The sequence below is a fragment of the Microvirga alba genome, assembly GCF_015694465.1.
GTDB lineage: Bacteria > Pseudomonadota > Alphaproteobacteria > Rhizobiales > Beijerinckiaceae > Microvirga > Microvirga alba.
This window is the reverse complement of the sequence record NZ_JADQDO010000006.1, coordinates 109862-165311: the sequence shown is the minus strand read 5'-3', so window position 1 is coordinate 165311 and position 55450 is coordinate 109862. Positions and strand designations below refer to the sequence as shown.

The following is a 55450-nucleotide window of genomic DNA, read 5'->3' as shown; positions in this document are numbered from 1 at the left end:
GCCCCCAATAGCGGCGGTCAGGAATATTGCTGCAAGGCCACCCAAGGTCGCCAAGGCGAGAACAGGACCGTATCGGTTCTCCCGGGCGACGATGAGTCCCCAGGCGATGAAGACGGCGAGGAGCGTGGTCCGACTGCCCGTCAAAACGAGCGCGATCACACCTGTTCCGATCAGCGCCAGGAACGACAGACGCGGAAGAAGTCCGAGACGGCGCGCGATCACCGTCATGGTCACGAAGACGCCGATCTGCTGGGCGAAGACATTGGGGTGGCCCGACAAGCCTCGAAGTCGATAGACGGTTTCCACGACGGAGGGGGGCATCCATGCCGTTTCAGGCACGATGAAGGTCGCAAGCAGGCCAAGCGCGACATAGGCTCCGAGTGTCCACACAACGATGCGCAATGCGCCATCGGTGCCCAGATCGATCATGACGATGCAGGCCAGAATGATATAGGCGAAGATGCCGACGGCGCTGGCGCCGGTATAAGCGGGAACCTCCGACCAACTTGCCGACGCCAATGCAACGCACCCGTAGGCGCACCCAAGGACGAGAAGCGACTTTTTCAAGAGCGGCACGATCTCGCGCCAACGTGCCAGACCAACCGTAATCAGAACCGACCAGGTCGCGAACTTCACGCCATTCTGCCAATCGAGACCGGTCACACCGAGTCCGCGTTGACGGAAGCTGAGGTTGAGCGCGAAGAGCACGAACACGAACAACAGAGCGGTCGCGCGCGCCTGCCGGTCAATCGCATGGATCAGACCGATGCCGATGAGCCCGGCGACCAGCGCGAGAAGCGGCGCATAGTAGACCGGCGCATCGGAGCCTTCGGTTGTAGCGAGCGTCGCAACCCATCCGATAGCGATCAGCAAAGGCATGCCGCGCAGTCCGAGGCGATCGAGCCGTTGTGTGAGCGTCATCTCTTCAACCCTGGTTCAATGGGCGGCCAGGATGTGGCGAGCCTTGATTGAAAGAGGACGCCAGATCATCGCCGCTCCAGCGAGGCAGGCTGCGAAAAATGTTCCAATGATCGCGAGAAGAGGATCTGGAAATATCGGGCGGATCGGTGCTTCAGGGTGGGCAAGAATTTCAACATCGGGACCAAGCGTGGCGGTTCGGACCGCCTGCTCCTTGAGCCGCGTCAGAGCAGCATCGAGAACACTTTTGTCGGTCGCGGCTTCCTGGCGGAGCTGTTCGAGCTTCAGTTCGGCCTGCCGCCGGCTCGCCAACTCTTCGCGGATGGCCTTCATAGCCCTGCGAAGCACGGCTTCCTTCGCCGCCCAGCCCTTTGCCTCGGCCTCCGGGTTCGCCGGGAGCCCGGGTGACTGGACAACGAGCCTGTTGTCGCGCAGCCAAGCCACGGACCTTGTGGCTTCAACAGCGTTTGACTCCTTTGCACTTGGCTCAAACGAGGAAGAGCGAACCTCCGACGCTCCGTCGATGACCATGTTTTTCTGCAGCTCGGTGCGTGTCGTGGCGTTGATGTAGCGGGTCCGCGCTTCGGCGGCTTCTCGACCCAACGCCGATAGTTGGTTTTCCAGTGAGGTTTGTGTGGCGCTATCCACGAGATCTGAGGCGGCCATGAACTGGCTGACCGCGCGCTCTGAGTTTCCCTGCTTGGCGCGCAGGCTTTCGACACGCTCCGTCAACCCGTCGGAAAATTTCTCCGTGAGCCTGCGTTTACGCGCCGATTGATCTTCGAGGTACGCCGATAGCAGGGTTTCCGTCATGGCGGCTGCCTTGACAGGATCCGATGACCAATAGCCGAGCTTCACCGTGTAGGAGCGGCGGTCACGGGAGATATTCAAATGCTTCTGAAGAGTTTGGCGAAGCTCCGTGTTGGATGTAGCAGGCGTCTCCGCTGCACCGGAGAAAAGCGGAATGTTCTCGCGGGCCCAATGGCTGAGCGTCGTCTTCCAGTTGTTTGGATCTCGGCCGAATTCCGGGTCGATGGCGAGTTGGTGCCTCGCGATGACAGTTGCCGCAATCGCGGGCGATCCCATGAGGTCCATCTCGGATTGGATGGCGCTCTCGTCAAGCGGCTGGCGAAGCGATTGGCCGCGATCGAACCGGCCTTCCTCATCTGTTGGGCGCATAATGACCGATGCCGTCGATTCATAACGGCGCGGTAGCAGCGGCCAGGCTGCTGCCGCGACAGCGATCACGACCGCAAAACCGGTCATGAAACACCGCCCATGAATACGCTCTTGCCTTCCCTTCGTGAGAGGCCTCGGAGCCTGCGGCACCTCAGTTCTGGTCGGGTTGCGGTTTGTGGGACGGATGACTGTAATTGGGTCGAAAGCGGTGTTGTTCATGGCGCCAACTCTCTCGCGTGCTGAATCTTGTTAGGGCCTCGCATTCGTGCGGTATCAGACGATCGGAACGCGCGACAGCGCATAGAGCCGTCGTCGGAATTGCCCCGAGATCAGGCGAAAAACGCTGTACATGACGGTGATCATGACGAGCTGGCGCAGGTTCAGGAAACCGGATCGGAAGCAGTCGATCCGGAAACGGATCTCGTTCAGCCAATACCCCAGGCCACCGCGGCGAATTCGCTGTTCGATGCTCGAGCGCATGCGAACCAGAACTTTGGGGATGACGTGAAACCTGAAGCCGGCTTGGCTCAGCCGAATGAAGAGATCGTAATCCTCAAGCTTGCCGTATGTCGCGCGGTAGCCACCCACGTGGCGAAGAGCGGCGGTTCTCACAAGCAGCGACGAATGCACAATGACATTGCGCCAGCGCAGAGCGCGCACCACCGCATCGTGACTGACAGGCGCGACTTTGAGATGAGACGGGGCGCCATCGTCATAGAACTCCTCGCTCCAGGAGGCGATAACGTCGATCTCTGAATGGGATCGGGCATAATCAAGCTCCAGCTTGACCCGGTCAGGCGCACAGACATCATCGCTGTCCATTCGGAGCGTGAACTCGCCTTGGCAGTGTTCCAACCCGACGTTCATCGCATTCGCCAGGCCACGGCTCTTCGGCAATCTGACCAGTGACATGTCGGGGATACGAACATCACGGCGATATCGTGCGATGACTTCTTCCTGGTCATCGCCGATAGGGCCATCGATGACGAGAACCATTTGGTCAGGTGTGACGGTTTGTGCGTAAAGGCTTTCGAGGCTCGTTTCGAGATTGCTCCCGGTTTCCGCCGCATAGGTCGACATCAGGACGCTGATGGTGACTTGCTGGCCTCGGTCGGAAGCGTTCGTCGATGGCTGAGACAGATGCTCGCTCATTTAGCCCCCCGGCGGGACAGGACTGCAGCCGGGGTGCGGAGCAGGATCCAAAGATCCAGCCCGAGACTCCAGCCTTTCACATATTGCTCGTCGAGCCGGACGCGCGTTTCGTAGCCGACCTCATTGCGTCCGCTGATCTGCCAAATGCCGGTGATGCCGGGGCGGACGCTCTTGTAGAGCGGAACCGCGGAGCCGTAGTTGACCAGTTCCGACTGCGTGACGGGGCGGGGTCCGACAAGACTCATATCGCCCTTGATCACGTTGATCAGCTGAGGAAGCTCATCGAGGCTCGATTGGCGCAGGAAGCGCCCCACCGCTGTCACGCGAGGATCAAAGGCCAGCTTTCGTTCACGCGCCCACTCGATCCGGGCCTCCGGGTGATAGGAGAGATACTCCTCCAGGCATTGTTCCGCATCGAGGATCATCGTTCGGAACTTGATGCAGCCGAACGAGATGCCCCCGGCGCCGATGCGCTTGTGCCGATAGAGAATGGGGCCGCCATCCATCGCGACAAACGCGGCGACCACGATCAAGAGAGGAAAGCCAAGAAAAAGAGCCAGACAGGCGATGCCGATATCTATGCCGCGTTTGCTTAGTCGCGACAGCCGCCGGAGCCCCGACCGAAGTGAGGCCATGGTCTTGAGGCCGAGAACAGGAGACGCGCCTAGTTCGCGGACGACGGCTAAAGGAGACGCTTGTGGTGCCTGCGGCTCGCCCATGTGAGGCCCTTTGTCTTGAATGCTCGAGTTGATAAGATTTTTGGGGGGGAGTATTGAGGCTGGTTATTTTGCCAATTGGCAGAGTAAAATGTCGTGTTGTTTTTCTAGGGAGCGATCTAAGTGGTAGAAATTAGAGAGTTTATGTTGTCTTTGGTCTATTAAAGTCTGCATTTACAATATGAATTCGCAACGGCCCTAAGGTGTTAACAAATAATTAAATGATGTTAGTAATAGAATTGCTTCTAGTTCAACGGGATTACGTATTCCCCTGTGTGGGGTTAACCCCGAAAATCCCATTCGGCCGTCATGGGGCGATCTGGGGCGGATGCTTTGAGGATAGTTCGAACGGCGGCGTGGGATTGCGATGGACGAAAATGAGCGCGCCAAATGCCGGTGAGGGCTCGATCGCTAGGAAACGAGGAAAGCTTTTTGGAAATTTCCGACTACGGCCGACACCGAAATTGAGGTTTCCCAAACCCACCGTTCGTTGGCTTTAGGTTCGCTCGCGAAACAGCCAAGAAAATACAAGTTATATAATTTCGTTTCTTAAGGCGTAAGGCCAGATAATAGGTTTTACTAATATAATTACATTATTTTTGTTTGGTTTTGTAGCCCATAAGCGGTACACTCTACCACTTTTCCACGATGGTTTACAAAGAGTTCATTTGTATAATTTGTGGATAGTTTTTGCAAAATAAGGGCTCTTTCGCATGACTCGAAGCGTGCTCCAGGTTGCAACGGTCTTGCTGTGCAAGAATTCCATGCTTCGCGAAGGGCTGAGGCATATCCTATCGAGTACCCGTTTTCGGGTTATTCCCGAAGGGGTGCCTCTGGGAACTATCGAAGACAAACTGGCGTCGGAGCCCATCCCGGACTTGTTCATCATCGACGTCAATCTCCGGCAGGCTGGGACCGCCGATCTCATCCGCGAGACGAAGGCACAATATCCCGAGGCCAAAATCGTCGTCCTGTCTGACGACTTCGATCTGAATGTCATGATGGCGACACTTCAGGCTGGCGCGGAAGGGTACTGCCTCGCGACAATTGGTTGTGACGTCTTGGTCAAGTATATTGATCTCGTGATGCTCGGTGAACTCGTTTTTCCGTCCAGCATATTCCTCTCCGCGCTGTCGTCCCGAGACAAAGTCCCAACGCCGCGCCGCACTCCGGCAGACGGGATCGAAGACCTGCAGGCAGCATCCGCGGAGCTTCCCGTGCGGACATTGTCGAGCCGCGAAGCCGAAATTCTGCATTGTCTGATGGAGGGCGCGCCGAACAAGATTATCGCGCGTCGGCTTGAGGTGGCGGAAGCGACCGTTAAGGTTCACGTCAAGGCGATCCTGCGAAAGATCCGCGTGGCCAATCGAACTCAGGCGGCGATGTGGGCCGTAGCTCACCTTCCGGCGACGAGCATGGAAGCAGAAGGAGGGTGGCTGGAGCGCTGATGGGGCCCTTTGAGGCGCGCGTGGTCGAGTAGCGTTGGGCGGAACCGGATTCGTTCAGGTCTTGTTGTTCGGAGAGACCGCCAGGTAAAGCGCTCTGCCAGACTAGTCCAATATGTAGGTTTTGTTGAAACGCAGGAAACGCGCGGCTCGCGATCGATCCTGCGGACAGTCGAATATCGTTCGCTCGGCATATGGCCGCGTGCGGATGCCGGTGGTCGTTGAATGTCGGTAGCGGCATTCGGATCTTTTAGGGGCTGGGCTCATGGTGAGCAGCAAGAGCCAAACCAAATCTCAGAGTCTGAAGACGCCCAACCATGAAGTGAGGCAGCACATCCGCACAATGCTGGAGAAGCTGGCCTGCCTGAAGCGCTCAGCCTCGGATGCGCGCGGCGGCTCAGTGAAGGGATCCCCCTAGATTGATCGAGAAAAAGATCGTGCCCGAAGCGTCCGTAACTTCAAGCCGCCAGTCCTTCCATTCGCTCGCCGACGCGCTATCTTCAGCGCGTAGCTCTTCGATAGCCTTCCAGGCTTGAGAGCGCGCTTGTTCGATGTCGCGGACCTCAATCCCATCCTGGTCTACGATCATGTCGGTGCCGTTAACGAGGTTGAAATAACATCTCATCGTTACGCGAGGAGACCCCCACTCTGCGTCTGTGATAACGTTCTGAACGAGTTTCACGGCCATTTGATACTGCCCGGTATCTTGTCTTGTCTAAGTGCGCTGGCCTCTTCTGTCCAGCCTAGCGCCTATCTTCCTCCGCATTTGGTTCCATGCAATCCCCCCGGACGGAGTAGAGAGGCTGTAGACGGGATATTTTACGTTACGACCGCATGAGAAAAAATTCCAAAGTGTCCAAAGGTATCCATCGGTGGCCGGTGAAGCAAAGCTTTGCTGCTAGGTTTCGATTACGCTGGCGTGCCTCGATTTGGGGCATCCGATTTAAATTTCTTTTAAAATGATTTGAACATAGAACTCATTGTCCTACATGGCCTCCTGAGCTAAATTTCCTTTTACCGAGTAATCGCGCTGTTCTGTCCAGCGGATTAGGGGCTCTCCCATGCGGAAACACTATGATTTAGACAGCCTGGCCGATACCGGCACCCTCCCCAAGAGCCGCGGATATCAGGTCGATGCGGAAGAGAAGCAATTGGCCGAATTGGGTCGACCGCATCGACCTGATGCGAGGCTTGTTCCCACCGTGCTGGTCGAACCGAATGTGTTGCTGAGGGAGGGGCTAAAGCGGATTCTTGCGGATACGTCCTACAGCTTGGTCGCTTCGGCGGTCAGCGTTGAGGATGCTCGCCGGGTGTGGAGAGAGGATGGGGCGCCGTTCCTTCTCATTGCCGATGCCACCAACAACCACGCGGTGATTTGCGAGAAAGTTCAGCAGCTCAAGGTCGAGCACCCGTCAGCGCGCGTGGTGATGCTGGTCGACGACCACGATTTGAAGCGGGTGCTGGAGGCGTTCCAAGCCGGCGCCGACGCCTATCTCATTAAAACGGTTTCCTGCGAGGTTCTCATCAAGACGCTCGACCTCGTCATGCTTGGCGAAGCCGTGTTCCCGTCGGCCGTTCTTAGCCTCGTTCGTGATCAGGCCTACGAGACGAATGGAGCCAACGGCGGTCTCGACGATGCGGACGCTGGCGACGGTGAAGATAAGACGCCGCCGAAAGGCTTGTCGGTGCGTGAAACGGTTATCCTTCGTTGTCTTATGGAGGGCGACTCGAACAAGTTGATCGCGAGGAAGTTCGATATCACCGAGGCCACGGTCAAGGTTCACGTCAAAGCCATTCTCCGTAAGATACGTGCGAAAAATCGGACCCAGGCCGCGATCTGGGCCGCAAGCCACTTGCCGGCGAATGGCCGCGTGCCGACGAACTAACAGACGCGCGTCAGCGGCCACCGAGGATCGATCTCAATCCATCAGGGAGCGAGGTCGATGGCGACACGCCGAGCAAGCGGCTCAGACGCGAGGGATCTCCGATCGACGTTTTAATGTCGCCGGCCCGCTCCGGGCCGTTGGAGACGGGCAGGTTCCGGCAAACCAAATCGGCGATCGAGGTCGTCAGGGTGCGAATTGAGGTCGGCTGTCCCGTGCAGACATTGCTGACCTCGGCCGTCGCCGACGTCTGATCCTGCAGTCTCTCCATGGCTGCCCGGCAGACCCGCACCGCGTCGGCGACATAGACGAAATCACGAACTTGCTCGCCGTCACCATGGATCAGAATCGGGGTGCCATTCAGGGCGTGCTGTATGAAGACGGCGATGACGCCGGAATAGGGGGAATGCGGGTCCTGGCGCGGTCCGTAGATGTTGAAGAAGCGCAAGCCGAAGGACCGCAGATCCCGTGTTCTCGCGCCGGCCAGCGCATGGAGCTCCATCGCGTATTTGTCGGCGCCGTAAGCGGAGATCGGTTGCTTCGGATCATCCTCTCCGATGGGGGTCCTTTCGGCCTCGCCGTAGATCGCGGAAGAGGAGGCGTACACGACGGGAATGTCGCATTCCGCTGCGATCTCGAAAATGTCGATCGATGCGGACAGATTGATGCCGTGAGAGATATGCCATTCCTGCGTACAACGCGGGACGGACGCGACCGCGGCAAGATGGAAGATGCCATCGCAATCTCTCGCGAGCCTTTCCAGCAAGGCGTGATCTCTGACATCTCCGACGACCAGCTCCGCCGCCTCTGTCAGATGATCGCGCCGTCCGGTGGAGAGATTGTCGAGCACGACCACGCTGGAGCCATCCGCCACCAAGGATTCGGACAGATGTGAACCGATAAAGCCGCAGCCGCCGGTGACGAGGTAACGTTTTGACACGGTTCCCCCTTTCAGCGGCGCGTTGCCATAACCGTCGGATGAGCAGAACCCAGCGCGACTAGGCCGCCCGGGAGAGGATCGGTAAACATACCTATAGCTTAAGCACAGCCATTGCCCGTGCCCAGTTCCGGGCTCCGCTTCTCACGAGGTAGCCCCATTTCCCCCGGCCTCATTCAGGGCCGCTGGTCAGCCGCCGCACCATGGGATAAGGTAATAAAGTATCATTCGATAAGGCCTCACTGACAGCATCGCATGGCTTTCGCCAGCCTTGTCATGCGACCGGGTTTTCGCGCAGGACTGATATGACGGCTTCCGATCCGCGGCGGTTCAAGAAGAAGATCACTCCGGTTCTGCTTTCAGGGGGGACCGGGACACGCCTTTGGCCATTGTCGCGAGAGGCGTATCCCAAGCAATTCCTGCCGTTGTTCGGTCAGGATACGTTGCTGCAACAGACGGCTAGACGTGTTTCGGACGCGGCTTTGTTCAACGAGCTATTGGTGATCGCGAATGTCGAACACAGGTTCATCATCGCGGAGCAACTGCGCGCTATCGGCCAGGATGCCGCGCGTATCGTTCTCGAACCGGCGGGGCGCAACACAGCCGCGGCCGCGGCTGCGGCAGCCATCATTGCAACGCGATCCGATCCCGACAGTCTCCTTCTGTTGATGCCGGCTGATCACTGCATCGACGACATCGCTGCATTCCACGACACACTTGCAGCCGGTCTGCGAGCCGCACAGGATGGTTCCACCGTTCTGTTCGGTATCACGCCGACAGGGCCGGCCACGGGCTATGGCTATATCCGCATGGCTGGCGAAGCCGTGGATGAGCCGGGCGCTCGCAGGGTTTTGGCATTCAAGGAGAAACCGGATCTCGAGACGGCGGAGAGCTATATCGCGTCGGGGGAGTATGTCTGGAACAGCGGCATATTTCTTGTATCCGCTCAGCGCCTTCTCGATGAACTCGATGCGTTGGAGCCGGAATTGCTTCGGGCTTGCACGGCAGCGGTCGAGGGCGCCCTGTCGGATCTGGATTTCTTGCGCCTCGACGCCGAGGCCTTCGCGCAGGCTCGCGACGTTTCGCTCGACTATGCCGTTATGGAAAAGACCCGAAACGCGGTTGTGGTCCCCGCAAGGTTTTCATGGTCCGATATCGGCACGTGGTCCACGCTCTGGGAAATCGGCTCCAAGACCGCAGAAGGGACAGTCGCCGAGGGGAATGCCACGGCTTATGACACGCAGGATTGCTATTTTCGTTCCGAAGGCCCACTCATCGCAGCGCTTGGCGTGCGCGACCTCATTGTCGTTGCGACACAAGACGCCGTGCTCGTGACCACGAAAGGTCGCGACCATGATGTGAGGTCCCTTGTGGAGAGCCTGAAGAAAACAGGCAACTCGGCGGCGATCCGGTCTCATCGGGAACATCGTCCCTGGGGATATTACCAAACCATCCATTACGGCGATCGCTTCAAGGTCAAGCGCATCACGGTGAATTCCGGCGCGAAATTATCGCTGCAGAAACACGAGCATCGGGCAGAGCACTGGATCGTGGTGAGTGGAACTGCGTTGGTCACGCGGGACAATGAACAATTCGTGCTACGCGCAGATCAGTCGACCTATCTCCCTCGCGGTTGCATCCATCGGCTCGAAAATCCGGGAAGCATCCCGCTCAACATCATCGAAGTGCAGTCCGGCAGTTATCTCGGAGAAGATGACATTCTGCGTCTGGAGGATGCGTACGCGCGTATTTAGCTTCACATATTCCCGCGATCCTCGATGATCATCGAGGCGCCTTTTTCGGCGATCATCAGTGTCGGCGAGTTCGTGTTCCCGCTCGTGATGGTCGGCATGATCGAGGCATCGATGACGCGCAGGCCCTCCAGTCCGCGAACACGCAGGCGCGCGTCCGTCACAGCCATCGGGTCGCTGTCCATTCCCATCTTGGCGGTGCCCACGGGATGAAAGATCGTGGTTCCGATCTCCCGCGCGCCGTGCAGCAATTCGTCGTCGGTGGTCAGGTGCGCTCCCGGCTTGTATTCCTGCGGGCGATACTTCTGAAGCGAAGGCATCGAAACGATTCGGCGCACGAGCCGCAGCGAGTCGACGGCCACTTGCTGGTCCTCCGCCGTCGAGAGAGCATTGAGCCTGATTGACGGCGGTTCGAACGCATCGTTGCTCTTGAGTGTGATGCTGCCGCGACTGGTGGGACGCAGGTTGCAGACGCTCGCCGTGAACGCCGGAAAAGGATGCGGGGCCTCGCCGAACTTGTCGAGCGAGAGCGGCTGGATATGGAACTGGAGGTTCGGCGTCGCGTAGCTGGGAGAGGACCGTGTGAATGCGCCGACCTGCGACGGCGCCATGGTCAAAGGTCCGCGGCGGAACAGCGCGTATTCCAACGCCATGTGCGCCTTTCTGACCAGGGAGCGATAATCCCCGTTGAGCGTCCGCACGCCTTCTACCCGATAGATGGGGCGAAGCTGAAGATGATCCTGCAAATTCTGGCCCACCCCTGGCAGGTGGTGCACCACGCCGATGCCGTGCCGCCTCAATAGGACGCCATCCCCGATGCCCGACAATTGCAGGAGTTGCGGCGAGGCGACTGCGCCTGCGGAGAGAACGACCTCACGCCGCGCGAAAACCTTGCGGAGGACGCCTCGCTGCAAGACCTCCACGCCGATGGCTCGCTTGCCGTCGAACAGGAGGCGGGTCGCTTGAGCCTCCGTTTCGACACGCAGGTTGCCGCGTGACAGCACCGGCTTGAGAAACCCGCGCGCGGAAGACCATCGTCGCCCGCTTTTCTGATTGACGTGAAAATAGGCGATGCCCTCATTGCTCCCCGTGTTGAAGTCGCTCGTGTGGGGGATGCCCGCCTCCACGGCGGCTTCGATGAACGCATCCAGCACCGTCCAGCGAACGCGCGGTTCTTCGACGCGCCACTCGCCGCCGGTCCCGTGATGTTCGCCTGTGCCGAGGTAGTGGTCGAGGTGACGACGGAAGATCGGCTTGACGTCGTCCCAGCCCCATCCCTCAAGGCCGGACTGCCGCCAATGATCGTAGTCTTCCCGCTGGCCGCGCATGTAGATCATGGCGTTGATCGCCGAACTGCCGCCCAGGACCTTGCCTCGCGGATAGTTCAGAGCGCGTCCGTTCAGGCCGGGCTCGCTCTCGGTCTTGAACATCCAGTCCGAACGGGGATTGCCGATAGCGAAGAGATAGCCCACGGGGATGTGGAACCAGATCCAGTTGTCCCGTCCCCCCGCTTCGAGCAGGCACACGGAATGCCGGGGATCGGCGGAGAGCCGGTTGGCGAGGACGCACCCCGCCGAGCCTCCGCCGACGATGACGTAATCGAAGGTATCGCTGACTGACATGGCTTGAGCTCGGCGAAACGAGGGGCGATCGACGGGCGGCGATATATTATTGCGTTGATGCCGGTCCTCCCCTAGGAATTCCACGGTCCCGGCCGCGTGGAAAGGGCGACTATTGTTCAGGTGGCCGGTGCCTCCTCCCGGAAAAGGCAGCCCTGATCGGCGCTTTGGTGTGTTCACATGGCGAGACGGAAGGCTTATATCGCTCGCCAATACCCGTCCCGGATTGTCCGTTTTGGAGCTTATCGATGACTGTTCATCAGAAGCCTGTTGCCCGCCGCATTTTGGATCTCAAGGACCCGTCGCTTCTGGTTGCGCAAGCATATGTCGCAGGGGAATGGATCTCCGCGCCGGACGGAAAGACGATCGCGGTGACGGACCCGTTCGACGGCGCATTGATCGCGGAAGTGCCGGATCTGGGCCCCGAGGTGGTGCGCCGCGCCATCGACAAGGCGCACGAGGTGCAGAAGGAATGGGCAGCGCGCACGGCCAAGGAGCGCAGCCAGATCCTGAAGCGCTGGCACGACCTCATTCTCGCCAACGCGGACGACCTCGCGCTGATCCTGACCACCGAGCAGGGCAAGCCTCTCGCGGAAGCCAAGGGCGAGGTGTTGTCGAACGCGGCCTATATCGAGTGGTTCGCGGAGGAAGCCAAGCGCATCAATGGCGACATCATTCCTCCGGCCCGGGGCGATCAGCGCATCGTCGTCATGAAGCAGCCGGTGGGGGTCTGCGCGGCGATCACGCCCTGGAACTTCCCCAATGGCATGATCACCCGGAAAGCCGGGCCGGCATTGGCTGCGGGCTGCACCATGGTGCTCAAACCCGCCGCCCAGACGCCGCTTTCAGCCTTCGCACTGGCTGTCCTGGCCGAGCGGGCAGGGGTGCCGAAGGGAGCCTTCTCGGTCGTCACGGGCGACGCCGCGCCCATCGGCAAGGAATTCTGCCACAACCCGAAGATTGCCAAGATCACCTTCACCGGCTCGACCAATGTGGGCCGCTGGCTGATGAAGGAGGCCGGTGACAGCATCAAGCGGCTGTCGCTCGAACTGGGCGGCAACGCGCCTTTCATCGTGTTCGACGACGCCGATCTCGACGCGGCGGTCGAGGGTGCGATGATCTCGAAGTTCCGCAACGCAGGCCAGACCTGCGTGTGCGCCAACCGAATCTATGTGCAGGACACGGTCGCCGACGCTTTCGTCGAAAAGCTGGCGGCGAAGGTGGAGGGCCTCAAACTCGGGCGCGGGACGGATGCGGGCGTGACGCAGGGGCCGCTGATCGATGATCGCGCGGTGATCAAGATGGAAGAGCACGTGGCCGATGCGCTCGCCAAGGGCGGCAAGCTGGTGGCGGGCGGCAAGCGCTCGGGGCTCGGCGGCACGTTCTTCGAGCCGACGGTGATGACCGGGATCACGCAAGGAATGAAGGTGGCGAAGGAAGAAACCTTCGCGCCATTGGCTCCGATCATCCGCTTCAAGGACGAGGCCGAGGTGATCGCGATGGCGAACGACACCGAATTTGGACTGGCATCATATTTCTACGCCCGCGACATGTCTCGGGTGTGGCGCGTGGCGGAGGCTCTGGAGAGCGGCATGGTCGGGGTCAATACCGGCCTGCTCGCCAACGAGATGGCTCCCTTCGGCGGCGTCAAGCAATCCGGCCTCGGCCGCGAAGGCTCCAAATACGGCATCGAGGGCTTCCTCGAAATCAAATACGTCTGCCTCAGCGGCATCTGACATGAAAAAAGGCCTGACGGGCAAACCGTCAGGCCTTTGATCGAGGGCCGATCCTTCGCTTCGCACGGGCTATGCGTTGGCCGCCTGTGCCTGCTGATCCCTGGCTTCAAGCAGGATGCGAGCGAGCTCGGCAAAACCGTCGCCGGAATGCCCTTCCGTAATGTAGGCGGGCTTGTTCTTCAGGCGATGCGCGAAGGCGTGTACATTGGCCACGCCGACGCTGAGGGGGAAGGCGGCGAACATCGGCTCGTCATTGGGCGAGTCGCCCGCGAACACCACGCTCCGCTTTGCCGTTTCCCAGTCGATGTTGAAAACGTCAGCCAGCAACGCCTTCGCCATGCTGAGTTTGTCGTAGTCGCCGAACCAGCCGTTCACATGGATCGAACTAACCTTGGCCTGAGCACCGGCGCGCTCGAAGACCGCGACGATCCTGTCGATTTCGGTTTCAGGTAGGGCGGGGACATCCTCGCAGAAGTCGATGGCGAGATCGGCAACGCGGTAATCCTGGTCGCTCGCGAGCGCGGTGCCCGGGATGGTAGCGAGAACCTCTTTCTCGATCTGATCGAGCCGGGCGCGGTTTTGCGCCCGCTCCTGACGGCTGGCCCAAAAATGCTGATGCATCTTCTTCTGCTTGCGGTCGTAGCGGAAATAGAAGGCGCCGTTTTCTCCGACGACAGCATCCACCGGCCACATGCGGGCAATATGATCGCACCAGCCCGCGGGCCTTCCCGTCACCGGCACCACCAGGAAACCGGCTCGGTGCAACTGTTCCAGGGCCGCGTAGGCGGACGCCGTCAACGTGCCTTCGGTCGTAATCGTGTCGTCGATATCGGTGAGGACAACGCGAACCGATCGCGCGTCCTCTCGGGATAGCTGAGAGAGAGGCTTCATGCGTCCACCCCACGGGTCGCGGCGCGGTCATGAAGGCGGCGATCGTCTTGCATGCGTGGCTCGTTCCCTGGAAAGATCATTGTGTTCTGTTCCATGGGAGACCTAAAAGACAGGGGCATCGAGATCAAGCATCGGGATGCTGGATATCCCGAGATGTTTAGCTGGCGCATGGTTTCCATCGCGCCAGGGAAGAGGTCGGTTATGGGGAAGACGGTATTCGGTGAACTCGAAGGACGGCCTGTCGAATCCTACGAGATCGAGGCAGGTCCCCTGCGAGCCCGCGTCATCACTTACGGCGCGATTTTGAGCGAACTCCACGTTCCCGACCGGACGGGCCGCACCGAGGATGTCGTACTCGGCTATGATGACCTTGCCTCCTACCTCAAATACCGGGGCTCCGCCGGGGCGATCTGCGGGCGCTACGCCAATCGCATCGCGAAGGCGCAATTCACTCTCGACGGCGAGACCCACGCCCTTTCCGTCAACGAGCCGCCCAACCACATTCACGGCGGCTTCAAGGGGTTCAATAAGCGCGTTTGGACCGCCGAAGCGGATGAGGCCGGAAACGCCGTCCGTCTGACCCTCGACCGGCCCGATGGAGATGAGGGGTATCCCGGCGCTGTGAAGGCGTCGGTCGTCTATCGCCTGACCGATGAACCCGCTCTGGAGATCGTTTTCGAGGCGACGACGGACAAAGCGACGGTGATCAACCTAGTGTATCACGGCTACTGGAACCTCGCCGGCCATGGTTCTGGCAGCATTCGCGATCAGCTTCTCCTTCTCGACGCGGATCATTACACGCCCGTCGGTTCGGGCAAGATCCCAACCGGCGAGATAGCGCCTGTCGCGGATACCGCATTCGATTTCAGGACGATGAGACCCATCGGCGCGATGATCGACGATCGGTCGCAATTGCCGGAGGCCGGATACGATCATAACTTCTGCTTGAACGGCGAAAGCGGAACGTTGCGCCGCGCCGCCCGGGCTGTTGATCTCCGCTCGGGCCGTGGCTTGGAAGTCTGGACCGATCAGCCGGGCGTGCAATTCTACACAGCCAATCATTTCGAGACGCTGCCTGCCATCGGCAAGGGTGGTGTGCCTTACGGCAAGCACGCGGGCTTTGCGCTCGAGACGCAAGTTTATCCGAACTCGCCCAACGAGCCGCATTTTCCTTCCGCCGTGCTGCGGCCGGGCGAGACCTATCGCCATATCATGCGGGTTCCGTTCTTTAACACCTGACACCGCTTTCAATCGCAAAGTGCTATCATGCAAAATGACGCCGAAATCCTGCATGCTCTCTTTCAAGCTGCGCTCAAGGCGGCCTTGCCCGATGGAAAGTTTGACGGCCGCTTGCCGGCGATCCCCAAGGGGCGGACGATTGTTCTGGGAGCAGGCAAAGCATCCGCACGCATGGCTGCGGCTTTCGAGGAGGCCTGGACACACGTTGGCGGAACCTGCGAGGGACTCGTGGTCACGCGATATGGCCATGGCGCACCCACGCGCTTCATCGAGATCGTCGAAGCTGCGCATCCCGTGCCGGACGAGGCCGGGCTGAATGCGGCACGGCGCATTCTGGCCCTGGCGCGCGAGGCTGGTCCTGACGATCTCGTCGTTTGCCTGATCTCAGGCGGCGCGTCGGCGCTTCTTTCGCTTCCCGCTGAAGGCGTGTCGCTCGCAGACAAGCAAGCGCTCAATCGCGCGCTCTTGAAATCGGGAGCGCCCATCGGTGAGATGAACCTCGTGCGCAAATCGCTCTCCGCCATCAAGGGCGGGCGGCTCGCCGCAAGTGTCGGCGGCGCACGGCTGGTGACGTATCTCATCTCCGATGTGCCCGGTGATGATCCGTCGAGCATCGGGTCGGGACCGACGATTCCCGAGCGCGTCGATCCGGAAGCCGCTCTTTCGATCCTGCGAAACTATGCCATCGACGTGCCTGACTCCGTCGTCGCAGCCATGCGTTCCAATGCGTTGGAACAACACGTCGAAGGCGGCGCGGTGCACATGCTGGCGACGCCGAAAATGGCGCTCGACGCTGCTGCCGCGAAAGCACGCGAACTCGGTCTTCACCCGCTCATCCTTGGCGATGCGATCGAAGGAGAGGCGCGAGAAGTAGCGCGTGTGATGGCCGGGATCACACAGTCGGTCGTTCTCCACGGCGAACCGATCACGGCGCCATGCGTGCTTTTGTCTGGCGGGGAGACCACGGTGACCGTGAGAGGGAAGGGAAGAGGAGGGCGAAATGCGGAGTTTCTGCTTGCCTTGGCCCTGTCGCTCAAAGTCAAGGAAGGGGTCTCAGCAATTGCCTGCGACACGGATGGGATCGATGGATCGGAAGACAATGCCGGGGCGTGGTTCGATGTGAGATTGTTTGACGATGCGCGCGCGAGAGGAATTGATCTTGCGTCCTATCTTGCGAATAACGACGCCTACACGGCCTTCGCGCATCTCGATCGTCTCGTCATGACAGGGCCGACACTCACGAACGTCAACGACTTCCGCTGCATTCTCATCCGTCCGTGAATGGTGCGCCACGCCGCGAGGCGCTCATGTCATCGGCAGTGTAATCGTCACAGTCGTTCCGTGATTTTGCACGCTCTCGACGTGCAGGCGGCCGCCGTGAAGTTTCAGAATGTGCCAGGCCAGGCTCAGACCGAGCCCCGTTCCGGGAATGTCCTTCGCGTTCTGGCCGCGGAAAAATGGCTGCATCAGGTAAGGCAGATCGCCTTCGCCCACGCCGATCCCTTCATCCTTCACAGTGATCACGATCTCGGTTCCATTCGCGTGGCCGGCGACAGCGATGGGGCGGTCCGCTGGCGAATACTTCAGCGCGTTGGACAGAACGATGACGAAGACCTGTTCGAGGAGAATGGGATCGCCGACGAAGAGGGATGGAAAGGCTCGGATCTCGATATTGAAAGGCCGCGCAGGCGCTTGCCGGCCCTGTTCGGCGCAGACACGCCGCAAGAGCTCTTCGAGATTGAAACGGCTCGGTTCCAAAACAATCGCACCGGCATTGGCGCGTGTGTAGGACATGAGCGTGTCGATCAACTCCTGAAGGCGCTGGCTGGCGCGCCAGATCTTTTCCGCGCGCTCCCGGATGTCATCCGGACTTAAGTGATCGGTTCGCCGAAACAGGCCTTGGGCCAACGCCGAAATCGTGGACAAGGGCGTCGTCAGTTGATGGGCAAGAAGAGCCAGCCGATTCATCGGGCGGGATGTTTCAGTTTCGGCGCTTTCATCGAGTGATTGCCGAGAACGTCTTTCAGGCCTGGACACTCAGGGAGCTCATGGTCGTTACAATAATTATATAACGTTTATAGGCTCCCCGGCCCAATTCGCAAATCCGCGCTTTCGCAGGTTGCCTTCGATGGAGCGCGGAGCGTCAGGGGTAAATGGCGGCGCTTCCAATTGTGATGATATAAATATTGTACCGGCTTTGCGGGTGTCTAAGAAAGATTGCGTCTATCAAGGGCTTATAAGCCAGAGATGACGTGGTTAAGGTCGAGCGTATAGATATCCATTGTATGCAAGGATGGTATGCGTGAAACCATCCCATGTCTCACGCGTTGTGTCTTGGTTGATTTCTATTTCTTATGGAGAGCGAAATGAATAAGGACCGTATTGAAGGCAGCGTGAAGAACATTAAGGGCAGCATCAAGGAAGGTGTCGGCAAGGCCATCGGCGATACGAAGCTCGAAACCGAGGGTAAGGTCGAAAAAGCCGAAGGCAAGATTCAGAACACCGTCGGCGGAATCAAGGATTCCCTGCGCAATCGCGATTGATGGATGACCTTTCGACAGGCCCGGCCTCGCGCCGGGCCTTTTTCGTTATGCCGCCTTGCGGATCACGAAGGCGAATTTCGCCCCGTCCTGTTGCTGCTCCTCGAGGATGTCGCCGGTTTCACGAATGAGATTGGGAAGATCGATGGAGGCGAGAGGGTCGGTGCAGACCACGCGCAGCATCTCGCCCGGCTGCAAGGACCGCAGAAATTTGCGGGTTCGCAGAACCGGGAGCGGGCATTTCAATCCTGAAAGGTCGAGTTCGATCATGAGGCAATCCATACCGGCTGTCGTGACCGGCCGGTCGACGATGGCGTCTCTTAAAAGCGATCCGGATATTGCTCAACCAGCGCCTTTGCCGCAACGAGGTCGGCTGGCGTGTTGATGTTGAAGAAAGGGTCGAAGGGAACCGTCGCCCAGGCGGCGCTAGCAGCGCCATGGAGGCCAGCCCAATCGCGGACGCTGCGCAAATCTTTCGCCGTGAGAGCGAGGCGCAGATCCTGCCGCAGATGAACCGGCCAGAGGCCGATGGCGTGGTGCAGCCGCTCATCCGACGCAGCGCAGGCGAGGGGAGCCCGAGCCGCCTCCCTCGCCTGATGGAGGCGGGACACCAGATCCTCGGGGATGAATGGCGTATCGCCGGTCACGCTGACGACCCAATCGATCGAGGGGTGATGGGTCGCGGTCCAATCGAGCGTAGCGAGCAGACCCGCGAGAGGGCCCGGATAGTCCGGCACGTCGTCCCGAACGACAGGCAGGCCCGTTTCGCGAAAACGGTCTGTGTCGCCGTTGGCGCTGATGACCAGCCCGTCGCATTGGGGCGAAAGCCGCTCGGTGATATGGGCGAGAAGCGTTCTTCCGGCGAGCGTGAGGAATGGTTTGTCGATGCTGCCCATGCGCGTCGCCCGCCCACCCGCCAGAATGACTCCGAGGGTCGCAGGATGCGGGACGGGCAGCATCACCGCATGGCCTTATTCGATGACGATGCGTGGCGCGGGCCGGGCAGCGCCACTGCCTGAAAGGGCGGCGAGAACCTGACGGGCGATGTCCTTGTAGATCCGCGCATGGGGCCCATCCGGGTCCGCAACGACGACGGGATGCCCCGCGTCCGACAACTCGCGGATCGTCATATTGAGCGGGACCTCGCCGAGGAACGGAACGCCGAGGCGGTCCGCTTCCACATGTGCGCCGCCGTGGCCGAAGATGTGTGATGTCTGGCCGCAATGGGGGCACACGAAGGTCGCCATGTTTTCGACGATGCCGAGGATCGGAATCTCGACGCGCTTGAACATCGAGACGCCGCGCCGTGCGTCGATGAGGGCAAGATCCTGCGGAGTCGAGACGATGACCGCGCCCGCAAGCGGGGTCGCCTGCGCGATGGTGAGCTGCGCATCGCCGGTGCCGGGAGGCATATCGATCACCAGCACATCGAGATCGCCCCATGCGACTTCCCGCAGCATCTGCGTGATCGCCGACATGACCATGGGGCCGCGCCAGATCATCGCGGCTTCTTCATCGACGAGGAAGCCAATGGACATCACCTTGATGCCGTAGGCTTCCATGGGTTCGAGAATGCGCCCTTCAAGCAGGTTCGGCTTGCCATGAATGCCAAGAAGCTTCGGCATCGATGGTCCGTAGATGTCGGCGTCGAGCAGGCCGACCTTGAGGCCGAGGGCCTTCAACCCGAGAGCGAGATTGCAGGCGGTGGTGGATTTGCCGACGCCACCTTTGCCGGAGGCGACCGCGATCACATGGGTCACGCCCGGAATGCGCTGCCCCTTGGACTGTGCGGCGGCGGGGGGGCGTCGCGGGGCGCTGGCGGATGGCGGTGGCGTAGCCGCTCCCGATGAGGCGGGGCGATCCGCGGTGAGGCTGGCGAAGACGGCCTTGACGCCCGGAAGACCCTGCACGGCCGTTTCCGCCGCCTGGCGGATATTTTCCATGCCGGCAGCCTCAGCAGGGTCTATGAAAATTGAGAACATGACCCGGGCGGCCTCGTCCACCACCACCTCCGACAGACGGCCTGATGCGACGAGGCTCGTCCCGCCCGCGTCGACCGGGATGGTCGAGAGAGCCTGGAGCACATGTTCACGGGTGATTGCCACGGTGGGGCCTCCTCAGCCGGTTTTCTCGATGTTTGTACCCTATCATGTATATCCTCGCGGCCTTCCCGTTAAGGCGCTCCGCTCGCCGACCGCGCAACAGCCGGAACAGATGTCGGCCCATTCCATTACTGTGCAGTGCATGAAGACGGCCAATAGGGCCAAGCTCCTGAAAGCGAACGCATTGAAATCGACTGCCTCAGAGGCAGTTGAGTCATGTCATAAAATTCTTGCGTTGGTCGGGACGTTACGGAGGGAATGATGAAATCGATCTGGCTTATTGCAGTTTCGGTCGTCGCCTTGGCCTCTCCGGCCTTCGCCCAACCGCCAGCCCAGTCGCCAACGGGCAATCTGGATAAGCTCTCATCCTTCAAGAGCACCGGGACCGCCGAGCCCAAGCCTGTTCCGCAAGATGGGCGGCGCGCGGGTGCGATCCGCAAAAATCTGGAAAACGTCAAGCTGCCGCCGGGTTTCAAGATCGACCTCTATGCGATTGTTCCCGACGCACGGCACATGGCGGTTGGACCCTCGACCGGTGTCGTGTTTGTTGGAACGCGCAAGAGCCATGTCTATGCGGTGACGGACCGCGACAAGGACCGGGTTGCGGACGAGGTGAAGATCTTCGCCCCTTCCGTCGAATTCAAGGTTCCGAACGGCGTCTGTTTCTCTCGCGATGGGGTTCTCTACGTTGTCGAGCAGAATCGGGTGCTGCAGTTCCCTGCCGCCGAATTCTTCTATGAGGGGCCCGACGTTGCCGCATTCGTCGTCACCAAGCAGGGCGATCTCATCCCGCCTTCCGAGGAAAGCTACAATCACACGGCGCGCGTATGCCGCGTCGGCCCCGACAACAAGCTCTATATCGCGCTCGGCCAGCCCTTCAACGTGCCCCCGAAAAGCAAATGGCTTCTTTTCAGGAAGATCGGCATGGGCGGCATCATCCGCATGGATCAGGATGGCAAGAATCGCGAGGTCTATGCGACGGGCATTCGCAATTCCGTGGGCATGGATTTCAACCCCGCGGACAAGACCTTGTGGTTCACCGATAACCAGGTCGACGGCATGGGCGACGACCAACCGCCCGGTGAGCTCAACCGCGCGACGCAGATGGGACAGGATTTCGGCTTCCCGTATTACGGCGGAGGCACGGTGCGCACGCTCGAATACAAGGAAGATCCCGTGCCGGCCGGTGTCGTAGGCCCGCAGGCCGAGATGGCCCCTCATGCGGCCGATCTCGGAATGATGTTCTATACGGGCAAGATGTTTCCCCAAGCGTACCAGGGAGGTATTTTCTCCGCTCAACACGGCTCCTGGAACCGCACCAAACCGATCGGGGCGCGAGTCATGTTCACACCGCTGAAACCGGATGGGACGGCGGGCAAGCCGCAGGTCTTCGCGGAAGGCTGGCTCACGGAAAATGGCGAATATCTCGGGCGCCCTGTCGATGTCGCGATGTTGCCGGACGGGTCGCTTCTCGTCTCGGACGACACAGCCGGCGCGATCTACCGCATCTCCTACGAGGGCAAGTGATGGTCATGGGAGCGGGCGTTCGGGAACGCCTGTCTTGACGGGAGGAAAACATGAGAGTTGCCGTCGCCCTGGCAGCGTTCGGGATTGCGCTCGGGCCGGCTTTCACGGTCGCTGCCGATGCCCAGACGGGCCGCGACAAGGTCATTGTATGCCAGGCCTGTCACGGAATGGACGGCCTCTCGAAAACCCCCGAAGCGCCAAACCTCGCCGGGCAAGTCGAGGGCTATCTGGTGAAAACGCTCAACGACTACCGCAGCGGGGCGCGCAAAAACGAGTCGATGAATATCGTCGCCAAGGATCTGTCGGACGAGGATATCGCCAATGCCGCGGCCTATTATGCGGCCATCCAGGTGGATGTGTCCCCACCCTGAAAGCCAGAGAAATCCATGGGGAGGGGGCCGCACCCTTTCATCGCAGGCGGCCCTTCGCTATGGTCGCGCCTTCTGAGGCGGCTAGGAGCAGGCGATGGTGGACATCGCGACCAGGGTCTACAATCACACCTGGAAGATCGATCCGATTGTCCGGTCCGTTCTGGACACGGATTTCTATAAGCTCCTGATGGCGCAGACGATTTTCCGCCGGCACCGGGATGTTCAGGTGACGTTCGGCATTCAGAACCGCACGACCCGGATCCGTTTGGCCGACATCATCGATGCGGGTGAACTGAGAGAGCAGCTTGACCATGTGCGCTCCCTGACCCTCACGCGGGGTGAGTCCACCTGGCTGCGCGGCAACACTTTCTACGGCAAGCGGCAGATGTTCTCGCCGGAATTCATGGACTGGCTCGAAGGCTTCCGGTTCCCCGATTATCTGCTCGAGAAGCAGGACGGCCAATATGTCCTGACGTTCCATGGTCCCTGGATCGAGACGACCATGTGGGAGATCCCGGCTCTCGCCATCCTGAACGAATTGCGGTCGCGGGGTATCCTGAAAGGCATGGGGAAATTCGAGCTGCAGGTGCTCTATGCCCGCGCCATGACGCGGGTGTGGGAGAAGATCGAGCAGTTGAAGGCATTGCCCGGCATGTCCATCTCCGATTTCGGCACGCGCCGCCGCCACGGCTTTCTGTGGCAGGATTGGTGCGTGCAGGCGATGATAGAAGGCCTCGGCTCCTCGTTTCTGGGAACCTCGAACTGCCTCATTGCACTTCGGCGTGAGGTCGAGGCGGTCGGCACCAACGCGCACGAATTGCCGATGGTCTATACCGCGCTGACCGACACCGAAGCCGATATGGCGCAGGCGCCATATCGCGTGCTCGCCGATTGGCAGGAGGATTACGAGGGCAATCTCAGGATCATCCTGCCCGATACCTACGGCACGACGAATTTCCTGAAAAACGCTCCTGACTGGATTCCGTTCTGGACCGGTATTCGCATCGATTCCAAGGATCCGATCATCGGCGGTGAGGAAGCGATCGCGTGGTGGCGCTCGCGTGGCCAAGATCCGACCGAGAAACTCGCGATCTTTTCCGATGGCCTCGACGTGGACGTGATCCAGCGCATTCACAAGCACTTCCACGGCCGCATGCGCATTGGCTACGGCTGGGGTACGCTTCTGACGAACGATTTCCGTGGCTTCGTCCCCGATGGCGGGCTCGACCCGATTTCCATTGTCTGCAAGGTCATCTCGGCCGATGGCCGCCCGACCGTCAAAATTTCCGACAATCCGACCAAGGCCCTGGGGCCGAAGGCCGAGATCGAGCGCTACAAGCGCGTCTTCCATGTCGGCGCGCAGAGCGCACAACCGGTTCTGGTGTAATGAGCGTCACCATCGATTTGAATTGCGACATGGGCGAAGGCTTCGGCCCGTGGCCCATGGGCGATGACGACACCATGCTCGACATCGTCTCTTCGGCCAACATCGCGTGCGGCTTTCATGCGGGCGATCCGTCCATCATGTTTCGCACGGCGGAGACTGCGAAGCGCAAGGGCGTCGCCATCGGTGCGCATCCGGGCTTCAACGATCTGCAGGGCTTCGGCCGCCGCGTGATCCGTGGCGATAGCCCTGCGGACATCGAACGCATGATCGCGTATCAGATCGGCGCGCTACAGGCCGTCGGCGCTTTGGCCGGACATCGCGTGACCTATGTGAAGGCGCATGGTTCGCTCAACAACATGGCGAATGAGGATGAGGATTTGGCGCTTGCCATCGCTCGCGCCATCAAGGGCGTCGATGCGAACCTCATCAATGTATGTATGCCCGGCCTTCGAATGGAGACGGCGTCGAACAAGATCGGCGTGCGGGTCGCGCGGGAGTTTTTTGCCGACCGCACCTATGAGGACAACGGCACGCTATCCAGCCGCAAGAAGCCGGGATCCGTTCTGCACGATGCCGACGAGGCGGCGCAGCGTGTGTTGCGGACTTTGCAGGACAAGGCTGTCACGACAACCTCCGGCCGGCGTATCCCCATCGAGATCGATACGATCTGTGTTCATGGCGATGAGCCGAGCGCGGTCGCCATGGCACGAACGATCCGCGCGAAACTCGAAACCAACGGCGTTTCCATCGCGCCATTTTCGGGACGTTGAACGTGTCCTTCAAGGATCATTTTTCCGCCAGCTCCGCCGGCTACGCTGCCTACCGCCCGACCTATCCGCATACGCTTGTCGATTATCTGGCAAGCCTGTGCGCGAGAACCGATGTGGCGCTCGATGTCGGATGCGGAACGGGGCAGCTTTCCGTGCTGCTGGCGGATCGCTTCACACGCGTCATTGCCACCGATGCCAGCGCGCAGCAGATCGAAAAAGCAGAGCCGCATGCGCGCGTGGAATACCGTGTCGCGCCAGCGGAAAACAGCGGATTGCCTGACCAGTCCGTTGATCTTATCACTGCGGCGCAGGCCGCCCACTGGTTCGATCTTCCCGCCTTCTATGCGGAGGCGCGGCGCGTTGGAAAGCCGGGAGCGGTGCTCGCGCTCATCACCTATGGCGTCGTGCAAGCCGATCCGGACATCGATCCGGTCATTCAACATTTCTACAAGGCTGTGCTCGGTGCTCATTGGCCACCGGAGCGCCGCCATGTGGAAGTGGGCTATCGCTCGCTTGAATTTCCGTTCCACGAACTGACCGCGCCGCCCATGGCCATCGAGGTCGATTGGCGCGCCTCCGATCTCATCGGATATGCGGATACATGGTCTGCCGTGCGCGCGGCGGAAAAGGCGCTTGGCCGTGCGCCGATCGAGGCGTTCAAGCGGGACCTCATCGAGGCGTGGCGCGATCCTGAGATGCGCCGTATCATCCGGTTCCCGCTCTCGCTGCGCGTCGCGAAACTTTAGACCCGTTCAACGCGGTCTGATGCCGGCGATGATGGGTGCGGCGAGCGCTTCGATCTCGCCCGTCGTGCGGCCCGGCGGCGTGCGCTCGAAGATGCGAAGCTGGAGGATGCGTCCGCTCCCCTTGGGATCGATGCAGAACGCACCACGTTCATCGATGGTCGCCCAGGATTGTGAAGGTCCGCCGAGCGACAGGGTTTGATCGAATTTGTGACGATAGCGGGCACATGTCGCGCCCTGCCCGCGTAGAGCGGTCGCCTGCCGGACGCCGCGCGCACCTTTCGCCCAGGCGACGATGGCCGCCTGATCCGCGATAGGCCGAATGGGTCGGAAAACGGAAACCTGCACCTGAAGGCTACGGTCGCCATCCGCGCGCTCATAAGTGTGCAGCTCGCTTTCATTTTCTTCCGCATAGAGGCGCGCACGCCATCCGTCGCCGCGCGGCGGCGCATAGGTGAAGCCGCCGATTGCGACCGGGCTGCCGGCCTCCAAAGCGGCTGCCTCATGATCGGCAAGGGAAGTAGCGAGGAAGAGGCCGGCGATGAGCGCGGCGTGTCGACGAGCCGGAATTGGCATCAATCTCAATTCACCAGCTCCATGCGATTGACATCGACGAGCCCGTAATCGGTGATCTTGAGATGCGGGATCACCGGCAAGGGGAGGAAAGCGACCTGCAGGAACGGTTCCGGCAAGATGACGCCGAGCGCCTTGGCGGCTTCACGCAATGGATAGAGCGCATCTCGTACGCCCTCATAGGGCAGATCGCTCATGAGACCGGCGATAGGCAGCGCCAACTCGGCGCGGACGACGCCATCGGAGACAACGACGAACCCGCCTTGAATCTCGCGCAGCCGGTTGACGGCGACGGCCATGTCGGCGTCGCTCGCGCCCACGACGCAGATGTTGTGGCTGTCATGTCCGACGGAAGAGGCAATAGCGCCGCGCTTCATGCCGAAGCCGTTCACAAACCCCAAGCCGATATTGTGGTTGATGCCGTGGCGGGCCACCACGGCGACCTTGCCGACGTCTTGCTCGAGGTCGATCTGACGGGCACCGTTCTGAACGGGGAGGGTGAGACGCAGATCCTCCGTGATGATCTTGCCGGGAACGACACCGATGACACGGGCCTCGCCGGACGTTCCTTGAATCCGAAATTGATCGGCGCTGACGGCGTTTGACTTGACGCTGTTGAGGCCAACTGCCGTCACCAGCTCACGTGTCTCAAACAGCGCATCGTTCACTAACCGCCCGCCGGAAATCACGTCCGACACAGCGCAGGATTCAAGATCATCGAGCAGCACGATGTCCGCGCGTTTGCCGGGCGCAATCATGCCGCGATCGGTAAGGCCGAATGCCTGGGCCGCGCTGAGCGAGGCCGCGCGATAAACGGCGAGTGGTTCGCAGCCGAGTGAGATCAGCGTGCGGATCATATAATCGAGATGACCTTCCTCGGCGATGTCGAGCGGATTGCGGTCATCCGTGCAGAGCGCGAGGAACGGCGAGGTCGGTACGGAGAGAACGGATGCGAGCGCATGCATGTCTTTCGACACGGAGCCTTCGCGGATCAATACCGTCATGCCTTTCCTGATTTTCTCCAAGGCCTCGTCCGCCGTGGTCGTCTCGTGATCGGTGCGGATTCCAGCCGCGAGATAACCATTGAGGTCAAGGCCGCGCAGCAGCGGCGCGTGGCCATCGATATGACGCCCGGCAAAGGCCTCGATCTTGGCGAGGCACGCCGGGTCGGCAGCAAGCACGCCGGGAAAGTTCATGAACTCGGCCAAGCCGATCACCTTGCGATGATCGCGGTAGCGCATGAGGTCTGAAGCCTCGATGCGGGCGCCCGCCGTTTCCAAATGGGTTGCAGGCACGCAGCTAGATAACTGCACCCGCAGGTCCATGATCGTGCGCTCGGCGCAGGCCAGAAAATAGTCGAAGGCGGCGGTCCCGATCACATTCGCCATCTCATGCGGATCGCAGATGGCCGTCGTCACGCCACGCGGGAGAACGCAGCGGTCGAACTCGAACGGCGTGACGAGGGAGGATTCCACATGCAGGTGAGTGTCGATGAAACCGGGCACCGCGATGCGCCCGCGCCCGTCGATGGTACGGGCGCTCCGATACCGTCCGTACGTCCCCACGATCGTGTCGCCGCAAATGGCGATGTCGGTGCGCGTGAGCGCTCCGGTCACGAGATCGAACAGGCGCACGTCGGTAATGACGAGGTCCGCGGGGGAGGAGCCACGGCCCTGCGCGATGCGGGCTGCGATGGCCGTGGCGTCAGTCTGTCTCGTCATGCTGTTCGATGGCCCTCACCAACTTCGGCGCTCTCCATTGTCGATATGGATGATACCGTTTCGATATATCTTAAGGCCGCCGACTTCGGGACGCGAGCGCAAATACGCCATCAGACCGCTAGTCCGTGAGTGGACTCTGAAGTCGATGGCCCGGCACGAAAGGTGCAGGGAATGGGGCGCTCCGCCCGCGCGCCAGTTATGGCTGCCGGTTCTGTGAGTGGACTCGACGCTGACGGTCCCGAACTTTGCGGCGATATCCCCGACGACCTCCCGCAAATCGCCAGGAAGGCATTTCGTGGGGGCGCTGGCCTGCACGGTGATGGAGCCTTGTTCGACATAGGCATAGAAACCGGACAGGTTCCTTGGGGCCTGTGTGGCCGAACTTGGACGGCCTCCCTTCGCGGCCGGGTTCATGACGCTGTCCGTCGACGGGAGGCTTGCGTATCGGGCTGGCGGCTCCTCATTTTCGGCCTGAGCAGTTGCAACGGCTAGTCCTGAAACAAGCGCGCTGGCTACGAACACAAGCCAAGGCACTCGATACACTCGAGGGTTGGTGCTCATCGGGTTTTCTCCCCGTCTTGAGCCCCCATATGCGAATGACCGCGTGCAACGGTTCAGCCGCGATGGCTTTTGCCTGTTTTGGCCAGTTTCCTGGCAGCTTGGCCCCCGTCCCAGCGCAGCTAACTAAACCCAGAGTTTAGGAAGACAAGTATGCAATCGAGGTATTAATGGGTTGAGGGGGGACAAGGCATGGGAAAACAAAGCAATTCCTGGGATTCCATAGTCCGAAATTGTCACATTTTCTTCGAAACAATATTTCAAAATACTTCAACTTGCGAAGCGCGGAGACGATACACACATCCCGTTTCAGCGTGCCGTCGTGACGGCGTGGAGAAGAAGGAATGACCGCGTCCCGTGCTGCGTTTTTTGAAACCGTCAAGGCCGCCGGCCCAAGCCGGGCGGACGCCATTGCACGCGTAACGCTGGTCGCGACGCTCCTGGACAACGCGTTCTACATTCCCGGCCTGAAGCGGCGCGTGGGGCTCGATGCGGTGATCGGCCTTGCCCCCGGCGTCGGCGATCTGATCGCCGCGGCCCTCGGCGGCTACATCATCTGGGAGGCGCGACGGCTGGGCCTGCCGCGCCGCAAGATTGCGCGGATGATGGCCAATCTGGCTTTTGACACCGCCATTGGCGCCATCCCGGTCGCGGGCGACGCCTTCGACATCTTTTTCAAATCGAACATGCGCAACCTGCGCATTATTCAGGAACACTTCCGGCTGCCGAAACGCGGGCCGCGGGAAATCGAGGGAACGGCGATCCGCGTCGACGAGCGTTAGGCCTTGCCGGACAAAAAGGCGCGGTCTGAACCGCGCCGTTCGTTACCGATGGCTCGAAATAAACTGCTTGAAGCGTTCCGATTTCGGAGCGCCGAAGACCTCGGCGGGTGGGCCTTCTTCTTCAACCACACCCTTGTGCAGAAACACGACCCGGTTCGACACGTCGCGGGCAAAGCCCATCTCGTGGGTCACGACGAGCATCGTGCGGCCTTCCTCGGCAAGCGAGCGCATGACGCGCAAGACCTCGCCGACGAGTTCCGGATCGAGTGCCGACGTCGGCTCGTCGAACAGCATCACGTTGGGCCGCATCGCAAGCGCGCGCGCGATCGCGGCGCGCTGTTGCTGGCCGCCTGAAAGGTGAGAGGGATACTGATTGCGCTTGTCGGCGATACCGACCTTTGCCAGCAATGCCTCGGCCTCCGCGATACACTCGGCCTTCGGGCGCTTCTGCACATGGACTGGCGCTTCGATCACGTTCTCAAGAATGGTCATGTGGGACCAGAGATTGAAGCTCTGGAACACCATGGCGACGCGGGAGCGGATGCGATCGACCTGCCCCTGGTCCGCGGGCTCCGCCCCACGGCGGCCCTTCTTCAGTTTGATCGTCTCGCCGCCGATGCGGATGTCGCCGGAATCCGGCACCTCGAGCATGTTGATGCAGCGAAGCATCGTGGATTTGCCTGAACCCGAAGCGCCGAGGATCGAGATGACGTCGCCCTCCTTCGCGTCGAGCGACACGCCCTTGAGGACTTCGAGCGATCCGAAGCTCTTGCGGAGTTCGCGAATGGAAACGGCGGGGTTTGTCTCAGATGACACGGATTTGACTCCACTAGACATGGACAGCATCCAGGGCTGGCTTCACGGCTGGAGGGTGGCGCAAATGGGGTGAGAGCCACCATTCGATCGCCATGATGATGCGCGTGATGGTGAAGTTGAGGATCAGATAGATCACGCCGGCGACGACGAAGACTTCGACTGCGCGGAAGGTCTGCGAGATCAGCTTCGCGGCAATGCCGGTCACTTCCATCATCGTGATGATCGACGCCAGCGACGTCGCCTTCACCATCAGGATGAGCTCGCTGCCATAAGCCGGAAGCGCCTGACGGACGGCGATCGGGAAGACGATGCGGCGGAAGAGCAGGAAGCCCGACATGCCGCAGGCGCGAGCGGCCTCGACCTGTTGATGCGGCACCGCCTGCAAGCCGCCGCGAATGATCTCGCTGGCATAGGCGGCGGTGTTCAGCGTCAGGGCCAGCACGGCGCACCAATAGGGCTCGCGGAAGAAGCCCCACAATCCCCATTCCTGCAAGGTCGGACGGAACTGGCCGAGGCCGTAATAGATCAGAAAGATCTGCACGAGCAGCGGCGAGCCGCGGAACACGAAGACATAGGCTTGGGCGAAGGCGTCGAGCACGCGGATGCCGGACATCCGCATGAGCGCAAGGACATGGCGAAGACAGCGCCGAAGGCGACCGACGTGAAGGCCAGATTCAACGTCAGCGGCACGCCGCTCAAGAGGCGCAGGAAGGTTTCCTGCATAAACTCGAAATCCATCAGGATGCCCTCCGGATGCCGCGCATCGAATGGGTTTCCGCACGCTGGAACAGGTAAGTCGAAACCCAGGTGATGAGCAGATAGAGAACTGCCGCGGTGAGATAGAAATCGAAGGGGCGACGTGTGGAACCCGCTGCGATGTGCGACTGGCGCAGCAGTTCGACGAGGCCGGTGACGGAGATCAACGCCGATTCCTTCAGCACCAGCTGCCAAGTGTTGCCGAGGCCGGGAATGGCGAAGCGCAGCACCTGTGGAGCGATGACGCGGCGGAACATCAGCCAGCGATGCATGCCGACCGAACGGGCCGCCTCGATTTCACCGCGGCTCACCACCTGATAGGCGCCGCGAAACACCTCGGCCTGATAGGCCCCGGAGACGATGCCGATGGCGAGCGCGCCGGTGAGAAAGGCCGGTACGCCGATGAAGCCTTCAGCACCGAACAGGCTGCCGATGGCGCCCAGCGCCGCGCTGCCGCCGAAATAGAACAGGTAGATGACGAGAAGATCGGGAATACCGCGAAGGATGGTCGTGTACCCATCCGCGATGCTTCTTGCTGTAAGGCTTCTGGAGAGTTTCGCCCAGGCCACGAACGTGCCGACGACGGAACCCATCAGGAAGCCGCAAAGGGCGACGGCGAGCGTCATGCCCGTCGCCGTAAGGAGGGCCAGGCCCCAGCCGTTGGGGCCGAAGCCGACGAGCTCGAAATAGCTCAGTTGCTGCACGCTTGAAAATTCCTGCTAGGTGTCATCCTCGTCTGGCGAGGATGACAGTTTGCGGAAAGATCGTGTTCGCTTCAGAGCGTTAGCTCTGGGGCGACATGTCGACCTTGAACCACTTTTCCGTGAGCTTCTGAATCGTGCCGTCCTTGATCGCGTCCTGAATGGCCGCGTCGAACTGGCCCTTGAGCTCTGCGTCGCCCTTGCGGAGGCCGACCGCGACGCCGCGGCCGAGAACGCCGCCCGAGAAGCCCGCGCCGGCGATCGCCATGTTCTTGAATTCAGGCTGATCGAGGGTCGCCTTCATCGAGGAATGCGCGGCGAAGATTGCGTCCACGCGACCGGCCGCCAGATCCAGATCGTGCTGCTCGGTGGTCTTGTACTCGCGGATCGTGATCACATCCTTGAGGTGCTTCTCGAGAAACTGGGAATTCACCGTCGAGCCCTGAACGCCGACGGTTTTGCCCTTCAGGAGGGTCTTCCAATCGTCGAGAATCTTTTGAGCGCCCGCCGGATCCTTATCCAGATTCGCGCGCTGCCCGAGACCCGCGAGTTTCGCGAGGGGGGAATCCTTCATCGTCGCGAAGCCATGGAGGCCGGAGGCGTAGGGGCGCGTGAAGTCGATGACTTCGAGGCGCTTGTCCGTGATGTTCATGCCGGCCATGATGGCATCGTATTTCTTGGCGTTGAGCGCCGGAATGATGCCGTCCCAGTCCTGGGACACGATCTCGCACTTGACCTTCATGCGGGCGCAGAGGTCGTTGGCGAGGTCGATCTCGAACCCTTCGAGCTTGCCGCCGGCGCCCGTGAAATTCCACGGGGCATAGGCGCCCTCGGTGGCGATCTTGACCGTTTTGCCCTGCGCCATCGCTCCGCCAATGGCGAAAGCGGAGGCCAGCAGACCGAGGCCGATTGCCTTGAACAGTTTCATCGTCGTTCCCTGGTTATAGCTTCGTTTGAGCCACTTGTCCGACCGCGGCACGGCTAAGGCCAGCCAAGGATCGGCACCAAAAGCTAACATTCAAAAGCTAAGCCAGCGCAAGTCCCAATCACGCCGAATAATCTGAATAGACTGACGTTTTCGGTCGCACTTCGCCTTTGCGCATACGAAAAAGGGCGCGGTCGAAACCGCGCCCTCCTTGTTGTTGATAGCCGGATCAGCTCTTCGGGGTGGTATCGATCTTGAACCACTTCATGGAGAGCTTCTGGATGGTGCCGTCCTTGATGGCGCCCTGAATGGCCTCGCTGAAGGCCTTCTTCAGGTCCTGGTCTTCCTTGCGGAGACCGACGCCGACGCCGAGACCGAGCATGCCGCCGGTAATGGAGGGGCCAACCAGGGCGTAGTCCTTGAACTCGGGCTTCTCGAGGGTGCCGATGATGCCCGTCGCGTCGGCCAGGATCGCGTCGATGCGGCCGGCGGCGAGATCGAGGTCATGGGCCTCGGTGGTCTTGTACTCGCGGACCTCGGCCGTACCCTTCAGGTACTTGTCGGCGAAGTTGGAGTGGATCGTCGAACCCTGGACGCCGACGGTCTTGCCCTTCAGGAGCGGCTTGATCGCATCGATGGCCTTCTCGGCATCAGCCTGCTGGGTGCCGAGGTTGAAGGCCTGGCCGGTGCCCGGCATCTTGGCCAGCGGCGAGTTCTTCGCGACGAGGAAGCCATTCGGGGAGTTGGCATAGGGGCCGGCGAAATCGATGACCTTCTTGCGGTCGTCGGTGATGCTCATGCCGGCCATGATGGCATCGTATTTCTTGGCGTTGAGCGCCGGAATGATGCCGTCCCAGTCCTGGGCCACAACTTCGCACTTGACCTTCATGCGGGCGCAGAGGTCGTTGGCGAGGTCGATTTCGAACCCTTCAAGCTTGCCGCCGGCGCCCGTGAAATTCCACGGAGCATAAGCGCCTTCGGTGGCGATCTTCACCGTCTTGCCCTGGGCCGCCGCGCCGCCGATGGCGAGAGCGGACCCGACGAGAGCCAGACTGACGGTTTTGAAGAACTTCATAATTGTTCCCTTATTTTGAGAGGCCCGTGCTTAAAGCCGGACCTTGTTTCCCGCGATCGTCGAGATCGCGCCGAAACGCAGTAACGGTCAAACCAACCAAAAAGGCAAGCCTCGGTTGCACGGCTAAACGACTCTTAAGCTGATCTCGCCCAGGCCCTCGATCGAGCCGATCATGGTCTGACCTTGCGTCACCGAACCGACGCCATCCGGCGTGCCGGAGAAGATCACGTCACCGGGAGCGAGCTCGAAATAGGACGATAGATAGGAAATTTGTTCGGCGACGGACCAGATCATGTCCGATAGCTCCGCCTTCTGACGCTGGGCTCCATCCACGCTGAGCGAAATCGTTCCGCCCTTCGGGTGGCCGATGCGGGAGGCCGGAAAGAGAGGTCCGACCGGTCCCGAATGGTCGGCGGACTTGCCCAGTTCCCAAGGGCGGCGAAGCTGCTTTGCCTCGTCCTGCAGGTCGCGGCGGGTCATATCGAGGCCGACAGCGTAGCCGAAGACATGGTCGAGTGCCTGGGACACCGGAATGTCGCGTCCGCCTTGCGAAAGGGCCACCACCATCTCGATCTCGAAATGATAGTTTTGGGTCTTTGGCGGATAGGGGTGATCGACGATCTGTCCCGGCGGCACGACCTGGAGCGCGTCCGCTGGTTTCATGAAGAAGAACGGCGGCTCGCGGGTCGGGTCTCCCCCCATCTCTCGCGCATGAGCGGCGTAATTGCGCCCAACGCAATAGACGCGCCTCACGGGGAAAAGGTCGCTCGAATCGGCGATCGCAAGGGCAGGGATCTGGGGAGCAGGAATGACGTAGCTCATCTGGAATCCGCGAAAATTCTTGGGGCCATGGGGTGGGAGCCCAGCCTTCCTGTTAGGCATGCCGGACTTATCTCTTCCTACACCTTGCGGTCCGCGCCACAAGACGCAATGACTAGGCTCCGCTGCAAGGAGTGAGGATGGCGACCCAGTCAGCTGCAGGAGCGGCCCTCATCGAGACCCTGACCGCAAGGCTCGGGGCGACCTCCGTTTTGACCGAGGCGGGGGCGATAGAGCCCTATCTCGTGGAGACGCGCGGTCTTTACCGCGGGAGTGCGTTGGCGGTCGTGCGGCCGCGTGACCGGGAGGAGGTAGCCTTCGTTGTCAGCGAGTGCGCGCGGGCCGGCATTCCGATCGTTCCCCAGGGTGGCAATACGGGTCTGGTCGGCGGAGGTGTGCCCTTTGGCGGGGTGGTGCTGTCCCTCGCACGCCTCGACCGCGTTCGCGAGATAGATGGTTCGAACGCTACGATCACCGTCGAGGCCGGGTGCATCCTCAGATCCGTGCAGGATGCCGCTGACGCGGCCGGGTATCTTTTTCCCCTATCGCTTGCTTCGGAAGGGTCCTGCCGCATTGGCGGCAACCTTGCGACCAATGCGGGCGGCACGGCCGTCCTGCGTTACGGCAATATGCGTGAATTGACGCTCGGCCTTGAGGTCGTGCTGGCCGACGGACGCGTTTGGAATGGCCTGAAGGGACTGCGCAAAGACAACACCGGCTACGACCTGCGCGATCTGTTCATCGGCTCGGAGGGAACGCTTGGCGTCATCACTGCGGCGGTGCTGAAGCTCTTCCCCAAACCGCAGGCTCGGGTGACCGCCTTCGTGGCGACAGCCTCGCCGCATCAGGCGCTCAGGCTGTTCGAGCGGCTGCGGGAGGGCGCTGGCGATCAGCTCACGGCCTTTGAATATATGCCGGATTTCGGGCTTGAGATCGTGCTCAAGCACAAGCCCGGCGCCGTGCGCCCACTGACCGGCCGCCATGCTTCCTATGCTTTGATCGAGCTCTCCTCTCCGCAGAAGGACGCCGATTTGCAGGGCCGCCTGGAAACGATCCTCGGGGCGGCCATGGAAGATGGTCTCGTCGACGATGCGGTGCTGGGCGCGAGCGAAGCTCAGAGCCTCGCGCTCTGGTCATTGCGTGAAAGCCTGTCGGAGGTGCAGCGCCTCGAAGGCGGCTCGATCAAGCACGACGTCGCCGTGCCGGTGTCGCGTGTGGCCGAGTTCATCGAGGTCGCGACGAAAGCCTGCGAAGCCGATATGCCGGGTGTACGCGTCTGCGCCTTCGGCCATTTCGGCGACGGCAACATTCACTTCAATCTGTCCCAGCCGGTCCATATGGACAAGCAGGCTTTCCTCGCTGAATGGGGCCGGTTCAACCATATGGTCCACGATATCGTGCACGCCATGAATGGCTCGATCTCGGCAGAGCACGGGATCGGTCTCATCAAGCGGGACGAACTCAGCCTCTACAAGGACCCCGTTGCGCTCGACCTGATGCGCACCCTCAAGCAAACCCTCGATCCGCACAACATTCTCAATCCCGGCAAGGTCGTCGCCATCGGCGACCACAGCCCTGCATCGTTCCCGGCTCCATCAGGACAATCATGACATCAATAGATCTTCTGGCTTTCGGCGAACCCTTGATGGAATTCGCCGAGGTCGAGCGCCAAGGCGAGCGCCTCTATCTGCCGGGCTTTGGCGGCGACGTCTCGAACACCGCCGTCGCGGCCGCGCGACAGGGCGCGAAGGTCGCGATCTTCACCGCTCTCGGCGGCGACTCGTTCGGGCAGGATTTTCTCAAGCTTTGGGATCGCGAAGGCGTCGATCGCTCATCGGTGATCGTGCGGAAGGATGGGCGCACGGGGGCTTACTTCATCAGCTACGGTGAGGAGGGGCATGTCTTCTCCTATGCGCGTGCCGGATCCGCCGCGAGCCTCGTCTCCGTGGGCGAATTGCCGGTGGCAAAGATCGCGGCGTCGCGCGTGCTGCACGTGTCGGGCATCAGTCAGGCGATCTCCGAGAGTTGCGCCGATGCAGGCTTCGCCGCCATCCGTCACGCGAAGGCGAACGGCACGGTCGTCAGTTACGACACCAATCTGCGCCTGCGGCTCTGGCCGCTCGACCGGGCGCGCGCGATCATTCACGGCGCGGTCGCTCTCGCGGACATCGCATTGCCGGGGCTCGATGACGCTCAACAACTGACCGGGCTCGATCGTCCGGAGGATGTCTGCGCCTTCTATCTCGGGCTCGGTTGTCGGATCGTCGCGCTCACCATGGGCAAGTCGGGAACCATGGTCGCGACCGCCGATCGCCTGGAAGTCATCCCCGCCCGCCCGGTTTCGGCGATCGATGCGACCGGGGCTGGCGATACGTTCGACGGCGCTTTCCTTGCCGAATGGCTGGTCCACGGCGATGCGTTCCGCGCGGCTGCGTATGCGAACGCCGCGGCGGCGCTGTCGACTCTCGGACAAGGCGCGGTCGCGCCGATGCCGCAGCGCGCCCAGGTCGAAGCCTTTCTTGGAAAGTGACGGCGTTCAGGATACGGAAATCGCGACGGCCTGAACAGCCTGAGCGAGGGCATTCGGCTCGACGGAAAAGACCGTTTGAGGCGTGCCGGCGGCAGCCCAGACGACGCTGTGCGTCAGAAGATCGTGGTCGATGAAGGTCCGCATGACGGTATCATGCCCGAAAGGCGGGATGCCGCCGATGGCGTACCCGGTCCAGGCGCGAACCTGCGCGGCGTCGGGGCGAGTCAGCGCCTCGCCAACGCTTTGCGCCACGCCGTTCTGGTCCACGCGGTTCTTGCCGGAAACCAGCAGCAGATACGGCTCGCCGCTGGTTGCGCCCTGAAAGACGAGGGATTTGACGATCTGCTCGACAGCGCAGTCGCAGGCGGCCGCCGCATCTTCAGCGGTGCGCGTGGATTGCGGCATCTCCCGGACATGAATGGCGAGGCCGAGCTGGTCTGCGGCTCGTTGCGCACGCTGGGTGCTGGACGGAAGCGGAGCGTTCATGGCTTCTCCGAAGCGTGATGATTGCGCTCAAGGGATAACATGCCCATGTCGCCGACGGTACCGTCCGGTCGCAATCCCCGCAGTTCCGCCGTGAGCGTGAAGCCTGTCTTCGTCTGATCAATGGCGAAGAGGTGATAGCCTGCCCGATGGGTCGTCGCTCCGCTGCGCGCCGAGGCGGAGGGCGCGCCGACAACCGGAACGGGGCCGCGCGGTCCCTGCAAATGCGCCACCGATCCCACGTGGTTGTGGCCGTGCAGAACAAGCTCCGCGCCGACGCGTGCGATCATGGCTTCAAAGGCGCGCGCGTCGGTGAGATTGCGTCCGGCCGATGTGCCTCCGACATGAGGCGGATGGTGGATGAGCACGATGCGGAAACAGGATTCCTCCTGTCCGAGCTCGCGCAGCATCTCTTCCGCCGCCTTCATTTGTTTCGCGCCGACGCGTCCGCTCGCGACGAATGGGAGCGTCGGGATCGCGGAAGAGAGGCCGATGATCGCGATGGGGCCATCCCGGCGCAGATACGGAAACACGCCCTCGGAGCCGTCGTCGCCTCGCGTCCAAGGTCCAACTTCTCGCAGCAGGCCCTCGAGGGCTCCTTGTACATAGGCGTCGTGGTTGCCGGGAACGAAGCTGACGTGCTCGGGGGCGCCCAAACCTTCGAGAAACACCCGCGAGGTGGCCCATTCGCTGGGCAGGCCGATATTGCAGGTGTCGCCCGTGCAGGCGATGTGGCTGGGCTTCCGGTCGCGAATGTCGGCGACCAGTTCGGAGAGAAGCACCATGTCGTGGGCTTCGCGACGGCTGCGCTGCCAATTGAACCAGCCCGTGAGACGCTTGCTCATCAATTGCCGCAGCTGAGGCCGCGGGAGCGGCCCCACATGGGGGTCTGTGAGATGCGCGAGGCGGAACATGGCGGCCCGGTTGTTGTGCGGCAGCGACAGTTCGCCGAGCGCAGGGGCTCCGTCAAGCGCTGCCGATGAAGATGCCCGCGAGGAGGACCAGAACGCCGCCGACGATCACCTGATAGGCCGCCCTCAGGAACGGCGTATCCATGTACTTCGTCCGGATCCAGGAGATGACCACGAGTTCGATCGCGACCACGATGGAGGCGATGGTCGTCGCGAAGATGAAGGCGTTCGGCCACGAATCAGGCACCAGATAGGGCAGGGTGTGGCCAAGGCCGCCGACTGCGGTCATCAGGCCGCAAATGATGCCGCGCAGCAAGGGAGAGCCGCGGCCCGTGATGGAGCCATCGTCGGAGAGCGCCTCGGTCAAGCCCATGCTGATGCCCGCGCCGACGGAGGCCGCGAGGCCGACGAGGAACGTCTCCCAGTTGTTCTGCGTCGCGAAGGCCGCGGCGAAAAGCGGGGCCAGGGTCGAAACCGAGCCGTCGATCAGACCGGCCAAGCCGGGCTGCACGTATTGGAGAACGAAGAGCTTCCTGCGGGCGTGTTCTTCCGCCGCCTCGACATTTTCGTTGAGGTGGGCGTCGTGGAGTTCACTCGCCTTGCGCTCGTGGCCGCGCTCGACTTCCGCCAGCTTGGTGAAGAGTTCCCGCACGCCGACATCGAGGGTCTGCTGGGCGGCTTTGTCGTAGAAATTCGCGGCCTGCAGCTCCATGACCTCCGCCTCGCGGCGCATCTTGTCGAGGTCGAGATGGGGGCTCCACCAAAAGGCGCGGCGCTTCAGGAAACCGCGCACGTCCTCGCGGCGGATCGGCGGCAGGTGCTCGCCGAAACGGGAGCGATAGAAATCATAGAGGGAGTTGCGATGGTCGCGCTCTTCCCCCGCCATCTCGGCGAAAATGTCGGCCGAGCCGGGGAAATCGGGGCGCAGACGATCCGCGAAAGACTGATAGATTCGCGAATCTTCTTCTTCATTCGCAATGGCGAGGGCGACGACCTCGCGCTCGGTCAGTTCCGAGAGGGTCTTCATGGAGAGCTCCTGTTTAGAAATATTCTAAACAGGAGATTGGCCGAAGCAAGCCCCTTTAGGGGAATCTTGTCCCCGCAGGCGACCGATCGGGAAGACTGATCAGTACTGAGCGCCCGGGATCAGCGTCGAATAGACCGCGCGATCCTCGAGATCGAGAGCGGGCGACCACATGAAACGGGTGGAGCGATTGAGGCGGGAGAGGAGCAGGGAGAGAAACATTGGAGCACCTTTGGTTGGCGGTGTAATACGCCTGCATTACGCGCAGGTCACGCGCCATTAAAAGGGGGCAGACATGCGTCCTATGTATAGGTTTGTTCATGTTTCTGTAATTTTGTTTTGATCTGGTGATGCTATGCCCGACATGCCGAGACCGAGTCTTCTTCGCCGCTTCGTTCAATGGGGACTCCATACCTATTGGCGCTTCTCACGCGGCTTGACGCTCGGCGTGCGCGGCATCGTTCTCGATTCCGAGAACCGCGTCTTTCTCATCCGGCACACCTACATTCCCGGCTGGCATCTGCCCGGCGGCGGCGTCGAAACGGGCGAGACGGCGCTCGAGGCCCTGACGCGGGAATTGCGTGAGGAGGGCGCCATCGTCATCGATGAGGCCCCGAGCCTTTCAGGTGTCTTCTTCAATAACAAGGCCTCTCGCCGCGACCATGTGCTCGTCTACGTGGTTCGAGAATTCTCGGTTCTAGGGGTGAAGAAGCCGGACAGGGAGATCGCCGAGGCTGGGTTCTTTCCCCTCGACCAACTCCCGGAAGGGACGACACGCGCAACCCGTTGCCGGTTAGCGGAGATTTTCGACGAGGCCCCTCCGGCGATGACCTGGTAAGAACAGGACCTGGTGAGAACAGTTTGCACGGCCCCCCGGACACTGCTATGGCCAAGAGAACCTAACGGAACGCCTCGGCTCATGACGATCACTACGACCTCGCGACGACGAAACGGCTGACTTCGATCCAGTCGCCAGTGCAATTTCGTCTTCCCGCGAGTCTGATCCATGACCGAACTCTCTCTTCTTATCCGCACCGAGCAACCCATCGATTCCGAGGCCATCGAGCGCCTGCATGAGCGCGCCTTCGGGCCCGGACGTTTCGCGCGCACCGCCTCGCGGCTGCGCGAGGGCGCTCCCCACCTGATGGATCTGTCCTTCACGGCCCTCGTCGGCACGTTACTTGTCGGCTCGGTGCGCCTGACGCCGGTCCTGGCGGGTCAGGAGCCCGCCTTGATGCTCGGCCCGCTGACGGTCGAGCCGGCTTTCGAGAATCGTGGCATCGGCGGCGCGTTGATGCGCCGTTCCCTGGAAGCGGCGAGAGAGAAGGGGCACCACAGCCTCGTGTTGCTGGTCGGCGACGAGCCCTATTACCGTCGTTTCGGTTTCAAGCGCGTACCGCGCGATCTCCAGCTTCCCGGGCCGGTTAATCCCGACCGGTTCCTGGCGCTCGAGCTGGCGGATGGCGCGCTCCTTCGCGCCAAGGGCCTGGTTGCCGCGCTTCCGGCCTAGGCTCTTGATATGGCGGTTTGAATCGGGCTCTAGCGCTTCCGGCCGCCTTCCATGACCCAGGCCGCCAACGTTGTCCCGACGAGAAGCAGAAGGCCGAGGAAACCCAGCGCCATGGGAATCACGGTCACGCCGCGTACGATGGCGCTGTCGCTCGGCCTCACCCCGATCCAGTCGCTGCCGGCAAAGCGCGAGCCGGAATGGACCGCGAGGATGCGCGGTATGGTGATGCTTTTGTCGCCCGCCATCGCCACCCGCCGCACGGAACCGCCCGTCGCCTCGGCGATGGGGCGCAGCAGCTCGGTATTGCTGAACGCGTCGGTGAGTTCACGCGGGTTTGCCGGCCCGATGCTGACGAAGGCGACGAGATCGCCCGAGCGCAACGTGTGAAGCCCCATCTCACGGCTCTCGACCTGCGCCGAGAACAGGCCGGGACGGTTCTGCGTCAGGGTGATGGTGCTTTCCGCTCCGCTCGGGCCGACCATGGTCACGGGGTCAGCCGTGTCTTTCATCGTCTGACGTTCGACGCGGATGTCGCGACCGGCGGCGGTTGCGCGAAGGGCTTCTTCTTCGAGCGCGGGCTCCTTCATCAGCCAATGGGCGAGGCGGCGCAATAGATCCAGGTGCGGGCCGCCATCCTGATAACCGCGCGCCCAGAGCCATGCGTGATCGGAAAGAAGCAAGGCGACGCGGCCTTTTTCCTCCCGGCGCAAGACCAGGAGCGGCAGATCGTTGGCGCCGGACATGACGGTGTCGCCCGATTGCACTTGAGCCCCGATGATGCGCAGCCAGTCGCCCCAGGAAGGGGGCTGAGTTTCCGAGCCGGGGAGATCGCGCGTGACCGGATGCCGCTCGCCCGTCGCCGTGATCGCTGCCTTGTAAGGCCGCTCGATGATGCGCCCATCCGGTGTGCCGGGGATGATCGGGGACATCCGTGTTTGGGCAAGGCTGTCATAGCCTGCGAATTCCGGCCCCGCCGCCACTAGCACGGCGCCGCCTTCGCGGGCATAGCGCACGATGTTGTCGAAATAGGCCGCGGGCAAAATGGTCTGGTTGGCGTAGCGGTCGAAGATGATGAGGTCGAAATCCTTGATCTTCTGCTGGAACAGCTCGCGCGTCGGGAAGGCAATCAGCGAGAGTTCGTTGATCGGCGTCGCGTCCTGCTTCTCCAGGGGGCGCAGGATCGTGAAATGGACCAGATCGACATTGGCGTCCGATTTGAGAAGATTGCGCCATGTCCGCTCGCCCGCGTGGGGTTCGCCGGAGACAAGCAGGACGCGCAGCTTCTCGCGGATGCCTTCGATCGGCACGACGGCCCGGTTATTCGCGAGCGTCAACTCGTTCGGCAACCCTTCCACTTCAAGCTCGATGACGTTCTGTCCGCCGTGCTCGATCCGCACCTGCACGGAGAAGGGCGTATCGGCCTTCACCTGCTGCCGGTCGAAGACCTGCCCGTCCCGGCGGATGGTCACGAGGGCCGAACCGGTGCCACCGCGCTCCATCACCTCGGCGCGAATGGTCTGATCCTTGCCGACGATGCCGAAGCGGGGCGCCTCCAGAAGCTTGATCTGCCGGTCGCGCTCGTCCGGCCTCCCCGTGATGAGGGCATGGAGCGGAGCTTTGAACCCGAGGCTCTCCACGGTGGTCGGGATGTCATGCACGACGCCGTCGGTCACGAAGACAATACCGGCCAGACGATCCGGCGGCACATCGGCAAGACCGCTGGACAGAGCAGCGAACAGGCGGGTTCCCCCATCTCCGGCGTCATCACCCGCATCGATGAAACGCGGTTCGACATCGGTGAGCGCCCCGAAGCGACGCTGCAATTCCGCCTTGACCTGATCCGTCATGGCCTGCCGGTCGCCAAGCGTCTGCGAGGTCGTGCGGTCGATGACGACCGCCACGATGTCCTTCACCCTTTCCCGCTCCTCTTGAATCAGCGAGGGATTGGCGAGCGCCAGCAGAACGAGGCCGAGCGCCAGCGCTCTGAGGATGGCGACGGGCCCCCGGGACACGAAGGCCAGGATCGCCAGCAGAGCTACGACCGCGCCCAACGCCCAGAGGGCGTAGGTGGGAATGAGGGGTGAGAGGCTGAGCGAGAGCAAATGTTATCTCCTCGCCCTATTGGCCAATGCGCTCAAGCAGCGCGGGGACATGGACCTGATCGGCCTTGTAGTTCCCGGTGAGCGCGTACATGACGATGTTGATTCCACCGCGATAGGCCATCTCCCTTTGACGCTGCTGATTGCCGCCGACGATCGGATACAAATATTCTCCACGCTGGCCGACCGCCCAGGCTGCGGCGAGGTCGTTCGACGTGATCAGGACCGGTGAAACGCCGTCGCCTGAGCGGGCGGGGCGCACTGCCTCGCCCTCGGGCAGCGGCGGCAGGGCTTCGATCCAGGTTTGGCCGGTCGCGTAACGGCCGGGGAAACTGTCGAGGATATAAAATGTCTTCGTCAGAACATGATCCAGGGGAACCGGTTCGAGTTCGGGAATGTCGAGGGTTGCGAGCATGCGGCGCAGATATTGCCCCTCCGCGCTGACCACTCCATCGGGCCGATTGTTGAAGGCGTCGCGGGTGTCGAAAATCACCGTGCCTCCACCCTTCATGAAGGCGTCGAGGCGGCGGGCGGCGGTCTCGCTCGGCACTGGTCTGCTCGCCACGATGGGCCAGTAGATCAGCGGATAGAACGCCATCTCGTCTCGCGCCGGATCGATGCCGATGGGTTCGCCGGGCTGCAGGGCGGTGCGCTGGCCGATCACCTGCGTCAATCCCGCAAGCCCCGCCTTGCTCGTCGCATCGACCTGGGCATCGCCCGTGATCACATAGGCCAGCCGCGTCACCAGAGCGGGAGCGATGTCCTCGCGCGGAGCGGACGGATCCGATCCCTGAGCCCGAAGGGGCGCGCTGGAGCCGGCGATCAGGAAAGCCGCCAGGACCAGCGCCACGCCCGTTCCGGCCCGGCGCAGGCGGCCGGACAGGATCGCCAGATGGCCGCCAAGCCAGAGCGACGCCAAGGTATCGGCCAGCAGAAGGATCAGCGCGAGGGTGAAGAATGGCGCGCGCAGGTCGATCGTCTGCGCCCCTGTGAGCGGGACCTCGTGCGCCTTGAGCGGTGTGAAGTTCAGGGCGGCCAGGCGGTCGCCGGGGATCAGGGTATTGACGACGAGGCTCGCATCCACCGGGCCGTAGAAACCGGGGGGATGCTCTCCATTCGCGCGCTCGGCATAGTCCCGCGTCACCGCCCGGGCATTCGCTGGCGGGGAGGTAAAGACGCCGTAGCCGTCCAGGATCAGGCGCGGCGCGACGGTCTGGGTTTGCGCGCCGCGCGTCTCCGCGCTCATTTCATGCGATGCGCCGGCGAGCGCCGTAATCCGCCGCAGCATGTCGACGAAAAGGCCTGACAGGGGCAGGTTCGACCAAGTGGTGTCCGCAGTCACGTGGAAGAGCACAATCAGGCCATCGCCGCGCTTGTCCGCTGTGACGATGGGTGTGCCATCGACCAGGGCCGCCCAGGTCTTCGAAGGCAAGTCTCCGTCGGGCTCGGCCAGGATCTGGCGGCGAATCCCGATCTCCTCGGGGACGCTCAGGCCGAAGAAGGGGCTTTCCCGCGTGAAAGGCGCGAAGGTTTTCGGCGTATCCCAGGAGAGGGTCCCGCCAAGGTTCCGCCCCCCGCGACGCAGCCGCACCGGCACCAAATCGTCATTGCCTGCGGCAAGCCGCGATCCCGCAAAGCGCAGGAGCAGGCCGCCGCGCTCGACGAAGGCGGTGACCCTGCCAAGCGATTCAGGATCGAGCCCGCCGACATCGGCGAGGACGAGGATGGAGACCTGCTCGTCGATGAGCTGGTTTACAGCATCGGCGACCGCTCCGCGCCCCATGCGGATTTCGCCGTAAGGGGCGAGGGCGCGCTCGATATAATACAGGGGTGAAAGAAGAGGTTGGGCCTGATCCGAGGTCCCGCCGAAGATGAGGCCGACACGCCGACGCTTGCCGCTCTCGTCGAGGAGGCTCACGGCACCGGCCGAGCTTTCGCCCAGAATCTCGAAACGCGCGATTGTATTCCTGACCTCTGTCGGCACGTCGAAGCCGGCCGTGGTCTCGGTCGCATTCGGGCTGAAGGCGAAGCGAGCATCGGCGAGTGGCAAATTCTTCAGGTCCAGCGCGCGCACGGTGCCAGTGTCGCGACCATTCGGCTCCGCGCGGACGATCCTGACACGCGGCTGGCCAGTCGCGATCTCGACACCGGCGAGGGCGATCGTCGGGGCGCGATCGGCCTTCAAGACGGTGATGCGCCGTCCTTGCGCCATCCGGGCGAGCCCGTCGATGAAGCCCTGTCCGTCGACGCCCGCGACGCTATCGCTGATCCAAACGATCTCGGCATCCGGCGTGTCGTTCAGAAAGCGCCCGATCGAATCCAGATGACGTTGCCGGTTCGGCAGGTGGGGAAGCGGCTTGAACGAACGCAGGCGTTCCAAGGCTGCAGCCGGATTCGAGGGTTGAACCGCGGCGGGCTCCGCCGCCGTCGCGAGAACGGTGACGACGCGCCCCTCCCGCGCGGCGGCCTCGATGCGTTCGGAGGCAATATTCATCCGCTCGCGCCAATCGTGAGCGGCGGCGAAACCATTGTCGACGATCAGCAGGAGAGGGGAGCGGCTTGCCCCTTCCGCGAGCGGATTCCAGATCGGCCCGGCAGCGGCGATGATGAGGATGGCGGCAAGAAGCAGCCGCAACAGAAGCAGCCACCACGGGGTGCGTGCGGGCGTCTCGCGATCCGGCCGCAGATCGGCGAGGATTTTCAGCGGCGGAAAATCGATCCGCTTCGGCTGGGGCGGGGTGATGCGCAGGAGCAGCCAGATCGCCGGCAAGGCCGCAAGCGCCGTCAGGACAAGCGGGGCGGTGAACGTGAGGGGAAGACCCAGCATCTCTAGCGGCCTCCCACGTTGGCGCCCCGCGAGGATGTCACGAGATTCAGGACATGCAGCGCAGCCTCGCTTGCCGGACGGTCTGTCCGGTGGATCGTGAGGGTCCAGCCGTGGCGGCGGGCCACCTCGCCGATTTCACCTCGATGCCGTTCGATGCGCTCGCGATAGGCCGTGCCCCAACTCGCCGCGTCGCCGATCCGAAGCGACAGGCCGTCTTCCAGATCGTGCAGCACGGCCTGCCCCTGGAACGGAAAGGTCTCCTCGACCGGATCGACGATCATGACCAGATGGCCGCGCGCTCCCCGGTCGGAAATGCCCTCGACCACAGCCGTGATCTCGCTGATGGGTGACAGGAAATCGCTCACCACGATGGCTTCGTGGAGCGCCGGAATCGGCGCTTGCGGCGGCAGATCGTCGGTGAGCGCACCACGATCCGCCACCATGGTTTCCGCCATGATTTCGGCAATGCGGCTAGTGGCGCGGGGCGGCATGAGACCGAGCATCCCCGCCCGCTCCCCGGCCTCGACGACGCAATCGGCGAGCGCGAGGCCGAGCACGATGGCCCGTTCGATCTTGGGCGCCTGCGCGAGATCGGAGGCGAAGCCCATGGAGGCGGAACGGTCGATCCAGAACCATAAGGTCTGGGCAGTCTCCCATTCGCGCTCACGCACATAAAGCCTGTCGTCACGGCCCGAGCGCCGCCAATCGATGCGCTGCGCCGCTTCACCGGTCACGAAGGGGCGGAACTGCCAGAAACTCTCGCCGGTTCCGGCACGTCTGCGGCCGTGGAGGCCATGGGAGAGATTGGCCGCCACGCGCCGTGCCTCCAGCACGAGACGCGGCATGCGCTCCGAAAGGTTGAGCGCCGTCTCGGTTTCATGGTGGCTTGGGAAGCGTGCGCTTTCCGGGAGGACCCGGACACGGGCCATGCGCGAGTTCCTAACCTGTCAGCCGCGAGGTCAGGCGGCTGATGACGGTCTTGACCGTTTCTCCTTCCGCGCGGGCGGAGAAGGTGAGCGCCAGGCGGTGTTTGAGCACGGGTTCGGCGAGCGCGATCACATCGCTGATCGACGGCGCGACGCGGCCTTCGATCAAGGCGCGGGCGCGAACCGCCAGCATCAGCGCCTGACTTGCGCGCGGACCCGGCCCCCAGAGAAGCTTGTCGGTGACCCCTTCCAGATGTTCGCCTTCAGGGCGTGCTGAGCGCACCAGATCGAGGATCGCATCGACGACGCTTTCGCCGACCGGCAGACGGCGCACGAGACGCTGCGCGTTCATGAGTCCTTCGGCGCTCATCGCCGCGACGGGCTTGTGCAATTCAACGCCCGTGGTCTCGATCAGGATGCGCCGCTCGGCGTCCCGGTCCGGATAGCCGACGTCGATCTGCAGGAGGAAGCGGTCAAGCTGCGCCTCGGGCAGCGGATAAGTGCCTTCTTGCTCGATGGGGTTTTGCGTGGCGAGAACGTGGAATGGCTCTGGCAGGTCGTGCCGCTCGCCGCCGATCGAGACGTGATGCTCCTGCATCGCCTGAAGCAGGGCCGATTGCGTGCGGGGGCTCGCGCGGTTGATCTCATCGGCCATGAGAAGCTGCGTGAAGACAGGGCCCTTCACGAACCGAAATGAGCGTCGCCGGTCGGCACCTTCGTCGAGAATCTCGGAGCCGAGAATGTCGGAGGGCATCAGATCAGGCGTAAACTGCACACGACGTGCGTCGAGGCCGAGCACAATGCCCAGCGTTTCCACGAGCTTGGTCTTGGCCAGGCCCGGAACGCCGACGAGAAGGCCGTGGCCGCCGGCCAGAAGCGTAATGAGGGTGAGATCGACGACCTTTTCCTGTCCGAAGATGACCGAGTGGATGGCCTCTCTGGCACGCCCGACCGTTTCAAGCGTCGCCTCAGCACTTCGGATGATCGCGTCATCGAGGGCGGTGGGAGCTTGAGCGATGCTGGCCGTCATAAGGTTATCTCCACCCGTTCGCGTCCGCCCTAAAAAGCTAGTGTGCCTTTGGTCGCTAGCCCTATGCAAGCGGGTCGATGCGCCGCAGCACGGGTTTCGCGAACTAGACGGCGAGACTGAGGATATTATGCTCTAGAAATTAGCCAATGATGGCTATTCGTCGATCCTCGAGGTCCATTTTGTTGTTCACGCTTGCGTCATGACCCATTCCGCGATCCCTGCCCCCAGCAGCGCGCTGACACGCCTGATCGAAACGCTTGGTCCGGGTGCGAGCGGCAAGGGGTTGCCACCGGTCGAGCGATGGAACCCGGCCTATTGCGGCGAGATCGACATGCGCATCGCGGTGGATGGGACTTGGCATTATATGGGTTCGCCGATTCGTCGGCCGGCTTTGGTGAAGTTGTTTTCGACCGTCCTGCGCAAGGATCCTGAACGTTATGTGCTCGTCACCCCGGTCGAAAGGGTCGGAATCGCTGTCGAAGATGTGCCCTTCATCGCCGTCGAGATGGTGGTCGAGGGGGATGACGAAACCCGGGAGATCGCCTTTCGCACCAATGTGGACGATCTGGTGCAAGCGGGGCCGGAGCATCCCCTGCGCTTCGAGCGCGAGGCCGGTGGCGGGGTGAAGCCGTATCTCCGGGTCCGCGGAGAGTTGTGGGCGAGAGTCACGCGCTCGCTCGCTCTCGATCTGATTGCCATGGGCGAGGAGCGGGACATCGCGGGCAAGGCGGTCTTTGGCATCGCGGTCAAAGGCGCGTTCTTCACGATTGCCCCGGTCTCGGAGCTCGGCGCGTCGTGATGAGTCTGATCCCCTTGGACGCTGACCATTTTCTCGCTCTCGCGGCCGAGCGCCTGCGGCCCGAGCCGCCGGACCCGACGGATGCTCTCGCCAACCCACGTGGCGACCACACTCTTGATGATGTCCCGCTCGTTCATCCGCTGACGCCGAAGGCGGCCGCCGTTCTCGTGCCCATCGTCATGCGCGACGAGCCGACATTGCTCCTGACGGAACGGGCAGCGCAGTTGCGCCAGCACTCCGGGCAGATTGCCTTTCCCGGCGGCCGGGTCGATCCGACGGACGCCTCCCTCCTGGCGGCGGCCTATCGCGAGGCTGAAGAGGAAATCGGTCTCGACAGCCGCTTTATCAGCCCGCTCGGCTATCTCGACCCCTATTTGTCCACGACCAATTATCTGGTCATGCCGGTGGTGGGGCGCGTCTCACCATCCTACACCCTGCACCTTAATCCGCTTGAGGTGGCGGATACGTTCGAGGTCCCGCTCAGCTTCCTCATGGACCCGGCCCATCACGAGATGCACGCGCGCGAATGGAAGGGCCGTGTGCGCCGCTACTATGCAATGCCTTACGAGGAGCGCTACATCTGGGGTGTCACGGCGGGCATCATCCGCAATCTCTATGAGAGGCTCTACACTCCATGACGCGGGCGATCATCCAGGAATTGCTGCTTTTTCTCCTGCCGTTCGCCGCCTTCGCTCTCTATCTCATCATCCGCCGCCGCAACCCCATGGCCTGGTCCTCCTGGAGCGATCAATCGGTCTGGCTCGTCATCGCGGGTTTGGCCTTCGTTATTGTCTCGCTCCTCTCTGCCGGGCTTTTCGCCGACCACCAGACCGGGGCCTTCGTGCCGACCCATATGGAAAACGGGCGGGTCGTTCCGGGGCGATTCAAGTGATCCAATCCCTCGACCAGAAGGCGCTCGCCGACCTGCTGCGACGCCCGCATCTGCGCCGGCTGCTTGAAGCGTTCAATGGCGGCGATGCGGAGACGCGCGTTGTCGGCGGCGCGGTGCGCAACGCGCTCCTCGGACGGCCGGTGATGGAGGTGGACTGCGCCACGACAATCATGCCGGACGACATCATGCGACGGGCCGCAAAGGCGGGTTTCAAGCCCGTCCCGACCGGCATTGACCATGGCACGGTCACGGTGGTCGTCGATGGCGAGCCGTTCGAAGTCACGACCTTGCGCGAGGATGTGGAGACGGACGGGCGCTATGCGGTCGTTCATTTCGGCCACGACTTTGAGACCGACGCGCGGCGGCGCGATTTCACCATGAATGCGCTGTCGCTTGGCCTCGATGGCGGTCTCTATGATTATACCGACGGCGTTGCCGACCTCGCGGCCCGGCGTGTCCGGTTCATCGGCAATGCCCATACTCGCATTCGCGAGGATTACTTACGCATCCTGCGGTTCTTTCGCTTCCATGCGGAATATGCCGAGGGCGACCCTGACCCGGAAGGGCTTGCCGCCGCCGGGGCCGAGCGCCAGGGCCTGACGATCCTTTCCCGTGAACGGATCAGGCACGAGCTTTTGAGGTTGCTTGCCGCAAGGCGGGCCGAAGATACGGTCCGCGTTCTCGCGGAACATGGTTTCCTGACGTGGCTGTTGGATGGCGTTGCCGAGTTCGGCCGGTTTCACAGAGCCATTGCCGCAGATGCCGAGAAACCCGTCGCGATCTGGCGGCTGGCGGCGCTCGCCGTCACGATCGAAGAGGACGCCGAGCGCTTACGGGAACGGTTGAGGTTGTCGAATGACGAGCAGCGCAAGCTCGACGCTTACGCGCACCTCGTCCGCGTTCTCAAAGTCTGGCCGGAGCCTCTTAACCCCATCGCCATCCGCCGTCTTGTGGCGGAGCACGGAGTCGAGACGCTCGCTGCTGTTCTGCCGGCGTTGGCCGGAGAACCCTTGCCGGTCATCCGCGATAATGCACTCGACGCCTTTCAACGCTTTGAGAGCGGGGGCGAGCCCGTGCCGGTCTTTCCTTTGCGCGGGGCGGATCTCGTGGAGCGCGGCATCCCCAAAGGCCCCCGGATCGGCGAGCTTTTGGCGTTCGCCCGTCGCAACTGGCTTTCGGAAGGCTGTCCCACCGACGAGGCGACCGCTGCGAGGCTACTGCGGCGGGTCCTCGATAAGGCGGAAGCGCCTTAAGGCCAGCGAACCGTCGGCGGCATCGATGACAAGATCGACTCGATGTTGCCGCCGGTCTTCAGCCCGAAGATCGTGCCCCGGTCGTAGAGCAGGTTGAACTCCACATAGCGTCCGCGCCGCACCTGCTGCTCGATCCGGTCCGCCTCGGTCCAATTCGTGCTCGCGTTGCGACGGACGATCTCCGGATAAATCTTCAGGAAGGCCTCGCCCACGTCGCGGGTGAAGGCGAGGTCGTTCTCGCGGTCGCCGGTCCAATGGTAATCGTAGAAGATGCCGCCGATGCCGCGCGGCTCGTTGCGGTGCTTCAGGAAGAAATACTCGTCGCACCATGCCTTATACTTCTCATACGGGGCGGCGGGATGCCGGTCGCAAGCCCCCTTGAAGGCCGCATGAAAGGCGATGGTGTCCGGATCGTCCTGGGTTCGACGCCGGTCGAGAACCGGCGTGAGGTCCGCCCCGCCACCGAACCATGCCTTGGTCGTCACCACGAACCGGGTGTTCATGTGAACGGTCGGCACGTTCGGGTTCCAGGGATGGGCGATCAGCGAAAGGCCGGACGCCCAGAAGCGCGGATCCTCGTTGGACCCCGGGATCTGGCCGCGAAACTCCGGCGCGAACTCGCCGTGCACGGTCGAGACATGGACGCCGACCTTCTCGAACACGCGGCCCCGCATCATCGACATGACGCCGCCGCCTCCCGGTGCTCCGCTATGGTCCTTGCGGTCCCACGGCTTGCGCTCGAAACGTCCGGGCGCGGATGCCTCCGGGGGAAGCGGAGCGGTGATCTCATCTTCCAGCGCCTCGAATGCGGCGCAGATCCGATCGCGCAGAGAGGCGAACCAGATGGGAGCTTCGGCTTGCAGATGGGCGATATCGGATGTGTCGGTCATGGCGTGGTCGCTTCAGGCGTCGGAAACGGAAGGGATCGGGAAAGTCTGGGTCTGCCGCAAAGCTTCCCCTAAAATCATCGCGGCGGTGACCGCGACATTAAGTGAGCGCAGGCCCGATTGCATTGGAACGATGACCCGCGCATCGGCTGCCTCGTGAACCTCGTCCGGTACCCCGGCGGATTCGCGCCCGACCAGGATGATATCGTCCGGCTCGAAGGCGAAACGCGTATAGGGCATGGCGCCCTTGGTGGTCGCGAGCACCAGCCGGGCCTTGCTTTCCTGCCGCCACGTCTCGAAACTGCGCCATGAGATGTGGCGGGTGATCGCGGCGCGGTCGAGATAGTCCATGCCCGAACGGCGCAGGTTTCGGTCCGAGACGTCGAAACCGGCAGGCTCGATGATCTCGACCGGAACGCCGAGGCACGCGGCCAGGCGCAGCATGGTGCCGGTGTTCTGCGGAATGTCCGGTTGATAGATGGCAAGACGTGGCATGGCATGCGTCATCGGGGCAGGGCGCGTCCACGTCAAGTGACCGCTTTGCCGCCTGTTATGTTAAAGGAGGCCCGCAAGGACGGTCCGGAGATGAAAATGTATCGGCGGTTGGAAAAGCAGATCGACCCGTTTTCCCCCTTTGACGAGGAGCAAACGCCTCCAGGAAGCGTCAGCGCCTTTTCCTGGCACTATCTGAAGCCGATCAAATCCTGGTTTGTGATCCTGTTCTTCGCCTCGTTGGTGGTCGGCCTGTTCGAATCGTCCCTCTACGTGATCATGGGCTGGTTGGTGGACATTCTGGCCCATTCCACGCCGGAGCGGATCTGGGCCGAGCATGGCAACGCTCTGTTGCTGGTCGGGGCCGCGATCCTGTTCATAAGGCCGGTCCTGCTTTTTATTCACGAGGCGATCACCAACCAGATTATCGTGCCGCAAAGCACCAACATGATCCGCTGGCGGACCCATGTTTATACGCTCGGCCACGCCTTGAGCTATTTCCAGGCCGATTTCGCGGGACGTCTCGCCAACCGCATCACCCAGGCGGGCTCAGCCATCCGCGAAATCGCGGTCACGGTGCTCGACACGCTGCTTTATGTGGCGATCTTCGCCTTTACCGCGCTGGGTATGTTTTCCACCGTCAGCCCCTGGCTTGCCCTGCCCATGGGCCTCTGGATCGTCGGCTACGTGGTGCTCCTGCGCTATTTCGTGCCCCGCGCGAAGGACCGCTCCCTCAAGGTGGCGGATGCCCGCTCGGCGCTCGTGGGGCGGGTGGTCGACAGCTACACGAACATCCTCACCGTCAAGCTCTTCGCACGGGGAGCCGAGGAGCGCTCCGCCGTTCGGGACGCCCTATCGGCTCATACCCAGGCTTTTCTGCACTCGTTCCGGCTGATCACGAGCGTGACTGGCGTTCTCGCCGTCATGAACAGTGCTCTTCTCGTCGCGACCGGGGCGCTCTCCATTACATTATGGACACGCGGTGCGATGACGAGCGGCGAGGCTGCTGCCGGGTTGGCGCTCGTCATGCGCATCCTCGCCATGTCGGGCTGGGTCATGCAGACCGTGCGCGGGGTCTTCGAGAATATCGGTGTGGTCCAGGAGAGCATGGAGACCATCGCCCGCCCGCATGGAATCGTGGATGCGCCGGTCGCTCCCCAACTCGAAGTGACCAAGGGAGAGGTGCGCTTCGAGAAGGTGTCCTTCCATTATGGCCGGGAAGAAGGCGTCATCGAAGGCCTCGATCTGACGATTCGCGCCGGTGAGAAGATGGGGCTCGTCGGCACGAGCGGGGCGGGTAAGACCACCATCACCTCTCTCCTTTTGCGCCTTCACGACGTGGAAGGCGGGCGGATTCTCGTCGATGGGCAGGACATTTCCAAGGTCAGCCAGGACAGCCTGCGGTCTTCCATCGCCGTGGTGACCCAGGACACATCACTTCTCCACCGCTCGATCCGGGACAATATCGCCTATGGCCGTCCGGGAGCGCGGGAACGGGAGGTCGAGCAGGCGGCGCACCTCGCCCATGCTCACGATTTCATCCTGAATCTCGAAGATCATCGGGGCAGGCGCGGCTACGATGCTCATGTGGGCGAGCGCGGTGTGAAGCTCTCGGGCGGCCAGCGCCAGCGCATAGCCATCGCCCGCGTGATCCTGAAGGACGCCCCGATCCTGGTCCTGGATGAGGCGACCTCGGCCCTGGATTCGGAGGTCGAGGCGGCGATTCAGGAATCGCTTTCGACCTTGATGGAAGGCAAGACCGTGGTCGCCATCGCCCATCGCCTCTCGACCATCGCGGCGCTCGACCGCCTCATCGTCATCGAGGAGGGCCGGATCATCGAGGAGGGGAGCCATGCCGAGCTTTTGAAGCGGGGCGGCCTTTATGCACGGCTCTGGCGACGCCAGTCCGGCGGTTTCCTCGGGGCCGAGGAAACGGCAGCGATCTGAAACGTCTCATCTGGAACAACTCCAATCCAGCTATGGACAGCCGCGCTTCGCCGTGCCAAAGAGCCACTGCGCGGCGACGCCCAGTCGCATTGCGCGCGCGTTGGCGCGTATGCTTGTTCCATTAGGAGGCAGCGTGCCGGATGTCTGGGTTACCAAGGCATTTTCAGACGCGCGGTTCTCGTTTGTTGACGAATGCTGGAGAGCCAAGTGGCCGAGACCACCACTGCCATCGCTGAGCCGACACGGCGCGATTTCCTCTTTATCGCCACGGGCGCAGCCGCCGCCGTCGGTGGTGCATCCCTCGTTTGGCCCTTCATTCAGTCGATGACGCCCGACGCTGCAACGGTAGCTGCCGGCGCGCCCGTCGAGGTCGATCTGACGCCGATCGCCGAAGGGCAGATCGTGAAGGTTTTCTGGCGCGGCAAGCTCATCTTCGTCCGGCACCGCACGCCGGCAGAGATCAAAGCCGCCGAGGATGTGAACGTTGCCACCTTGCGCGACCCGCAGCCTGACTCGGCTCGCGTGAAGCCGGGTCATGCCCCGTGGCTGATCGTCTATGGCAATTGCACCCATCTGGGTTGCGTGCCGTTGGGTCAGCAGGGCGAGTACAAGGGCTGGTTCTGCCCCTGCCACGGTTCGGTTTTCGATACGTCAGGCCGCGTTCGCGGCGGTCCGGCGCCGATCAATCTGCCGATTCCGCCCTATAATTTCGTGTCCGACACCAAGATCGTTATCGGTCAAGGCGCCACCGCTTAAACCTTCGGCGACGATCCATTCGATCAGGCGATATCATGAGCCAGCATTCATCCACCTACGTTCCCAAGAGCGCCTTCGGCAAATGGTTCGAGAGCCGTCTGCCTATCGCGGGTCTCATCCATTCCTCGTTCATCGTTTACCCGGTGCCGCGGAACATCAACTATTTCTGGACCTTCGGCGCGATCCTTTCGTTCATGCTCGCGTCGCAGATCCTGACCGGCGTGTTCCTGGCGATGTATTACACGCCGCATGCGTCGCTGGCTTTCCAGTCGGTCGAGCACATCATGCGCGATGTGAATTTCGGCTGGCTGATCCGGTATATGCACGCCAACGGCGCGTCGATGTTCTTCGTCGCCGTTTACGTCCACATCTTCCGCGGCCTGTATTACGGATCGTATAAGGCCCCCCGCGAGATCCTCTGGATCCTCGGCGTGATCATCTACGGTCTGATGATGGCGACCGCCTTCATGGGCTACGTGCTGCCGTGGGGCCAGATGAGCTTCTGGGGCGCGACCGTCATCACCAACATCCTGGCAGCGATTCCGGTCGTCGGCGACACCATCCAGAGCCTGCTCTGGGGCGGCTACTCCGTCGGCAATCCGACCCTGAACCGCTTCTTCTCGATCCACTATCTGCTGCCGTTCATGATCGCGGGTGTTGTCATCCTGCACATCTGGGCGCTGCACGTTCCGGGCCAGAACAACCCGACCGGCGTTCCGATCAAGTCGGACAAGGACACGGTTCCGTTCACGCCCTTCGCGACGATCAAGGACCTGTTCGCCACTGCGGTGTTCATGATCCTCTTCGCGTGGTTCGTGTTCTACATCCCGAACTATCTTGGCCATGCGGATAACTACGTTCCGGCGAATCCGTCGGTGACGCCCGCTCACATCGTGCCCGAATGGTACTTCCTGCCGTTCTACGCGATCCTGCGCGCCATCCCGGACAAGCTTGGCGGCGTCATCGCCATGTTCGCCTCCATCGCGGTCCTGGCCTTCCTGCCCTGGCTCGATACCTCGAAGGTGCGTTCGACCTCCTATCGTCCGCTCTACAAGCAGTTCTTCTGGATCCTCGTGGCCGATACGCTGCTGTTGGGCTGGCTCGGCGCCAAGCCGCCGGAGGGCTGGTACGTGATCGTTTCGCAAATCGCGACCGCGTACTACTTCATCCACTTCCTGGTCATCCTGCCGTTGCTCGGCTTCATCGAGCGTCCGCTGCCGCTGCCGAATTCGATCCTCGAATCCGTGCTCGGCCAGAAGGGTGGGGCAGGTCTGCCGGCCGGCGCCAATGCCGAACCGCAGTCCAAAGGCTGATGCGAGCGCTGGGGAATAAAAACATGATGAAGCGTACTCTTCTCATCGCCGCGGCCGTTCTCGGCCTGTCGGCTCCGGCGATCGCCTCCGAGGGGGCCAACCCGCCACAGCTCAAGTGGAGCTTTGCGGGTCCCTTCGG

54 protein-coding genes and 1 pseudogene (2 of these 55 cut by a window edge) are annotated in these 55450 nt (G+C 62.0%); 25 read left to right on the top strand and 30 right to left on the bottom strand.

Features of this window, described 5'->3' with window-relative positions:
* The 4 genes from I2H38_RS13635 to I2H38_RS13620 all read right to left on the bottom strand — a co-directional run.
* On the bottom strand, positions 1-921 hold the 5' portion of the coding sequence (locus I2H38_RS13635) for an O-antigen ligase family protein (protein WP_196272404.1). The gene continues 486 nt to the left of window position 1, outside the view; 921 of the gene's 1407 nt are visible here — the first part of the coding sequence; the start codon lies at positions 919-921; its stop codon lies off the left edge, out of view.
* A gap of 15 nt (positions 922-936) precedes the next feature.
* Positions 937-2184, bottom strand: coding sequence for a GumC family protein (locus tag I2H38_RS13630; RefSeq protein ID WP_196272403.1), 1248 nt, complete (start codon positions 2182-2184; stop codon positions 937-939).
* 186 nt (positions 2185-2370) lie between these two features.
* Positions 2371-3249, bottom strand: a complete 879-nt coding sequence (locus I2H38_RS13625) for a glycosyltransferase (RefSeq protein WP_229426697.1) — start codon at positions 3247-3249, stop codon at positions 2371-2373.
* A complete protein-coding gene (locus tag I2H38_RS13620; protein WP_324617400.1) occupies positions 3246-3968 on the bottom strand; it encodes a sugar transferase in 723 nt (240 codons plus the stop codon). Before I2H38_RS13620 ends, I2H38_RS13625 begins: the two co-directional genes overlap by 4 nt.
* Before the next feature lie 875 nt (positions 3969-4843).
* On the opposite strand from I2H38_RS13620, the gene I2H38_RS13615 reads away from it, so the two are divergent.
* Positions 4844-5413 (top strand): LuxR C-terminal-related transcriptional regulator, encoded by a 570-nt coding sequence (locus I2H38_RS13615; protein WP_196272402.1) that lies wholly within the window; start codon positions 4844-4846, stop codon positions 5411-5413.
* A gap of 394 nt (positions 5414-5807) precedes the next feature.
* Here I2H38_RS13615 and I2H38_RS13610 read toward each other — a convergent pair whose 3' ends face one another.
* On the bottom strand, positions 5808-6098 hold the full coding sequence (locus I2H38_RS13610; RefSeq protein ID WP_196272401.1) for a DUF6894 family protein: 291 nt from the start codon (positions 6096-6098) through the stop codon (positions 5808-5810).
* Between the two features lie 373 nt (positions 6099-6471).
* On the opposite strand from I2H38_RS13610, the gene I2H38_RS21010 reads away from it, so the two are divergent.
* Entirely contained in the window at positions 6472-7296 is an 825-nt protein-coding gene (locus I2H38_RS21010) for a LuxR C-terminal-related transcriptional regulator (RefSeq protein ID WP_196272400.1), read from the top strand.
* 10 nt (positions 7297-7306) lie between these two features.
* Here I2H38_RS21010 and I2H38_RS13600 read toward each other — a convergent pair whose 3' ends face one another.
* Positions 7307-8233 carry an NAD-dependent epimerase/dehydratase family protein gene (locus tag I2H38_RS13600; protein WP_196272399.1) on the bottom strand — a complete coding sequence of 309 codons (927 nt, stop codon included), beginning with the start codon at positions 8231-8233 and terminating at the stop codon, positions 7307-7309.
* A gap of 302 nt (positions 8234-8535) precedes the next feature.
* Between I2H38_RS13600 and I2H38_RS13595 the strand changes: the two genes are divergently transcribed.
* Entirely contained in the window at positions 8536-9984 is a 1449-nt protein-coding gene (locus I2H38_RS13595; RefSeq protein WP_196272398.1) for a mannose-1-phosphate guanylyltransferase/mannose-6-phosphate isomerase, read from the top strand.
* A 2-nt stretch (positions 9985-9986) separates the two neighbouring features.
* Here I2H38_RS13595 and I2H38_RS13590 read toward each other — a convergent pair whose 3' ends face one another.
* Positions 9987-11603 (bottom strand): GMC family oxidoreductase, encoded by a 1617-nt coding sequence (locus I2H38_RS13590; protein WP_196272397.1) that lies wholly within the window; start codon positions 11601-11603, stop codon positions 9987-9989.
* A gap of 245 nt (positions 11604-11848) precedes the next feature.
* Between I2H38_RS13590 and I2H38_RS13585 the strand changes: the two genes are divergently transcribed.
* Positions 11849-13336, top strand: a complete 1488-nt coding sequence (locus I2H38_RS13585) for an NAD-dependent succinate-semialdehyde dehydrogenase (RefSeq protein WP_196272396.1) — start codon at positions 11849-11851, stop codon at positions 13334-13336.
* Between the two features lie 69 nt (positions 13337-13405).
* Here I2H38_RS13585 and I2H38_RS13580 read toward each other — a convergent pair whose 3' ends face one another.
* Positions 13406-14227: an HAD family hydrolase gene (locus tag I2H38_RS13580; protein ID WP_196272395.1), complete on the bottom strand. Its 822-nt coding sequence runs from the start codon at positions 14225-14227 to the stop codon at positions 13406-13408.
* 201 nt (positions 14228-14428) lie between these two features.
* Between I2H38_RS13580 and I2H38_RS13575 the strand changes: the two genes are divergently transcribed.
* Together I2H38_RS13575 and I2H38_RS13570 are read left to right on the top strand one after the other, a co-directional pair.
* Positions 14429-15466 (top strand): aldose epimerase family protein, encoded by a 1038-nt coding sequence (locus I2H38_RS13575; RefSeq protein ID WP_196272394.1) that lies wholly within the window; start codon positions 14429-14431, stop codon positions 15464-15466.
* Positions 15467-15493: 27 nt separating this feature from the next.
* On the top strand, positions 15494-16747 hold the full coding sequence (locus tag I2H38_RS13570) for a glycerate kinase type-2 family protein (protein WP_196272393.1): 1254 nt from the start codon (positions 15494-15496) through the stop codon (positions 16745-16747).
* 24 nt (positions 16748-16771) lie between these two features.
* On the opposite strand, the gene I2H38_RS13565 is transcribed toward I2H38_RS13570, so the two are convergent.
* The gene (locus I2H38_RS13565) at positions 16772-17434 is read right to left on the bottom strand and encodes a sensor histidine kinase (protein ID WP_196272392.1); all 663 of its coding nucleotides are present in this window, start codon (positions 17432-17434) and stop codon (positions 16772-16774) included.
* Between the two features lie 398 nt (positions 17435-17832).
* Here I2H38_RS13565 and I2H38_RS13560 point away from each other — a divergent pair, with 398 nt between their 5' ends.
* Positions 17833-18009: a CsbD family protein gene (locus I2H38_RS13560; protein ID WP_196272391.1), complete on the top strand. Its 177-nt coding sequence runs from the start codon at positions 17833-17835 to the stop codon at positions 18007-18009.
* Positions 18010-18054: 45 nt separating this feature from the next.
* Here the strand turns inward: I2H38_RS13560 and I2H38_RS13555 are convergent, their stop codons facing one another.
* The 3 genes from I2H38_RS13555 to I2H38_RS13545 are packed head-to-tail and all read right to left on the bottom strand — an operon-like array spanning position 18055 to position 20111.
* Positions 18055-18276, bottom strand: a complete 222-nt coding sequence (locus I2H38_RS13555) for a sulfurtransferase TusA family protein (RefSeq protein WP_229426696.1) — start codon at positions 18274-18276, stop codon at positions 18055-18057.
* Positions 18277-18326: 50 nt separating this feature from the next.
* Positions 18327-18965, bottom strand: coding sequence for a molybdenum cofactor guanylyltransferase MobA (gene mobA / locus I2H38_RS13550; RefSeq protein WP_196272501.1), 639 nt, complete (start codon positions 18963-18965; stop codon positions 18327-18329).
* Positions 18966-18977: 12 nt separating this feature from the next.
* Positions 18978-20111 (bottom strand): Mrp/NBP35 family ATP-binding protein, encoded by a 1134-nt coding sequence (locus I2H38_RS13545; RefSeq protein ID WP_196272389.1) that lies wholly within the window; start codon positions 20109-20111, stop codon positions 18978-18980.
* Positions 20112-20369: 258 nt separating this feature from the next.
* On the opposite strand from I2H38_RS13545, the gene I2H38_RS13540 reads away from it, so the two are divergent.
* The 5 genes from I2H38_RS13540 (at position 20370) to I2H38_RS13520 (ending at position 24909) form a co-directional block, all read left to right on the top strand.
* Positions 20370-21635 (top strand): PQQ-dependent sugar dehydrogenase, encoded by a 1266-nt coding sequence (locus tag I2H38_RS13540; protein WP_196272500.1) that lies wholly within the window; start codon positions 20370-20372, stop codon positions 21633-21635.
* 50 nt (positions 21636-21685) lie between these two features.
* Positions 21686-22006 carry a c-type cytochrome gene (locus tag I2H38_RS13535; protein ID WP_196272388.1) on the top strand — a complete coding sequence of 107 codons (321 nt, stop codon included), beginning with the start codon at positions 21686-21688 and terminating at the stop codon, positions 22004-22006.
* Positions 22007-22100: 94 nt separating this feature from the next.
* On the top strand, positions 22101-23393 hold the full coding sequence (gene pncB, locus I2H38_RS13530) for a nicotinate phosphoribosyltransferase (RefSeq protein ID WP_196272387.1): 1293 nt from the start codon (positions 22101-22103) through the stop codon (positions 23391-23393).
* Positions 23393-24163, top strand: coding sequence for a LamB/YcsF family protein (locus I2H38_RS13525; RefSeq protein WP_196272386.1), 771 nt, complete (start codon positions 23393-23395; stop codon positions 24161-24163). The genes pncB and I2H38_RS13525 overlap by 1 nt, the downstream gene beginning before the upstream one ends.
* A 2-nt stretch (positions 24164-24165) precedes the next feature.
* Entirely contained in the window at positions 24166-24909 is a 744-nt protein-coding gene (locus tag I2H38_RS13520) for a class I SAM-dependent methyltransferase (RefSeq protein ID WP_324617399.1), read from the top strand.
* A gap of 6 nt (positions 24910-24915) precedes the next feature.
* Here the strand turns inward: I2H38_RS13520 and I2H38_RS13515 are convergent, their stop codons facing one another.
* From I2H38_RS13515 to I2H38_RS21515, 3 genes are read right to left on the bottom strand one after another with little or no spacing between them, the layout of a single operon-like run.
* Positions 24916-25482 carry a hypothetical protein gene (locus I2H38_RS13515; RefSeq protein WP_196272384.1) on the bottom strand — a complete coding sequence of 189 codons (567 nt, stop codon included), beginning with the start codon at positions 25480-25482 and terminating at the stop codon, positions 24916-24918.
* A gap of 5 nt (positions 25483-25487) precedes the next feature.
* Positions 25488-27200, bottom strand: coding sequence for an adenine deaminase (gene ade / locus I2H38_RS13510; protein ID WP_196272383.1), 1713 nt, complete (start codon positions 27198-27200; stop codon positions 25488-25490).
* 15 nt (positions 27201-27215) lie between these two features.
* Positions 27216-27614 carry a YcbK family protein gene (locus tag I2H38_RS21515; RefSeq protein WP_196272382.1) on the bottom strand — a complete coding sequence of 133 codons (399 nt, stop codon included), beginning with the start codon at positions 27612-27614 and terminating at the stop codon, positions 27216-27218.
* A gap of 488 nt (positions 27615-28102) precedes the next feature.
* Between I2H38_RS21515 and I2H38_RS13500 the strand changes: the two genes are divergently transcribed.
* The gene (locus tag I2H38_RS13500) at positions 28103-28540 is read left to right on the top strand and encodes a DUF4112 domain-containing protein (protein WP_196272381.1); all 438 of its coding nucleotides are present in this window, start codon (positions 28103-28105) and stop codon (positions 28538-28540) included.
* A 42-nt stretch (positions 28541-28582) separates the two neighbouring features.
* On the opposite strand, the gene I2H38_RS13495 is transcribed toward I2H38_RS13500, so the two are convergent.
* From I2H38_RS13495 to I2H38_RS13470, 6 genes and pseudogenes are all read right to left on the bottom strand, one after another.
* Complete coding sequence (locus I2H38_RS13495) at positions 28583-29377, bottom strand: ABC transporter ATP-binding protein (protein WP_196272380.1); 795 nt, start codon at positions 29375-29377, stop codon at positions 28583-28585.
* Positions 29370-30094: pseudogene (locus tag I2H38_RS13490) on the bottom strand (ABC transporter permease). The gene I2H38_RS13495 and the pseudogene I2H38_RS13490 overlap by 8 nt, the downstream one beginning before the upstream one ends.
* On the bottom strand, positions 30094-30816 hold the full coding sequence (locus tag I2H38_RS13485; RefSeq protein WP_196272379.1) for an ABC transporter permease: 723 nt from the start codon (positions 30814-30816) through the stop codon (positions 30094-30096). The pseudogene I2H38_RS13490 and the gene I2H38_RS13485 overlap by 1 nt, the downstream one beginning before the upstream one ends.
* A gap of 79 nt (positions 30817-30895) precedes the next feature.
* Positions 30896-31741: a lysine/arginine/ornithine ABC transporter substrate-binding protein gene (locus I2H38_RS13480; RefSeq protein ID WP_196272378.1), complete on the bottom strand. Its 846-nt coding sequence runs from the start codon at positions 31739-31741 to the stop codon at positions 30896-30898.
* Between the two features lie 226 nt (positions 31742-31967).
* Positions 31968-32813, bottom strand: a complete 846-nt coding sequence (locus I2H38_RS13475; protein WP_196272377.1) for a lysine/arginine/ornithine ABC transporter substrate-binding protein — start codon at positions 32811-32813, stop codon at positions 31968-31970.
* A gap of 123 nt (positions 32814-32936) precedes the next feature.
* Entirely contained in the window at positions 32937-33635 is a 699-nt protein-coding gene (locus I2H38_RS13470; RefSeq protein WP_196272376.1) for a fumarylacetoacetate hydrolase family protein, read from the bottom strand.
* Positions 33636-33772: 137 nt separating this feature from the next.
* Between I2H38_RS13470 and I2H38_RS13465 the strand changes: the two genes are divergently transcribed.
* Both I2H38_RS13465 and I2H38_RS13460 read left to right on the top strand, forming a co-directional pair.
* Positions 33773-35242 (top strand): FAD-binding oxidoreductase, encoded by a 1470-nt coding sequence (locus I2H38_RS13465; protein WP_196272375.1) that lies wholly within the window; start codon positions 33773-33775, stop codon positions 35240-35242.
* Complete coding sequence (locus I2H38_RS13460) at positions 35239-36162, top strand: sugar kinase (RefSeq protein ID WP_196272374.1); 924 nt, start codon at positions 35239-35241, stop codon at positions 36160-36162. The genes I2H38_RS13465 and I2H38_RS13460 overlap by 4 nt, the downstream gene beginning before the upstream one ends.
* A 6-nt stretch (positions 36163-36168) precedes the next feature.
* Here I2H38_RS13460 and I2H38_RS13455 read toward each other — a convergent pair whose 3' ends face one another.
* From I2H38_RS13455 to mbfA, 3 genes are read right to left on the bottom strand one after another with little or no spacing between them, the layout of a single operon-like run.
* Positions 36169-36648 (bottom strand): YbaK/EbsC family protein, encoded by a 480-nt coding sequence (locus I2H38_RS13455; protein WP_196272373.1) that lies wholly within the window; start codon positions 36646-36648, stop codon positions 36169-36171.
* A complete protein-coding gene (locus I2H38_RS13450; protein WP_196272372.1) occupies positions 36645-37559 on the bottom strand; it encodes a metallophosphoesterase family protein in 915 nt (304 codons plus the stop codon). Before I2H38_RS13450 ends, I2H38_RS13455 begins: the two co-directional genes overlap by 4 nt.
* Positions 37560-37611: 52 nt before the next feature.
* On the bottom strand, positions 37612-38583 hold the full coding sequence (mbfA, locus tag I2H38_RS13445) for an iron exporter MbfA (protein ID WP_196272371.1): 972 nt from the start codon (positions 38581-38583) through the stop codon (positions 37612-37614).
* 352 nt (positions 38584-38935) lie between these two features.
* Here mbfA and I2H38_RS13440 point away from each other — a divergent pair, with 352 nt between their 5' ends.
* Positions 38936-39418, top strand: a complete 483-nt coding sequence (locus tag I2H38_RS13440) for an NUDIX domain-containing protein (RefSeq protein ID WP_196272370.1) — start codon at positions 38936-38938, stop codon at positions 39416-39418.
* 168 nt (positions 39419-39586) lie between these two features.
* Positions 39587-40090, top strand: a complete 504-nt coding sequence (locus tag I2H38_RS13435; RefSeq protein ID WP_196272369.1) for a GNAT family N-acetyltransferase — start codon at positions 39587-39589, stop codon at positions 40088-40090.
* Positions 40091-40119: 29 nt separating this feature from the next.
* On the opposite strand, the gene I2H38_RS13430 is transcribed toward I2H38_RS13435, so the two are convergent.
* The 4 genes from I2H38_RS13430 to I2H38_RS13415 are packed head-to-tail and all read right to left on the bottom strand — an operon-like array spanning position 40120 to position 46972.
* Positions 40120-42192: a hypothetical protein gene (locus I2H38_RS13430; protein ID WP_196272368.1), complete on the bottom strand. Its 2073-nt coding sequence runs from the start codon at positions 42190-42192 to the stop codon at positions 40120-40122.
* Between the two features lie 16 nt (positions 42193-42208).
* Positions 42209-45016, bottom strand: coding sequence for a DUF4159 domain-containing protein (locus I2H38_RS13425; protein ID WP_196272367.1), 2808 nt, complete (start codon positions 45014-45016; stop codon positions 42209-42211).
* Between the two features lie 2 nt (positions 45017-45018).
* Positions 45019-45945, bottom strand: coding sequence for a DUF58 domain-containing protein (locus I2H38_RS13420; protein ID WP_196272366.1), 927 nt, complete (start codon positions 45943-45945; stop codon positions 45019-45021).
* Between the two features lie 10 nt (positions 45946-45955).
* Positions 45956-46972, bottom strand: a complete 1017-nt coding sequence (locus tag I2H38_RS13415) for an AAA family ATPase (RefSeq protein WP_196272365.1) — start codon at positions 46970-46972, stop codon at positions 45956-45958.
* 199 nt (positions 46973-47171) lie between these two features.
* Here I2H38_RS13415 and I2H38_RS13410 point away from each other — a divergent pair, with 199 nt between their 5' ends.
* Genes I2H38_RS13410 through I2H38_RS13395 form a run of 4 tightly spaced genes read left to right on the top strand, consistent with a single transcriptional unit; the run spans position 47172 to position 49916 of the window.
* Entirely contained in the window at positions 47172-47771 is a 600-nt protein-coding gene (locus I2H38_RS13410) for a DUF1285 domain-containing protein (protein ID WP_196272364.1), read from the top strand.
* Positions 47771-48409: a CoA pyrophosphatase gene (locus I2H38_RS13405; RefSeq protein ID WP_196272363.1), complete on the top strand. Its 639-nt coding sequence runs from the start codon at positions 47771-47773 to the stop codon at positions 48407-48409. The genes I2H38_RS13410 and I2H38_RS13405 overlap by 1 nt, the downstream gene beginning before the upstream one ends.
* Complete coding sequence (locus I2H38_RS13400) at positions 48406-48663, top strand: DUF6111 family protein (RefSeq protein ID WP_196272362.1); 258 nt, start codon at positions 48406-48408, stop codon at positions 48661-48663. The genes I2H38_RS13405 and I2H38_RS13400 overlap by 4 nt, the downstream gene beginning before the upstream one ends.
* Positions 48660-49916, top strand: coding sequence for a CCA tRNA nucleotidyltransferase (locus I2H38_RS13395; RefSeq protein WP_196272361.1), 1257 nt, complete (start codon positions 48660-48662; stop codon positions 49914-49916). The genes I2H38_RS13400 and I2H38_RS13395 overlap by 4 nt, the downstream gene beginning before the upstream one ends.
* Here the strand turns inward: I2H38_RS13395 and hemF are convergent.
* Both hemF and I2H38_RS13385 read right to left on the bottom strand, forming a co-directional pair.
* Positions 49913-50806: an oxygen-dependent coproporphyrinogen oxidase gene (hemF, locus tag I2H38_RS13390; RefSeq protein WP_196272360.1), complete on the bottom strand. Its 894-nt coding sequence runs from the start codon at positions 50804-50806 to the stop codon at positions 49913-49915. The genes I2H38_RS13395 and hemF overlap by 4 nt on opposite strands.
* 12 nt (positions 50807-50818) lie before the next feature.
* Positions 50819-51298: a tRNA (cytidine(34)-2'-O)-methyltransferase gene (locus I2H38_RS13385; RefSeq protein ID WP_196272359.1), complete on the bottom strand. Its 480-nt coding sequence runs from the start codon at positions 51296-51298 to the stop codon at positions 50819-50821.
* Positions 51299-51394: 96 nt separating this feature from the next.
* Here I2H38_RS13385 and I2H38_RS13380 point away from each other — a divergent pair, with 96 nt between their 5' ends.
* The 4 genes from I2H38_RS13380 to I2H38_RS13365 all read left to right on the top strand — a co-directional run.
* Positions 51395-53242: an ABC transporter ATP-binding protein gene (locus I2H38_RS13380; protein WP_196272499.1), complete on the top strand. Its 1848-nt coding sequence runs from the start codon at positions 51395-51397 to the stop codon at positions 53240-53242.
* 207 nt (positions 53243-53449) lie between these two features.
* The gene (gene petA / locus I2H38_RS13375) at positions 53450-53998 is read left to right on the top strand and encodes a ubiquinol-cytochrome c reductase iron-sulfur subunit (protein WP_407664073.1); all 549 of its coding nucleotides are present in this window, start codon (positions 53450-53452) and stop codon (positions 53996-53998) included.
* A gap of 35 nt (positions 53999-54033) precedes the next feature.
* Entirely contained in the window at positions 54034-55311 is a 1278-nt protein-coding gene (locus tag I2H38_RS13370) for a cytochrome b (RefSeq protein ID WP_196272357.1), read from the top strand.
* 23 nt (positions 55312-55334) lie between these two features.
* Positions 55335-55450: the beginning of a cytochrome c1 gene (locus I2H38_RS13365; protein WP_196272356.1), read on the top strand. Its footprint extends 724 nt past the window's final position; 116 of the gene's 840 nt are visible here — the first part of the coding sequence; it begins with the start codon at positions 55335-55337; its stop codon lies beyond the right edge, outside the window.

Excerpts from the sequence above, each read along its gene's own strand:
- I2H38_RS13630 (WP_196272403.1), bottom strand. The coding sequence starts at position 2,184 with ATGACCGGTTTTGCGGTCGTGATCGCTGTCGCGGCAGCAGCCTGGCCG.
- I2H38_RS13625 (WP_229426697.1), bottom strand. The coding sequence starts at position 3,249 with ATGAGCGAGCATCTGTCTCAGCCATCGACGAACGCTTCCGACCGAGGC.
- I2H38_RS13620 (WP_324617400.1), bottom strand. The coding sequence starts at position 3,968 with ATGGGCGAGCCGCAGGCACCACAAGCGTCTCCTTTAGCCGTCGTCCGC.
- I2H38_RS13610 (WP_196272401.1), bottom strand. The coding sequence starts at position 6,098 with ATGGCCGTGAAACTCGTTCAGAACGTTATCACAGACGCAGAGTGGGGG.
- I2H38_RS21010 (WP_196272400.1), top strand. The coding sequence starts at position 6,472 with ATGCGGAAACACTATGATTTAGACAGCCTGGCCGATACCGGCACCCTC.
- I2H38_RS13595 (WP_196272398.1), top strand. The coding sequence starts at position 8,536 with ATGACGGCTTCCGATCCGCGGCGGTTCAAGAAGAAGATCACTCCGGTT.
- I2H38_RS13590 (WP_196272397.1), bottom strand. The coding sequence starts at position 11,603 with ATGTCAGTCAGCGATACCTTCGATTACGTCATCGTCGGCGGAGGCTCG.
- I2H38_RS13585 (WP_196272396.1), top strand. The coding sequence starts at position 11,849 with ATGACTGTTCATCAGAAGCCTGTTGCCCGCCGCATTTTGGATCTCAAG.
- I2H38_RS13580 (WP_196272395.1), bottom strand. The coding sequence starts at position 14,227 with ATGAAGCCTCTCTCTCAGCTATCCCGAGAGGACGCGCGATCGGTTCGC.
- I2H38_RS13575 (WP_196272394.1), top strand. The coding sequence starts at position 14,429 with ATGGGGAAGACGGTATTCGGTGAACTCGAAGGACGGCCTGTCGAATCC.
- I2H38_RS13570 (WP_196272393.1), top strand. The coding sequence starts at position 15,494 with ATGCAAAATGACGCCGAAATCCTGCATGCTCTCTTTCAAGCTGCGCTC.
- I2H38_RS13565 (WP_196272392.1), bottom strand. The coding sequence starts at position 17,434 with ATGAATCGGCTGGCTCTTCTTGCCCATCAACTGACGACGCCCTTGTCC.
- I2H38_RS13560 (WP_196272391.1), top strand. The coding sequence starts at position 17,833 with ATGAATAAGGACCGTATTGAAGGCAGCGTGAAGAACATTAAGGGCAGC.
- I2H38_RS13555 (WP_229426696.1), bottom strand. The coding sequence starts at position 18,276 with ATGATCGAACTCGACCTTTCAGGATTGAAATGCCCGCTCCCGGTTCTG.
- mobA (WP_196272501.1), bottom strand. The coding sequence starts at position 18,965 with ATGCTGCCCGTCCCGCATCCTGCGACCCTCGGAGTCATTCTGGCGGGT.
- I2H38_RS13540 (WP_196272500.1), top strand. The coding sequence starts at position 20,370 with ATGAAATCGATCTGGCTTATTGCAGTTTCGGTCGTCGCCTTGGCCTCT.
- I2H38_RS13535 (WP_196272388.1), top strand. The coding sequence starts at position 21,686 with ATGAGAGTTGCCGTCGCCCTGGCAGCGTTCGGGATTGCGCTCGGGCCG.
- pncB (WP_196272387.1), top strand. The coding sequence starts at position 22,101 with ATGGTGGACATCGCGACCAGGGTCTACAATCACACCTGGAAGATCGAT.
- I2H38_RS13525 (WP_196272386.1), top strand. The coding sequence starts at position 23,393 with ATGAGCGTCACCATCGATTTGAATTGCGACATGGGCGAAGGCTTCGGC.
- I2H38_RS13515 (WP_196272384.1), bottom strand. The coding sequence starts at position 25,482 with ATGCCAATTCCGGCTCGTCGACACGCCGCGCTCATCGCCGGCCTCTTC.
- ade (WP_196272383.1), bottom strand. The coding sequence starts at position 27,200 with ATGACGAGACAGACTGACGCCACGGCCATCGCAGCCCGCATCGCGCAG.
- I2H38_RS21515 (WP_196272382.1), bottom strand. The coding sequence starts at position 27,614 with ATGAACCCGGCCGCGAAGGGAGGCCGTCCAAGTTCGGCCACACAGGCC.
- I2H38_RS13500 (WP_196272381.1), top strand. The coding sequence starts at position 28,103 with ATGACCGCGTCCCGTGCTGCGTTTTTTGAAACCGTCAAGGCCGCCGGC.
- I2H38_RS13495 (WP_196272380.1), bottom strand. The coding sequence starts at position 29,377 with ATGTCTAGTGGAGTCAAATCCGTGTCATCTGAGACAAACCCCGCCGTT.
- I2H38_RS13480 (WP_196272378.1), bottom strand. The coding sequence starts at position 31,741 with ATGAAACTGTTCAAGGCAATCGGCCTCGGTCTGCTGGCCTCCGCTTTC.
- I2H38_RS13475 (WP_196272377.1), bottom strand. The coding sequence starts at position 32,813 with ATGAAGTTCTTCAAAACCGTCAGTCTGGCTCTCGTCGGGTCCGCTCTC.
- I2H38_RS13470 (WP_196272376.1), bottom strand. The coding sequence starts at position 33,635 with ATGAGCTACGTCATTCCTGCTCCCCAGATCCCTGCCCTTGCGATCGCC.
- I2H38_RS13465 (WP_196272375.1), top strand. The coding sequence starts at position 33,773 with ATGGCGACCCAGTCAGCTGCAGGAGCGGCCCTCATCGAGACCCTGACC.
- I2H38_RS13460 (WP_196272374.1), top strand. The coding sequence starts at position 35,239 with ATGACATCAATAGATCTTCTGGCTTTCGGCGAACCCTTGATGGAATTC.
- I2H38_RS13455 (WP_196272373.1), bottom strand. The coding sequence starts at position 36,648 with ATGAACGCTCCGCTTCCGTCCAGCACCCAGCGTGCGCAACGAGCCGCA.
- I2H38_RS13450 (WP_196272372.1), bottom strand. The coding sequence starts at position 37,559 with ATGTTCCGCCTCGCGCATCTCACAGACCCCCATGTGGGGCCGCTCCCG.
- mbfA (WP_196272371.1), bottom strand. The coding sequence starts at position 38,583 with ATGAAGACCCTCTCGGAACTGACCGAGCGCGAGGTCGTCGCCCTCGCC.
- I2H38_RS13440 (WP_196272370.1), top strand. The coding sequence starts at position 38,936 with ATGCCCGACATGCCGAGACCGAGTCTTCTTCGCCGCTTCGTTCAATGG.
- I2H38_RS13435 (WP_196272369.1), top strand. The coding sequence starts at position 39,587 with ATGACCGAACTCTCTCTTCTTATCCGCACCGAGCAACCCATCGATTCC.
- I2H38_RS13425 (WP_196272367.1), bottom strand. The coding sequence starts at position 45,016 with ATGCTGGGTCTTCCCCTCACGTTCACCGCCCCGCTTGTCCTGACGGCG.
- I2H38_RS13420 (WP_196272366.1), bottom strand. The coding sequence starts at position 45,945 with ATGGCCCGTGTCCGGGTCCTCCCGGAAAGCGCACGCTTCCCAAGCCAC.
- I2H38_RS13415 (WP_196272365.1), bottom strand. The coding sequence starts at position 46,972 with ATGACGGCCAGCATCGCTCAAGCTCCCACCGCCCTCGATGACGCGATC.
- I2H38_RS13410 (WP_196272364.1), top strand. The coding sequence starts at position 47,172 with ATGACCCATTCCGCGATCCCTGCCCCCAGCAGCGCGCTGACACGCCTG.
- I2H38_RS13405 (WP_196272363.1), top strand. The coding sequence starts at position 47,771 with ATGAGTCTGATCCCCTTGGACGCTGACCATTTTCTCGCTCTCGCGGCC.
- I2H38_RS13400 (WP_196272362.1), top strand. The coding sequence starts at position 48,406 with ATGACGCGGGCGATCATCCAGGAATTGCTGCTTTTTCTCCTGCCGTTC.
- hemF (WP_196272360.1), bottom strand. The coding sequence starts at position 50,806 with ATGACCGACACATCCGATATCGCCCATCTGCAAGCCGAAGCTCCCATC.
- I2H38_RS13385 (WP_196272359.1), bottom strand. The coding sequence starts at position 51,298 with ATGCCACGTCTTGCCATCTATCAACCGGACATTCCGCAGAACACCGGC.
- I2H38_RS13380 (WP_196272499.1), top strand. The coding sequence starts at position 51,395 with ATGTATCGGCGGTTGGAAAAGCAGATCGACCCGTTTTCCCCCTTTGAC.
- I2H38_RS13370 (WP_196272357.1), top strand. The coding sequence starts at position 54,034 with ATGAGCCAGCATTCATCCACCTACGTTCCCAAGAGCGCCTTCGGCAAA.